Origin of the sequence: Streptomyces sp. NBC_01497 (genome assembly GCF_036250695.1) — a bacterium.
Classification (GTDB): Bacteria; Actinomycetota; Actinomycetes; order Streptomycetales; family Streptomycetaceae; genus Streptomyces.
In genome coordinates, this window is sequence record NZ_CP109427.1 from 6042917 (window position 1) to 6100587 (window position 57671).

45 protein-coding genes and 1 pseudogene (1 of these 46 cut by a window edge) are annotated in these 57671 nt (G+C 72.7%); 16 read left to right on the forward strand and 30 right to left on the reverse strand.

The features are described 5' to 3' along the window. The 4 genes and pseudogenes from OG310_RS25485 to OG310_RS25500 all read left to right on the forward strand — a co-directional run. A protein-coding gene (locus tag OG310_RS25485) for a glycoside hydrolase family 13 protein (RefSeq protein ID WP_329458186.1) crosses the window boundary here: on the forward strand, window positions 1-1134 show its 3' portion. It extends 702 nt beyond the left edge of the window; the window shows 1134 of its 1836 coding nt (coding positions 703-1836); the start codon falls outside the window, past its left edge; its stop codon occupies window positions 1132-1134. Window positions 1135-1413: 279 nt separating this feature from the next. Further along, window positions 1414-1875: pseudogene (locus OG310_RS25490) on the forward strand (regulator); the annotation flags it as partial. 181 nt (window positions 1876-2056) lie between these two features. Beyond that, window positions 2057-3772, forward strand: a complete 1716-nt coding sequence (locus OG310_RS25495; RefSeq protein ID WP_329458187.1) for a hypothetical protein — start codon at window positions 2057-2059, stop codon at window positions 3770-3772. Window positions 3773-4031: 259 nt separating this feature from the next. Further along, the gene (locus OG310_RS25500) at window positions 4032-4715 is read left to right on the forward strand and encodes a DUF4230 domain-containing protein (protein WP_329458188.1); all 684 of its coding nucleotides are present in this window, start codon (window positions 4032-4034) and stop codon (window positions 4713-4715) included. A gap of 187 nt (window positions 4716-4902) precedes the next feature. On the opposite strand, the gene OG310_RS25505 is transcribed toward OG310_RS25500, so the two are convergent. Then, a complete protein-coding gene (locus tag OG310_RS25505) occupies window positions 4903-5586 on the reverse strand; it encodes a TetR/AcrR family transcriptional regulator (RefSeq protein WP_329460378.1) in 684 nt (227 codons plus the stop codon). Between the two features lie 94 nt (window positions 5587-5680). Here OG310_RS25505 and OG310_RS25510 point away from each other — a divergent pair, with 94 nt between their 5' ends. Next, window positions 5681-5992, forward strand: a complete 312-nt coding sequence (locus OG310_RS25510) for a hypothetical protein (protein WP_329458189.1) — start codon at window positions 5681-5683, stop codon at window positions 5990-5992. A gap of 313 nt (window positions 5993-6305) precedes the next feature. Here the strand turns inward: OG310_RS25510 and OG310_RS25515 are convergent, their stop codons facing one another. The 4 genes from OG310_RS25515 to glnII form a co-directional block, all read right to left on the reverse strand. Next, entirely contained in the window at window positions 6306-8393 is a 2088-nt protein-coding gene (locus tag OG310_RS25515) for a hypothetical protein (protein ID WP_329458190.1), read from the reverse strand. Between the two features lie 171 nt (window positions 8394-8564). Further along, a complete protein-coding gene (locus tag OG310_RS25520; RefSeq protein ID WP_329458191.1) occupies window positions 8565-9230 on the reverse strand; it encodes a response regulator transcription factor in 666 nt (221 codons plus the stop codon). Further along, window positions 9215-10483 carry a sensor histidine kinase gene (locus OG310_RS25525; RefSeq protein WP_443078731.1) on the reverse strand — a complete coding sequence of 423 codons (1269 nt, stop codon included), beginning with the start codon at window positions 10481-10483 and terminating at the stop codon, window positions 9215-9217. The genes OG310_RS25520 and OG310_RS25525 overlap by 16 nt, the downstream gene beginning before the upstream one ends. Before the next feature lie 341 nt (window positions 10484-10824). Then, complete coding sequence (gene glnII / locus OG310_RS25530) at window positions 10825-11844, reverse strand: glutamine synthetase (protein ID WP_329458193.1); 1020 nt, start codon at window positions 11842-11844, stop codon at window positions 10825-10827. Window positions 11845-12219: 375 nt separating this feature from the next. Between glnII and OG310_RS25535 the strand changes: the two genes are divergently transcribed. Beyond that, window positions 12220-13125 (forward strand): Gfo/Idh/MocA family protein, encoded by a 906-nt coding sequence (locus OG310_RS25535; RefSeq protein WP_329458194.1) that lies wholly within the window; start codon window positions 12220-12222, stop codon window positions 13123-13125. 390 nt (window positions 13126-13515) lie between these two features. Further along, the gene (locus OG310_RS25540) at window positions 13516-13875 is read left to right on the forward strand and encodes a hypothetical protein (protein WP_329460379.1); all 360 of its coding nucleotides are present in this window, start codon (window positions 13516-13518) and stop codon (window positions 13873-13875) included. A gap of 230 nt (window positions 13876-14105) precedes the next feature. Here OG310_RS25540 and OG310_RS25545 read toward each other — a convergent pair whose 3' ends face one another. The 3 genes from OG310_RS25545 to OG310_RS25555 all read right to left on the reverse strand — a co-directional run bounded on the left by OG310_RS25545 (window position 14106) and on the right by OG310_RS25555 (window position 17215). After that, window positions 14106-14444 carry an ArsR/SmtB family transcription factor gene (locus OG310_RS25545; RefSeq protein WP_329458195.1) on the reverse strand — a complete coding sequence of 113 codons (339 nt, stop codon included), beginning with the start codon at window positions 14442-14444 and terminating at the stop codon, window positions 14106-14108. A gap of 130 nt (window positions 14445-14574) precedes the next feature. Continuing rightward, window positions 14575-15264 (reverse strand): GNAT family N-acetyltransferase, encoded by a 690-nt coding sequence (locus OG310_RS25550; protein ID WP_329458196.1) that lies wholly within the window; start codon window positions 15262-15264, stop codon window positions 14575-14577. Then, complete coding sequence (locus OG310_RS25555; protein ID WP_329458197.1) at window positions 15251-17215, reverse strand: SMI1/KNR4 family protein; 1965 nt, start codon at window positions 17213-17215, stop codon at window positions 15251-15253. Before OG310_RS25555 ends, OG310_RS25550 begins: the two co-directional genes overlap by 14 nt. Window positions 17216-17308: 93 nt before the next feature. On the opposite strand from OG310_RS25555, the gene OG310_RS25560 reads away from it, so the two are divergent. Together OG310_RS25560 and OG310_RS25565 are read left to right on the forward strand one after the other, a co-directional pair. Continuing rightward, the gene (locus OG310_RS25560) at window positions 17309-17812 is read left to right on the forward strand and encodes a GNAT family N-acetyltransferase (RefSeq protein WP_329458198.1); all 504 of its coding nucleotides are present in this window, start codon (window positions 17309-17311) and stop codon (window positions 17810-17812) included. Between the two features lie 309 nt (window positions 17813-18121). Beyond that, entirely contained in the window at window positions 18122-19003 is an 882-nt protein-coding gene (locus tag OG310_RS25565) for a DUF3626 domain-containing protein (RefSeq protein ID WP_329458199.1), read from the forward strand. A 105-nt stretch (window positions 19004-19108) separates the two neighbouring features. Here the strand turns inward: OG310_RS25565 and OG310_RS25570 are convergent, their stop codons facing one another. The 7 genes from OG310_RS25570 to OG310_RS25600 form a co-directional block, all read right to left on the reverse strand. Beyond that, window positions 19109-20107, reverse strand: coding sequence for a hypothetical protein (locus OG310_RS25570; RefSeq protein ID WP_329458200.1), 999 nt, complete (start codon window positions 20105-20107; stop codon window positions 19109-19111). Between the two features lie 181 nt (window positions 20108-20288). Further along, a complete protein-coding gene (locus OG310_RS25575) occupies window positions 20289-21494 on the reverse strand; it encodes a PP2C family protein-serine/threonine phosphatase (protein WP_443078895.1) in 1206 nt (401 codons plus the stop codon). A gap of 348 nt (window positions 21495-21842) precedes the next feature. Continuing rightward, window positions 21843-22697 carry a Gfo/Idh/MocA family protein gene (locus OG310_RS25580; RefSeq protein ID WP_329460380.1) on the reverse strand — a complete coding sequence of 285 codons (855 nt, stop codon included), beginning with the start codon at window positions 22695-22697 and terminating at the stop codon, window positions 21843-21845. A gap of 304 nt (window positions 22698-23001) precedes the next feature. Beyond that, window positions 23002-24201, reverse strand: a complete 1200-nt coding sequence (locus tag OG310_RS25585) for an ROK family protein (protein WP_329458202.1) — start codon at window positions 24199-24201, stop codon at window positions 23002-23004. Window positions 24202-24252: 51 nt separating this feature from the next. Continuing rightward, on the reverse strand, window positions 24253-25119 hold the full coding sequence (locus tag OG310_RS25590; RefSeq protein WP_329458203.1) for a carbohydrate ABC transporter permease: 867 nt from the start codon (window positions 25117-25119) through the stop codon (window positions 24253-24255). Beyond that, a complete protein-coding gene (locus OG310_RS25595; RefSeq protein WP_329458204.1) occupies window positions 25119-26090 on the reverse strand; it encodes a carbohydrate ABC transporter permease in 972 nt (323 codons plus the stop codon). The genes OG310_RS25590 and OG310_RS25595 overlap by 1 nt, the downstream gene beginning before the upstream one ends. A 31-nt stretch (window positions 26091-26121) precedes the next feature. After that, window positions 26122-27540 carry an ABC transporter substrate-binding protein gene (locus tag OG310_RS25600; protein WP_329458205.1) on the reverse strand — a complete coding sequence of 473 codons (1419 nt, stop codon included), beginning with the start codon at window positions 27538-27540 and terminating at the stop codon, window positions 26122-26124. Window positions 27541-27700: 160 nt separating this feature from the next. Here OG310_RS25600 and OG310_RS25605 point away from each other — a divergent pair, with 160 nt between their 5' ends. From OG310_RS25605 to OG310_RS25620, 4 genes are read left to right on the forward strand one after another with little or no spacing between them, the layout of a single operon-like run. Continuing rightward, the gene (locus OG310_RS25605) at window positions 27701-28747 is read left to right on the forward strand and encodes a zinc-dependent alcohol dehydrogenase (protein WP_329458206.1); all 1047 of its coding nucleotides are present in this window, start codon (window positions 27701-27703) and stop codon (window positions 28745-28747) included. 14 nt (window positions 28748-28761) lie between these two features. Then, window positions 28762-29562, forward strand: coding sequence for a sugar phosphate isomerase/epimerase family protein (locus OG310_RS25610; RefSeq protein ID WP_329458207.1), 801 nt, complete (start codon window positions 28762-28764; stop codon window positions 29560-29562). Between the two features lie 23 nt (window positions 29563-29585). Continuing rightward, window positions 29586-30914 carry an MGH1-like glycoside hydrolase domain-containing protein gene (locus tag OG310_RS25615; protein WP_329460381.1) on the forward strand — a complete coding sequence of 443 codons (1329 nt, stop codon included), beginning with the start codon at window positions 29586-29588 and terminating at the stop codon, window positions 30912-30914. Beyond that, complete coding sequence (locus tag OG310_RS25620; RefSeq protein WP_329458208.1) at window positions 30911-32881, forward strand: amylo-alpha-1,6-glucosidase; 1971 nt, start codon at window positions 30911-30913, stop codon at window positions 32879-32881. The genes OG310_RS25615 and OG310_RS25620 overlap by 4 nt, the downstream gene beginning before the upstream one ends. A gap of 119 nt (window positions 32882-33000) precedes the next feature. Here the strand turns inward: OG310_RS25620 and OG310_RS25625 are convergent, their stop codons facing one another. Together OG310_RS25625 and glnA are read right to left on the reverse strand one after the other, a co-directional pair. Beyond that, window positions 33001-33921, reverse strand: a complete 921-nt coding sequence (locus OG310_RS25625) for a CDP-diacylglycerol diphosphatase (protein ID WP_329458209.1) — start codon at window positions 33919-33921, stop codon at window positions 33001-33003. 468 nt (window positions 33922-34389) lie between these two features. Then, window positions 34390-35799, reverse strand: a complete 1410-nt coding sequence (gene glnA, locus OG310_RS25630; protein ID WP_329458210.1) for a type I glutamate--ammonia ligase — start codon at window positions 35797-35799, stop codon at window positions 34390-34392. Window positions 35800-36042: 243 nt separating this feature from the next. Here glnA and OG310_RS25635 point away from each other — a divergent pair, with 243 nt between their 5' ends. After that, window positions 36043-36510, forward strand: a complete 468-nt coding sequence (locus OG310_RS25635) for an RDD family protein (RefSeq protein WP_329458211.1) — start codon at window positions 36043-36045, stop codon at window positions 36508-36510. 283 nt (window positions 36511-36793) lie between these two features. Here the strand turns inward: OG310_RS25635 and OG310_RS25640 are convergent, their stop codons facing one another. The 5 genes from OG310_RS25640 to lipB all read right to left on the reverse strand — a co-directional run bounded on the left by OG310_RS25640 (window position 36794) and on the right by lipB (window position 41845). Further along, window positions 36794-37390 (reverse strand): hypothetical protein, encoded by a 597-nt coding sequence (locus OG310_RS25640; RefSeq protein WP_329458212.1) that lies wholly within the window; start codon window positions 37388-37390, stop codon window positions 36794-36796. Between the two features lie 1288 nt (window positions 37391-38678). Then, window positions 38679-39374, reverse strand: coding sequence for a DUF4191 domain-containing protein (locus tag OG310_RS25645; protein WP_329458213.1), 696 nt, complete (start codon window positions 39372-39374; stop codon window positions 38679-38681). 10 nt (window positions 39375-39384) lie between these two features. Then, entirely contained in the window at window positions 39385-39600 is a 216-nt protein-coding gene (locus OG310_RS25650) for an SCO2195 family GlnR-regulated protein (RefSeq protein ID WP_329458214.1), read from the reverse strand. Window positions 39601-39868: 268 nt separating this feature from the next. Further along, complete coding sequence (gene lipA, locus OG310_RS25655) at window positions 39869-40870, reverse strand: lipoyl synthase (RefSeq protein WP_329458215.1); 1002 nt, start codon at window positions 40868-40870, stop codon at window positions 39869-39871. A 162-nt stretch (window positions 40871-41032) separates the two neighbouring features. Next, entirely contained in the window at window positions 41033-41845 is an 813-nt protein-coding gene (gene lipB / locus OG310_RS25660) for a lipoyl(octanoyl) transferase LipB (RefSeq protein WP_329458216.1), read from the reverse strand. Between the two features lie 323 nt (window positions 41846-42168). On the opposite strand from lipB, the gene OG310_RS25665 reads away from it, so the two are divergent. Continuing rightward, window positions 42169-43758 carry a regulator gene (locus tag OG310_RS25665; protein WP_329458217.1) on the forward strand — a complete coding sequence of 530 codons (1590 nt, stop codon included), beginning with the start codon at window positions 42169-42171 and terminating at the stop codon, window positions 43756-43758. A gap of 255 nt (window positions 43759-44013) precedes the next feature. Here the strand turns inward: OG310_RS25665 and OG310_RS25670 are convergent, their stop codons facing one another. The 3 genes from OG310_RS25670 to OG310_RS25680 all read right to left on the reverse strand — a co-directional run bounded on the left by OG310_RS25670 (window position 44014) and on the right by OG310_RS25680 (window position 47424). Then, window positions 44014-45366, reverse strand: a complete 1353-nt coding sequence (locus tag OG310_RS25670; protein WP_329460382.1) for an NAD(P)/FAD-dependent oxidoreductase — start codon at window positions 45364-45366, stop codon at window positions 44014-44016. A gap of 484 nt (window positions 45367-45850) precedes the next feature. Next, window positions 45851-46738, reverse strand: coding sequence for a TIGR01777 family oxidoreductase (locus OG310_RS25675; RefSeq protein ID WP_329458218.1), 888 nt, complete (start codon window positions 46736-46738; stop codon window positions 45851-45853). A gap of 152 nt (window positions 46739-46890) precedes the next feature. Then, window positions 46891-47424, reverse strand: coding sequence for a DUF4240 domain-containing protein (locus tag OG310_RS25680; RefSeq protein ID WP_329460383.1), 534 nt, complete (start codon window positions 47422-47424; stop codon window positions 46891-46893). Between the two features lie 183 nt (window positions 47425-47607). Here OG310_RS25680 and OG310_RS25685 point away from each other — a divergent pair, with 183 nt between their 5' ends. Then, entirely contained in the window at window positions 47608-48549 is a 942-nt protein-coding gene (locus OG310_RS25685; RefSeq protein WP_329458219.1) for an SDR family oxidoreductase, read from the forward strand. A 97-nt stretch (window positions 48550-48646) separates the two neighbouring features. Here OG310_RS25685 and OG310_RS25690 read toward each other — a convergent pair whose 3' ends face one another. From OG310_RS25690 to lpdA, 5 genes are all read right to left on the reverse strand, one after another. After that, window positions 48647-49636: a helix-turn-helix transcriptional regulator gene (locus tag OG310_RS25690; RefSeq protein WP_329458220.1), complete on the reverse strand. Its 990-nt coding sequence runs from the start codon at window positions 49634-49636 to the stop codon at window positions 48647-48649. A 163-nt stretch (window positions 49637-49799) separates the two neighbouring features. Then, window positions 49800-52469: a pyruvate dehydrogenase (acetyl-transferring), homodimeric type gene (gene aceE / locus OG310_RS25695; RefSeq protein WP_329458221.1), complete on the reverse strand. Its 2670-nt coding sequence runs from the start codon at window positions 52467-52469 to the stop codon at window positions 49800-49802. Between the two features lie 524 nt (window positions 52470-52993). Then, window positions 52994-53638 (reverse strand): GntR family transcriptional regulator, encoded by a 645-nt coding sequence (locus OG310_RS25700; protein ID WP_329458222.1) that lies wholly within the window; start codon window positions 53636-53638, stop codon window positions 52994-52996. A 172-nt stretch (window positions 53639-53810) separates the two neighbouring features. Continuing rightward, window positions 53811-55676, reverse strand: coding sequence for a 2-oxoglutarate dehydrogenase, E2 component, dihydrolipoamide succinyltransferase (gene sucB / locus OG310_RS25705; protein WP_329458223.1), 1866 nt, complete (start codon window positions 55674-55676; stop codon window positions 53811-53813). Between the two features lie 87 nt (window positions 55677-55763). Beyond that, window positions 55764-57152, reverse strand: coding sequence for a dihydrolipoyl dehydrogenase (lpdA, locus tag OG310_RS25710; protein ID WP_329458224.1), 1389 nt, complete (start codon window positions 57150-57152; stop codon window positions 55764-55766). Window positions 57153-57671 lie beyond the last annotated feature (519 nt).

Sequence of the window (57671 nt, forward strand, 5' to 3'; positions counted from 1 at the left end):
CTCTTCGCGCCCGAGCAGCCGGACTTCGACTGGGAACACCCGGCCGTCGAGGAGGAGTTCCGGTCCGTCCTGCGGTTCTGGCTCGACCTCGGCGTCGACGGCTTCCGCGTCGACGTGGCACACGGCCTGGTGAAGGCGCCCGGCCTGCCCGACATCGGCGGCAGCGGCCGGCTGCGGCTGCTCTCGGGCGAGGTCGTGCCGTTCTTCGACCAGGAGGGCGTGCACGACATCTACCGGGCGTGGCGGGAGCTGCTGGACTCGTACGCGGGGCAGCGCATCGCCGTCGCCGAGGCCTGGACCCCGACCGTCGAACGCACCGCGGACTACGTGCGCGGTGACGAACTGCACCAGGCGTTCAACTTCCAGTACCTGGAGACCCCCTGGGACGGCGCGCGGCTGCGGGCCGTGGTGGACCGCTCCCTCGCCGCGATGGGCACCGTCGGCGCGCCCGCCACCTGGGTGCTCTCCAACCACGACGTGACCCGGCACGCCACCCGCTTCGCGAACCCGCCCGGCACCGGCCCGCAGACCCGCGAGCCCGGCGACCGCGTGCTCGGCCTGCGCAGGGCGCGGGCGGCCAGCCTGCTGATGCTGGCACTGCCCGGCTCCGCGTACGTCTACCAGGGCGAGGAACTGGGCCTGCCCGACGTCACCGACCTGCCCGACGAGGTGCGGCAGGACCCCTCGTACTTCCGCAGCGACGGCCAGGACGGCCTGCGGGACGGCTGCCGGGTGCCGATCCCCTGGACCCGCGAGGGCAGTTCGTACGGGTTCGGGGCCGGCGGCAGCTGGCTGCCGCAGCCGCCCGCCTGGTCGGAGCTGAGCGTCGAGGCACAGAGCGCCGACCCCGGCTCGACACTGGAGATGTACCGCGCGGCCCTCGCCGTGCGCAGGGCCCATCCCGGGCTCGGCGCGGGCGGCGGCGTCGAATGGCTCGAAGCGCCGGCGGGCGTCGTCGCGTTCGCCCGGCCCGGCTTCGTCTGCGCGGCCAACACCACCGGCGAGCCCGTGCCGTTCGGCGCCCCCGGCCGGGTACTGCTGGCGAGCGGCGGCGGGATCGCGGCCGGCGACGCGGGCGGCTCGGTGCTCCCGCCGGACACCACGGTGTGGTTCTCGCTCCTGCCGGACGCGTAAGAGGCCGGGGAACCCCGGGCTCCGGCCGGCGGGCCCCGGTCCCCGCGGGTGCTCGCCCGGGCCGCCCCGAGCGGGCCGGGCGGACGCCCTCCGGGCCTCGACGGGGTCCGCCGGGCAGCCACCGACGGGTCAGAATGAACCCATGGTGGGTCATCTCCCGGACGAGACAACCAGTTTCGTCGGCCGCTCGGCCGAACTGGCGCGCTCGACGGGCTGCTTCAAGGCAACCGGATCGTCACCCTGACGGGCACGGGCGGCGTGGGCAAGAGCCGGCTCGCGGTGCGCGCCGCCCGGCACGCCGCCGGCCGGTACGCGGCAGGAGCGTGCTGGGCCGACCTGTCCGTGCTCCGGGACGACCGCAGGCTCGTCGCCACCGTCTCCGAGGCGGTGGGGCTGCGCGACCACACCCTGCGCGGACCCGTCGACGCGCTCTGTGAACGCCTCACGGACGCGCGTCTGCTGCTGGTGCTCGACGGGTGCGAGCGGGTCGTGGAGTCCGCCGCCCACCTCGTCGCCGAGCTCGCCACCACCGCTCCGGGCCTGACCGTCCTCGCCACCAGCAGGCGGCCGCTCGGCGTCAGGGGCGAACGTGTCCTCGACGTGGCGCCGCTGCCGCTCGAAGGGGAGGACGAGGAGGCACTGCGGCTGTTCCTGGACCGCGCCGCCCACGCGGCCCCGCAAACCAGCCTGGACGACCCCGACTCGCTCGCCGCCGCCGGGGAGATCTGCCGCGTCCTCGAAGGCATTCCGCTCGCCGTCGAACTCGCCGCCGCGCGGCTCGCCGACCACACCGTCGAGGAGGTCGCCGGCCGGCTCGGCTCGCGGATCGTCGCCCCCGCGGCGGCGTCCGGGACAGCGGGCCGGGCCGCGGCGCCCGGCCCGGCCCGGCCCGGCCCGGTTCGATCTGCTCGTCGACCGGACCGTGTGGCCCCAGCACCACCGCGCCCTGAGCACGGCGGTGGGCTGGAGCCACGAACTGTGCGAGCCGCTCGAACGGCTGCTGTGGGCGCGGCTGTCCGTCTTCCAGAGCGACTTCGGGATCGAGGACGCCGTGGCCGTCTGCGCGGACGGCCCACTCGGCGCGGACGACGTGGCGGGCGCACTCGCGGGACTCGTCGCCCAGTCCGTCGTCCGTCGTACGGATGCCGGTGCCGACGCGTCCACGGGTCCCTCCACGGATGCGACGACGGACGTACGCACAACGGACCCTCGCACAACGGATGTACGGACAGGGGACGTACGGACAAGGGATGTACGGGCAGGGGACGTGGACATCAGCCGCGTACGGACAGACGTCGGCGCGGACGCGTCGACCGGACGCTCCGCGGATGTCCGCACCGACGCGCTGCCGGACGCCTGCCCGGATGTCCTCACGGATGTCCTCACGGGTGACACCCGCAACGCCGGCGCGGACGTCCGCACGCCCGCCCCCGCCGGCGGGGACGGCTCCGCCGCGCCGGGCCCCGGCGGGAGTGGCCGCAGCGCCCGGCCCCGGTACCGGATGCTGGCCACCCTGCGCGAGTACGGCGCCATGTGGCTCGCGGAACTGGGCCAGGAGGAGTCGCTCGCCGACCGGCACGCCCGCCACTACGCGGACCTCGTCCGGCAGGCGTACGCGGGCTGGCTCGGCGCCGGGCAGGTCGCCTGGTACCACACGATGCGTGACACCCACACCGACCTCTGCGCGGCGCTCAACCACCTGATCGCCACCGACCCCGGGCGCGCGACGGAGATGGCGGGAGCGGTCGGGTTCTTCTGGACCTGCTGCGGCCACCTGCACGAGGCCAGGCTCTACCTCGAACGCTGCCTCGCGGAGGACCCGAGGCCACGCGCGCACCGCACCCGCGCCCTGTGGGCGCTCGGCGTCACCGTCGTACTCCAGGGCGACCTGGAGGGTGCTCGCGTGCTGGGCGAGCGGTGCGCCCTCGCCGCCCGGCAGGACGGTACGAGGGAGTCCACGCTCGCGGCCTGCTACCTCCAGGGCCTCACCTGCCTGATGGCGGGCCGCCCCCTCGCGGCGCACGTCCTGACCGGGCAGGTGCTGCGCGCCCTGCCCGGGGACCTGTTCGCCTCGCAGTCCCTGCTGCGCTGCCGGGTGGGGGAGGTCTTCGCGCTGACCGCGCTCGGCCGCTTCGCCGAGGCCCGCACCACGGCGGAGGCGCTGCGCGCCGCGTGCGTCGAGCGCGGCGAGTACTGGGCCCGGGGCTATGCCGACTACCAACTGGGGCTGATCCACCTCTTCTCCGGCGCGCCCCACGAGGCCGAGGGCTATGCCCGCTCCATGCTCGGCGGCCGCGACGTCCTGCTCGACAGCTTCGGCACGGCACTCGGCCTCGACCTGCTCGCCGCGACGATCGCCGCCCAGGGCGACGGGGAGGGCGCGGCCCACGCCTTCGGCACGGGACAGGCGTACTGGCACACGGTCGGCCACCCGCAGCGCCGCACACCCGAACTGGCCGAGGTCCGCGCGGACTGCGAACGCCGGGCCCGGGAGACGGTGGGCGGCGCCATCTACGAGGAGGCCTTCCACCGGGGCCTCGTCGCCGAGGGCAGGACGGGGCTGAGCCGGGCCCTGGAGGGCCACCTGCCGGACGAGGACCGGGGGTCGGCGGCGGTCGGCGGGGCTGAGGAGGGCTGACGAGGGTCGACGAGGGCCGACGAGCGGCGGGAGCCGAACGCGGGCAGAGGGGCTGACCAGGGGCTTGGGCCGCCGGCAGCCGGGGAGGACCGCTGGGTGGCCGGGCCGGCTGGGAGGCCGGGGAGGGTCGTCCGAGGGCCGGTGGCGGGCGGTGTGGGGGCCCTTCAACGAGGCTCGCGTACACGGCTGTTGCAGAACGGAAGCGGAACCGGCACCCGTTCGGCGGCGTGAAGGCCGTCCGGTGGGACATCTGACAGGTATGACGTCCACAGAAGCGCACCCGGAAGACGACAGGACCGGTACGCGCCCGCCGCGTACCCACCGGTGGCGCACGGCGCTCATCGCCGTCGTCGCCGTACTCGCGCTGCTGTTCCTCGGCACCCGGATCCATCTGCTCCCCGGATTCGGCGACCTGCTGGGGGAGCAGAGCCACGACAGGACGGGACCGACGCTGCTCCAGTCCATCCAGGACCTGAACCGCTACGAGGCCGCGGAGGGCAACTTCCAGGTCGTCGTCGACTTCCAGAAGGACGCCAAGTTCCTCCCGGACGCGATCCGCGGCACCCGCACGCTGTATGTGGGAGCCGGCACCGTCGGCTCGTACGTCGACTTCAGCGGGATCGGGAAGAACGACGTGACGACGAACGCGGACCGCACCACCGCCACGATCCGGCTGCCGCACGCGCAGCTCGGCAAGCCCGCGCTCGACCCGGACCGTTCGTACACCGTCGACAAACAGCGGGGCCTGCTCGACCGGCTCGGCGACCTGTTCTCCGACAACCCGGACAGCGAACAGGCCGTGACCAAGCTCGCCGCGCGGCACATCACCGACGCGGCGAAGGACAGCCAGCTGACCAAGCGGGCCGAGACCAACACGACCGCGATGCTGGTGGGGCTCCTGCACTCGCTCGGGTTCACGAGCGTGAGCGTGAGCTACGCGTGAGCGTGAGACGGGCGTGAGCTGCGCGTCAGCGTGAGCCACGCGTGAATCCCGAGTGTTCGGCCCGCCCCTGGGGGGAGGCCGGGTGCGCTACCGGGGGCTCCGTGTGACGGGCACGTGTGACGAGGGACGCCCGCCGGTTCCCGGCGGGCGGGGCGTCCTGACCAGGACGCCCGCCCGCCGCAGCTCCTCAGTGAAGTCCCAGGTCCAATCGTCCGAGGCGCTCGACGAGCTCCGCGAAGGGCCCGTCGGGCGGCTCCGTGACCAGGACGCGCCGCAGCAGGGCCGCCATCCCCTCGTCGTGCGCGGCGCTGACGGCGACGAGCGCGGCGAAGTCGTGCACGAGTTGCAGCTCCAGCTCCGCGCGGGGGACTTCGCGCCCGTCGAGCCAGGTCAGCGCCGTCGACTCGGCGAGCGACACCCACGACCTGACGACGATCCGCAGGCGGGGCGACGGGTTCTCGCCGGCGTCGAGGTGGCCGAGGATCTGCTCGTACGCCGCCTGGCGCACCTCGTCCACGACGGCTCCCGCGCCGCCCGGCCCCGCACCGGCCGCCGACGAACCGCGCATGAGGGCGGCGAAGCCGGGACCGTGCTCGTCCACGAAGTCGAAGAACCGGCCCATGACCCGCAGCAGCCGGGCGCCCAGCGGCCCCGTGCGCGGTTCCTCGAAGCGCAGGGCGAGATCGTCCGCGGCACGGCGCAGCGCGGCGGCGTACAGACTCTGCTTGCCCGGGAAGTAGTGGTAGACCAGCGGTCTGGAGATCCCGGCGGCGGTCGCGATGTCGTCGATGGAGACGTCTTCGGGGGAGCGGCGGCCGAGCAGTTCGAGGGCCACACCGATCAGCTGCCGCTTGCGCTCCTCGACGCCCATCCTGCGCCGCGCCCGGGGCGGCGGGGTCATCACCGTGGTCATATGACCAGCCTAACGGGCGGGCTGGGGTGGATGTCCGTTACGCTCCCGGTTCATGAGCTCATCAGACCACGAGGAGATGCCGGTGGCCGCCGAGGACGAGGCGGTCGCGGTGGGACTGACGCCCCGTCAGGCGCGCATGATCCGGGTCACGATGGGGTGGGTGGTCCTGGCCGGCATGGCCGTCCTGCTCTGGATCCGCCTCGAACAGAGCCAGTCGGTACTGGTGATGGGGGTGTACGGGCTGGCGATGGTGCTGTGCGGCGTGGTGATCGAACTGAGCCGCCACGGCAGGACGCGGCTCGGCACCTACCTCCTGGGCCTGGTCCTGGTGGCGGCACTGGGCGCGGACTGGCTCCTCCCGTAGCCGACGGGCCCCCTGGTATCCACCGCCGCTCGCGGGCGGGAGTGGTCCGGGGTATCCGCGCGTCCTCGCGCTGTTGGGACGGGCCCGAGGTGCGGGCCCGAGGTGCGGGCCCGAGGTGTGGGCCCGAGGTGTGGGACCCGACGTGCGCCGACCCGACGTGCGCGGACCCGGGGCGCGGGGGGCGAGCGGCGGGAGCCGGGCACCGTGCGTGCGGAGGCCGGTTGGTGGGCCCGGGGTTCCCGGCGCCTGACGGTGGACGACCGGGCGGGCGCCGACGGTTGCCGACGGCCCCGCGACGGCCCCGCGACGGCCGTCAGTGCAGCGTGTCCAGTGAGTCGCCGTTCTCCAACGTGCCCTTCAGGCGCGTCCGGCTGCCCTCCTTGGCCGGCAGGGCCATCAGGCGGCCCGGTACGGTCGCCCGGGCCCCGCCCGAGGCCGTCAGCGACGTGACCTGCTCGCTGCCCGCCCCCAGCAGGTACCAGTTGCCCGCCTTCGACTTCCAGAGCGCGCCCGCGAGCGCCTCGGGCGCCTTCGGGCCGCACGCCGGGGACCCGGTCGCCGTCGCCGTGATCGCGCCCGGGTTGCCGCCCTGTCCCGAGGCGGACGAGGCCGACGGCGCCGACGGCAGCGGTGCCTGGAACTGCGCCAGGATCCTGCTGTCCGCCCCCTGCCACGTCTCGCCGCGCGTGCAGACCCAGTTCGCGGTGCCCTCGCCGTCCGGCAGCTCCTGCTGCGCGAACCGCCACGAGTTGACGGACATCACGCCGTGCCCGCCCATCGTCGGCAGCAGGCAGGCCGTGCGGGACCAGGACGCGCGGGCCGTCTCGGACGTGACGTCCTGGGGCGACGCGGGGGACCCCGCCGTCAGCCGCGCGGGCAGTAGTTCCCCGAGATCGCTCAGCAGCCGCCGGTCTCCCGTGCCCCCGTCCCCGCTTCCCGCCGTGCCGTCGCCGCCGTCCCGTACCTCCAGGGTCTCCCACGACGTGCAGGTGCTCGCCATGGCCGGACTGCGCAGCGCGTCCGTCACGCCGTCCGCGGCGCGGTGCAGCGGCAGCGCGGCGGCGTCGGGTGCCAGCAGGTCGCGCTCGGTCGTGCCGGAGACCCACGGCGCGGTGAGGTAGCGCACATTGCCGTCCGAGCGGTCCACGACGACCGCGTCGGACGCGCCGTCGCCTGCCTCGCCCGCCCGTGCGAAGTCGATCGCGGCGGCCGACGTGCCCTGGACGGGCTCCGCGTACCGCACGACCCGCAGGCCGTCGAAGAACAGGACCACGCGCGCCCGGTCCACCGTGCCCGCGTACAACAGCTGCGGCGGGCCCATCGGCGGCCCCGACGGCGTGCCCGGCGTGGTCGAGACCTCGACCGAGCCGCCGGGACGCGCCCACACCGCGAGCGCCCTGCGCAGCAGCTCGGTGTCCTTGACGAGCGGGCCGCGCGCCGGCCACACCGAGAAGTCCGCACGGGGTGCCTCGCGCCACGCGGTGGGCGCGACCCGGACCACCTTCGCAGGGTCGAGGGCCGCCTGGGCCGCCGGGTTGAGCGCGTAGGAGGGGGCGGCGGGCCCGTCGGGGCCCCAGCCGTCGCCCGGCAGCCCGAGCAGCGCCCCGCACACCACGAGTGCGGCGACGGCGGCGAGCGCGGCCTTGCCGTGCTGGCGGCGCCGGATCAGGTCCGTGGGGCGCGCCGTCAGGGCACACGGGTCGAACTCGGGCGAGCGCAGCAGCGAGGGATCGACGCACCCCGTGCCCCCGCCGCCCGGGCCGTCGCCCGCGGCACGCGCCGCCGAGGCCACCGTGGTGGCCGGGTCCGCGATCCCCGCGGCGTCGAGCACGCGCCGCACCTCGGCCTCCGGCAGGCGCTCCAGACCGCGCAGCACGAACGCGGCGCGCACCGGCCCCGGCATACTCGCGAGCCGGTGCTCCAGGGCGAGTTCGCCGGCGCCGCCACCCTGGCGGGGCGCCAGCCGCAGGCCCCAGACGCGCGGCAGGACGGGCGGCAGTTGCGACCGTTTCGGCAGGGCGAACCGCAGCAGCGGCAGGTCCGCGTCGAGGGCCTGGCGCACGACCCGGTCACGCAGCAGCGCGTACCCCGGATCCTGCGCGGCGTCCACGGGTGTGCGTCGTGGCGCGGGCAGCGCGGGCCGTACGTCCTTGTCCCGGCCGCGCGGCAGCGAACGCTGCACGATCGCGTGCGCGGTGAGCACCCGGCGTCCGCGCCCCAGCGACGGCGCGAGCACGAGGTACGCGAGCCGCACCAGACGCGGGTAGTGCGCGACAAGGGCGGCCTCGGCCTCGTCGATGCCGACCGCGGACAGCGGGTGCGCGGGGTCGACGGCGGCGCCGGTGCGGCCGTTGGGGCCGGGGACGGCTGACGGGGCGGTTGAGGCATCGTGGGAACGCACGTGGAGGACAACGAGGCCATGGTCGGATGGTCACTCCAGCGGGTGCGCACACCAGTGCGGCGGGGGCGCGGGGGCGCGGGACGCGGTGCCGGAACCACGAAGCCGCCTCCGTCCGCTCCCGCTCGGGCTGGTTCGCCGGCCGGGTCTCCGCCGGCCGCGGGCGCCCCGGCGTCAGCCCGGTCCCTGTCCCTTGCCGTGGTCGAGGTAGGCCAGGACGGCGAGTACGCGGCGGTTGTCGTCGTCCGACACCGGAAGGCCCAGCTTCGCGAAGATGTTGGAGGTGTGTTTGGCCACTGCCCGCTCGGTGACGACCAGTTGTGCGGCGATGGCCGCGTTGGAGCGGCCCTGCGCCACCAGCTCCATCACCTCGCGTTCACGCGGTGTGAGGCTGCCGACCGTGGAGTCCTGCGAACGCCTGCTCAGCAGCTGCTGGATGACCACCGGGTCCATCGCCGTGCCCCCGCCGGCCACCCGGCGCACCGCGTCGATGAACTGGTCCGCGTCGAACACCCGGTCCTTGAGGAGGTACCCCACGCCGCCGTTGCCGTCGGCCAGCAGTTCGCGCGCGTAGAGCTGTTCGACGTGCTGGGAGAGCACGAGCACCGGGAGCCCGGGGCGTGCCCTGCGGGCGGCCAGGGCGCACTGAAGGCCCTCATCCGTGCCCGAGGGCGGGAGCCGGACGTCCACCACCGCCACGTCGGGATCCAACTCCGCGAGAGCCTTGGTGAGTTCGGGCCCGCTCTCCACCGCGGCGAGGATCTCGAAGTCGTACGCCTCCAGCATCCTGACCAGGCCGTCCCGCAGGAGGAAGAGATCTTCGGCTAGGACAACTCGCAAGGGATCTCCATGGTCACCAGCGTGGGACCGCCCGCGGGGCTGCTGACGGCCAGTACGCCGTCGAATGTACCGAGCCTGCGCTCAAGTCCGCCCAGTCCCGAGCCTTTTCCGATCGTGGCACCGCCCTGCCCGTTGTCGGTGACCGACGCGCGCAGCATGCCCCCGGAGTGGGAGATGTCGATCCATATCCGGTCCGCGCCCGAGTACTTCGCGGCGTTGGCGAGGGCCTCGCTGACAGTGAAGTACGCCGCCGACTCGACCGGGGCCTGGGCACGTCCCGGCAGGTCCACCGTGACCTCCGTCCCGACCGGCATGCGCAGGGCCAGCGCCCGTACCGCGTCGCCGAGACCGCGCTCGGCGAGCACCGGCGGATGGATGCCGCGCACCAGGTCGCGCAGCTCCGTCAGCGCGTCGGCGGAGGAGCGGCGGGCCTGCCCGATCAGTTCCCTGGCCTTGGCCGGGTCCTTCTCGATGAGGGCCTCGATGGTGCCCAGGTCCATCCCGACGGCGACGAGACGGGCCTGCGCGCCGTCGTGCAGATCCCGCTCGATACGGCGCAGTTCGCTCGCCGAGGCGTCCACGGCGTCGTGCCGCGTCTCGGTCAGGCGCTCCACGCGCCGGGTCAGCGCCGCGTCACGGCCCGGGTCGAGCATCGACCGTGTGAGGACGAAGTGGCCCCGCAGCACGGCGGGTGCGTAGCGGACCATGAGGGCGAGGAGGACCGTCCCGAGCGCCGCCGCGCACAGCGCCGACACCGGCGTCGAGACCGGCAGGAACCCGTACCAGTAGGGGTCGTGCCGGAAGACCCGCCACAACCCGCCCAGGAGCACGAATCCTTGCAGTCCGTAGCCGAGGAGTACGGGCGCGACGAAGGCGCTGAGGCACCCCGCGGTCATGTCCACCAGGAGCCAGCGCAGATCACGCCACGTACCGGGGTCCCTCATCAGCAGCCACGTGCGTTTCAGCCGCCCGGCGAACCCGCCTCCGGCAGCCGGCGGGAACGGTCCGTACGGATCGGGGATCCGCAGCCCTGTCCACTCCACCGCCCAGGCCCTGCGCCGGTTCGCGTGTCTGCGCACGGCGGCCAGGATCGCGGGCGTGGTGAACAGGCCGACGCCCAGCGGGATGAAGGCGATGGACAGGACGGCGACGACGAACAGCGTGATCGAGCCCACGAGCGAGGCGAAGCACACCAGCAGCCCGCGGCCCACCGCACGCAGCGATTCCCGGATCATCTTCCCCATGCCGACCATCCCCTCCCGCGCGGGAGGGATCCTCCCGCGAACCGCGAACCGCGAACCGCGAACCGCGAACCGCGAACCCGTACTCGGATCCGGCCCCCGGATCCGCGTCCCAGTCTGTCGGCTGGGACGGGGCCCCGTCAGCCGTGCAGCCCCCCGGAGTGATGGTGTAGCTGGCAACACCGTCGCGTCATCGGCGGTTGACGTCCTCACGTTCTCGCAGGTGGAGGGCCGTAGCGACGGCGTCGCACGAAGGGGCGCATGAGTGTGGGGGGTGACCGGTGCAGGCGGCCACCCCCCACGTACCCCGGGGCCCCCACGGCCCCCACGGCTCCCGCCGCGTCTTGGTGGTGTCAGGCCTGTCCGGCCTTCTCCAGAGCGGTGCAGCAGGTGTCCGTGATCAGGCGGGTCACCACGTACGGGTCGACGTTCGCGTTCGGCCGCCGGTCCTCGATGTAGCCCTTGCCGTCCTGCTCGACCTGCCACGGGATGCGGACCGACGCGCCCCGGTCCGAGACGCCGTAGCTGTACGCGTTCCACGGCGCGGTCTCGTGCAGGCCGGTGAGGCGCTCGTCGATGCCGGCGCCGTAGGACTTCACGTGGTCGAGCGGCTTCGAGCCCTCGCCCAGCGCCTCGCACGCGGTGATGATCGGCGCGTACCCCTCCCGCATGGCACGGGTCGAGAAGTTGGTGTGCGCGCCCGCACCGTTCCAGTCGCCCTTCACGGGCTTCGGGTCGAGGGTCGCCGACACCCCGAAGTCCTCCGCCGTGCGGTACAGCAGCCAGCGCGCGATCCACATCTGGTCCGCGACCGCCTCCGGCGCCAGCGGGCCGATCTGGAACTCCCACTGCCCCGGCATGACCTCCGCGTTGATGCCGCAGATGCCGAGCCCGGCCCGCAGGCAGTTGTCGAGGTGCGCCTCGACGATGTCCCGGCCGAAGATCTCGTCCGCGCCCACCCCGCAGTAGTAACCGCCCTGGGCCGCGGGAAAGCCGCCCTCGGGGAAGCCGAGCGGACGGGAGCCCTTGAAGAACGTGTACTCCTGCTCGATGCCGAAGACGGGCTCCTGCGCGGCGAAACGCGCGGTCACCTCGGTCAGCGGCGCGCGCGTGTTGGACGCGTGGGGCGTCATGTCGATGTCGAGGACCTCGCACAGGACGAGGACGTCGGCGCCACCCCGGATCGGGTCCGGGCAGGTGAACACCGGCTTGAGCACCCGGTCCGAGGCGTGGCCCAGGGCCTGGTTCGTGCTCGAACCGTCGAATCCCCAGACCGGCGGCTGGTCTCCGTCCCGCAAAACCTTCGTCTTCGAACGGAGCTTCGCGGTCGGCTGAGTGCCGTCGATCCACAGGTACTCGGCCTTGAACGTCACGGGCTGCTTCCTTCGTTCTGCATGGTGTGCACGTACGTACGCATGTTCGGTGGCGCGGACGGCCGGCGTACGTACGGTGCACCGCGGCTCTCCACGCAGCTTCGCAATGCGCCATTTCAGGGCCGTTGCCCGGTGGTGAACCATGTGTTACCCGCGTCCCTCCCAGTCGGCTTCGCGTCGCGCGCGCTGTCCTCGTGCCGCTCCGGGCCGCCCCCGCGTGGTTCTCGCACCGCCGCCGTGCCGGGGTCGCCCCGCCCCCCGCCGGACCGCCGGCACGCGGGGGCGGGGCGTACCGCCGGTACAGATGAAGGGCCTACCGCCGGTACACGGGTGCCGCGCGACCGGGCCGGGCGCGGACACGGCAGACTGAGCGGCATGAGTAAGTCACGCATCGGACTTTTCGGTACAGGACCGTGGGCCCAGATGACCCACGGCCCAGCGCTCGCCGCCCACCCCGGGATAGAGCTCAGCGGTGTCTGGGGGCGCCGCCCGGACGCCGCCGCCTCTCTCGCCGACACGCTCGGCACCGCCGCGTACTCGGGTGACGACGGTGTCGACGCGCTGATCGCCGCGAGCGACGCCGTCGCCTTCGCCCTGCCGCCGGACATCCAGGCGCCGCTGGCGGTCCGCGCGGCCGCGGCCGGCAAGCACCTGCTCCTCGACAAGCCGGTCGCCACGACGGTGGAGGGCGCGCGCGAGGTCGTGGAGGCGGCCGAGCGTGCGGGAGTCTTCTCCACCGTGTTCTTCACCGCACGCTTCGAGACGATCACGTCACGGTGGATCGACGAACAGGCCGCGGCCGGCGACTGGTTCACCGCGCACGCGCAGTGGCTCGGCTCGCTGTACTCCGACGGCTCGGACAGTCCGTTCGCCGCGTCCCCGTGGCGGCGCGACAAGGGGGGCCTGTGGGACGTCGGTCCGCACGCCCTGTCGGTGCTGCTGCCGATCCTCGGTGACGTGAGGGATGTGACGGCCGTACGCACGGAGCCCGACCTCACCCATCTGGTGTTGCGCCACGCGTCGGGTGCCTCCAGCACGGTGTCCCTCAGCCTGAGCGCCCCCCAGGCGGGCGCCGGCAACGTGTTCGAGCTCAGCGGCCGGCACGGCGTGCAGCGCATGCCCGAGGGCACGGGGAGCGCCCAGGAGTCGTTCGAGTCGGCGATCGACGGCCTGCTCGAAGCAGTACGGACCGGCAGGCCGCACGACGTGGACGTACGTTTCGGCGCACGGGTCACGGAGATCCTCACGGACGCCGAGCGCAGCATCGCGGCGCACGCGTAACCGGACGGGGAGTTGGTGCTCCCGGGCCCCCCGGGGGGCGGCTCCCCGGGCGTCCTCCTCCGCCGGGTCACGCCGAGGGCGGCACTCGCGGCCCGTCGTCCGGCCGGCCCCCGGGACCCGGCCGGCGGCGAGGGACCGGGTGCTCCCCGGCGTACGGACCGGGACGACTGCGGGGGGCGGTCACCGCGCTCCGCGGGTCGGGGCGCATGCCCGGCACGGACGCGTTGCCGACCCCGTTCCGCACCGTTCGACGCAGGTGTCACGTCAGCCCCAAAACCCTTCTGGCCAGGGCTGATTGTCAGTGGGGAGCAGTAAAATGGAGGGAGTTCGGGAGAGCTGGACGACCGCGCGCCAGCCACCGCTAGGAGGTCACCGATGGCCGCTGCCGCGATGCCGGAGACGGCGAACGACCACACCACCGAGACAACCCACTCCGATCAGGTTCACCCCACCGAGAGCCCGGCGAAGCCGCGCCGCACGAGGGCGAGCGCCCGTCCCACGACCCGTCCTTCGGGGCCGTCGCTGCCGCCGCTGAAGCGTCTGCCCCTGCCCGCGAACCAGCCCCGCGAGTGGTACGAGGAGCACAACCGCAGGCTCAAGGCCATGCGCCTGGCCATAGCCCTGCTCGACACCGGCGTCTACCACCCGGCCAACGCCGACAACAGCCGGATCAGGGCCACGGCGGCCCGCATCGGTGTGCACCCGCCGTCCGACAGGACCTGCGGAATGGTCCGTTCGCTGATCCGCTGATCCGCTGATCCGCTGATCCGCCGGTCCGCTGATCCGCCGGTCCGCTGATCCGCCGGGCGGCCGATGCGCCGGCGGCTCAGTGGATTCGGTGATCCGGTGATCCGGTGATCCGCCGGGGCGTCGGTCTCCCGTTGACCGGCTGGTCCGGTGGTCGCGGCCGTTGGGGGTGGGGCCTGCACGGTCCTGCTCCCACGGCGCCGCCCGGGCGGCGCCGACCACCGTGGCGGCGCCTACCTGGCCAGCCCGACCTGACCGCCCACGCCGTCCCGGTCCGCCGCCGTGATGACGGCGTCCAGCAGGCCGGGAAAGCGCGCTTGTGACTCCTGGCGCCGCAGGACGACGAAGCACCGGGTGCCCTCCTCGCGGGTACGCGTCAGACCGGCCGCCCGCAGGACACGCAGATGGTGGCTGAGCGTCGACTTGGCCACCGGGGCCCGCAGTTCGCTCCAACCCCGCTCCACGCCGTCCGACAGCACTCGGACGATCCCCATCCGGATGGGGTCGCTGAGCGCGGACATCACGTCGGTGACGCTCACCTCGTCCATGCCGGGGTGCACCGCATTCCTCATGCGGTCAGCATAGTTGTTCGACGGTATGTCCGCTTCCGTCTGCTGTGCCACCCGGAGCGGGGCGGCGGCGTCCTCCCGGCCGGCGCCCGACGTCAGGCGGGGCCCCTCACGTCCACCCCGCCCGGCCGGGTCACCCGCCGTCCGGACGCCGCTCCCACCGGTCCTCTCCGTCGTACATCACACCGGTCCGTACGAGCCCGACGGCGCGCGCGACCGTGGCCGACGCGACGTGGCCCGGGGCCACATGGGCGACGAAGGTGCGCACGCCACGGCCCTCCAGCCACTCGGCCATCCCCCGGGCGGCCTCCGTCGCGATGCCCCGCCCCTGCCACGCGCTGCCGATCACCCACGCCAGCTCGGCCGTGCGACCCGGGTGGAGTCCCGCCTTCGACGCGGTGACGGTCGCCTGCACCGTGCCCACCAGCCGCCCACCGCCGGCCCCCTCCTCGACGCCCGCGCGGACGCCATCACCGTCCGGCTCCCGTTCACCGCTCGGCTCGCCGTCATCGACCGGCGGCCCGCCGTCCTCGACGGGCTCCGGGTGAGTGCCCGGCTCTCCGCCATCCCCTCGCTCACGAAGCTCGATCACCCAGTTGCACCAGGACACCGCCGGGTCGTCCGGCCCGGCCAGCATGCGCCCGTACCGCGCCCGCAGTTCCTCGGCCGACAACGGCTCGCCGCCGATGAACAGGTGGAGGGCGGGGTCCGACAGCACGCGCGCCATCTCCGTCGCGTGCGCGATCCGCAGCGGCCTGAGCGTCAGCCTCCTGGTCCGGATCGGCGCGGCGACCAGCGGCCGGCTGAACTCATCGCCCGGCATGGTGACCCTGACCCTCCACGAGGCGCGGCCCGTCCTGCGCGGGCGGCAGCAGCCAGGCCGGCGGGGCGGTCGCGGCCAGTCGCCCCCGCGTGAGCGCGAAGCGCGGCAGTGATATCCCGAACACGGTCCCTATGGCGAGGAGCGCCTCGAACTCGTCGTCCGGGTCGAGCGTTCGGACGCCCGCCCCCGGGAACAGTGTCCGGGGGTCGAGTCCCGGGGGCAGCTCACCCCACTGCTCGAACCCGCCGTCGCGCCAGGTGAACCCGTACGCGGGCCGCCCGTCGCGCGCGGCGGAGAAGTGGAAGACCCCACCAGGACCGTCGCTCCCGCGGTCCCGCTCCACCCAGACGGCAAGCGCCCGCCCGGCGCCGGTCGCGGAGGCCGCCTCCTCGGGAACAGCGAGCCGGCCGGGCCGGAAGCGCTCCGTCGGCGCGCCGTCAAAGGCGAAGCCCCAGCCCGGACCCGCGTGCCCCAGCCTGACCGGGGCGGGGTCCCCGGCCGGCCGTGCCCCGCTCAGGTCGCAGGCCCCGTACGGGACGGGCAGCGGGCCGCCGCCCAACCGGTCGGCCAGCGCGGCGGGCCCCATTCCCTCGACGCACAGGAAGCGGTAGCCGTGGGGGTGCTGCCCGTCCTCGTCCACCAGCCAGGTCAGCCCGTCGGGGTCCCCGCCGCCTTCGTCTTCCGTCACCGCGCCCGCGTCTGCCCCCAGGCGTCTCCCCGCCGTCGGCGTCTCCAGGATGAGGCGACCCCGCTCGGGCGTGATCAGCGGGCCGAGTACCGGGTCCGCGAGCAGGCCGACCGCCGCCACCTGGTCCTCGCCGTACGGCTCCCACTGCGGCAGGGCGGCCGCGAGCGTGCGCCAGGCGCCGTCCGTGTCGCCCCAGCGCGCCTGTTCCCGGGCCGCGTCCGCTGCCTGGCCGAACCCGCCGGCCCCCTCGTAGCGGTACGTACGCTCCCGCACGGCCCTCAGCGTCGCGGTGACCACCGAGACCCGTTCCTCGGTGCCGGTGCCGCTGCCGGTGCCGGTGTCCGTGCCGTCCTCGCCCGCAGCGGTCACCAGCGACCTTGCGAACAGGGTGTCCGGAGCGGCGTCCGGGGCGTGTCCGGCCCGGGTCCACGCCGCCAGGGGCAGGAACTCCCTGACCAGCAGCGGGTCGTCCCACCCCGATGCCACGCCCGCCATCCACCCCGGAGCCGTGACGGCGGCGAAGGAGCGGGGGCGCGCGTCGAGCAGGGCAGCCACTTGCGCGTGCAGGACCCGCGCCCGGGGCCTGCCGTGCTCCGCCGCGTCGCTCAGCGCGGGCAGCCACGTATCGACGTCCTCCCCGGCCAGCAGCGCGAGCCGGGCGTCCTCCGTGTCCGTGTCGAGCTCACGCGTCGTCTCCGAGACATAGGCGGCACCGAGGTGGTCGCTCCACTGTCGCTGGGCCGTCCGGAACAGCCCCTGCATCAGATCGAGGAAGGACGCGTACCGCTCCGGGGCGACGCCGGAGCGGTGCCGGTACAGGTACGCGGCCCACTCGCCGTCCGCGTCCACGTCCCCCGGATCGAGCAGTACGTCCGTCGTGTCCGATCCCACCGCCAGCTGCAGCGCGCGCCCCCACATCCGGGCCGGCGGGACCTGCTCGCCGGACGCGTCCTCGTCCGCGACGCCCGTGGCGAGCTCCGCAGGCTCCGCGCCCTCGTGCCACCTGCTGCCGTCCGCCGTGCCGAGCAGCGCGACCTCTGTGCCCAGCGGCCGCCAGCCGTCGCTCGCGGCCAGGAACGAGCGGAAGCTCGGCGGCAGCTCCGCGCCCAGCAGCTCCTCCAGCGCGCCGACGCGCGCCGCGTCGGCGGGCGGGAACCCCGGCTCCCGCACCGGACCGACCGGCTCATCCCCCGAGGCGTCCCGTGCCGCGGACGCGTCCGCGCGCCACCGGTCGAGGAAGGGACGCCAGTTGTAGATCTTCATGACCTCATCGTGCCAGCCGCCACCGACAACCGTCCCGGCCTGTGGACAAGAGCGTCCCGCCGCTCCGACGTGCGGCTGCGTCATACTTCTCCCATGGCACAACGCGTCACCCGCGGGGCGGGAGTCGCGATCCGGCGGGCGACCGCACGCGACGCGAAACGGCTCACCGCCCTGGTCACCTCGTCCCGTGCGTACGAGGGCCCGTACGCGTCGATGATCGCCGGGTACCGCGTGGGCCCCGACTACATCGAGGCACACCAGGTCTTCGTGGCGGTGGAGGCCGCCGGGACGGGAGAGGCGACCACGGGGGGCCGGATCCTCGGGTTCTACGCCCTGCTGCTCACACCCCCCGAGCCCGAACTCGACCTCCTCTTCGTCGCGGACCCGGCGCAGGGACGCGGGATCGGCCGCCGGCTCGTGGAGCACATGAAGGCGACGGCACGCGCCGCCGGCGCGGACCACGTCCACGTGGTGTCGCACCCCCCTGCGGAGGGCTTCTACACGAGCGTCGGCGCGAGGCGCACCGGCATCAGCAGGGCCCACCCGCCCGCGGTGCTGTGGGACCGCCCGGAACTGAGCATTCCGACGGGCCCCTGACACGTGCCGAGCGCCTGACACGTGCCGAGCGCCCGACGCGGCCGGGCACCGCCCGGCACGCTCCAGGCCCGAGACTCCCGCCCCGCGACTCCCACCCCGAGCGTCCCGCCCGGCGCGTTCCGGTCGGTACGTAAATCGGTAAACGCCAGTCGGTGCGCGTCAGTTGGTACGCGTCAGCCGGTACGGTCCGTCCGCGGGTCCCCGGCAGTACGGCCGCACGCGATACCTCGCACGCTCCGGTCGGCCGCCGGGCGCTCACCGCGTCGGGAGAGGTGCGCGATGGTTCCGGCGCGGTACACACTGCACCGTATGGATCTGCCCAGACTCCTCGCGCCGGCCGACGAGGAGCCGGGAGTGCGCGCGGTCCGCCATGTCGCGTCCCTCGCACGGGGCGGGCCCCTCGATCCCGCGTGGCGGGTCACGCTGAACTTCCATCCCGACCGGCTCGCGCGTGACGGCCTGTCCGTGCTCGCGTCCATTGCCGGGGACGGCATCTACTACGCGCAGTTCGTCACCGGTACCAGCAACGGCGGCCTCACCGCCCGTCCGGGCGGCGACCGTTGGCGCTGGGAGAGCCGTATCTTCGACGGCGCCTACGACACGGCACGGCCCGACGAGCGGCCCGTCCACGGTGCGTTGGACTTCCTGGAGTCGGGTGCCGGGGGTGCCCCGCGCTTCGGTTCTTCGTACTTCCGGCTCACTGCCGCCACACTCGCCCGCACCACCTTCTGCTATCCGGACAGCTCGACCGGCCCGGTGGACTTCGGGATCGTGGAGCGCGGCGACCGGCTGGTGGCGAAGTCGGTGGCGGAGGGTCGCGACCCGCTCGACAGCCACGTCGAGGCGCAGATCCACGGCCCGGTGCGCATCGGCACCGACGTCGAGGCGCTGGTGCTCGACGCGTGCTACCGCGGTACGCCTGTCGAAGCGGCGGCGCGGCACCTGCCCTGCCCGCTCGTGTGGCACCCGGGCTACCGGCTGCCGGTGCGCGTGCTGCGGGAGCATCCGGAGTTCCGGGGCCGGGAGTACGTGGTCCTGGGAGTCAGGATCGCGCGGGAGGGTGTACTGGATCCGGGCGTCGTGGGTGAGGCGGCACGGTCGGGGTGGTATGACCCGCAGGCAGTGAAGAAGGTCTGGCACTACGTGGCACGCTTCGGCGCCCCGCAGCCCCCGCAGCCCCGTGACCCGTGATCCGAAAACCCGTGGAACGTGGCCGGGCCGCGCCCCCGATCGACGCAGCCCGTACCCGCTCGCGTATACGTACCCGCCCCCGTATACGTACCCGCGACTGCCGGCTCAGCCCGAGGTGCCGCTCGGCGCCGCCGACCCGCCGGCCGTACCCTCCGTCGCACCCTGGGCGAGCTTCGCCGTGACGTCCGCGGTCTGCGCGGCCGGCGGCGCGCTCACGTCGGCCTTCGTGCCGAAGTCGGTGAACTGGAGCTTCGAGTCGAGCGCGACCTTCCCGGCCGCGGCGGACGGCGCCGGGGACGCCGAGGAGGAAGCGGACGCACCGGCACCGGTCTTCACCGTGGCCCTGACCTCCTCCTGCCGGATCCGGCCCTGGTCGTCGAGCCAGAGGTCCACGGGCAGCCGGTCACCGAGCTGCTGCCGCAGCTGCCGCGACTCCGCGGTGTTGCCGGGTGTCAGCTTCCCCACGTCGACCGAGGCCCGGTAGTGCGTGGTCCGGGTGCCGTTCACCGTCTCCGTTCCGACCTTCGTGACGTCCGTGCCGCTCAGGCCCTTGACGTACGTGAAGGGGGCGGCCGGATCGGTCATGCCGGCGGTGGCGCCCGAACTGCCGCCGAGGGCTCCCGCGACCTTCTTCAGGTCGAGCTTCAGCCAGGTCTTGCCCGCGGGCAGCAGCTGGCGGGAGGTGGTCGCCGGCAGCTTCTCGTAGAGCATGCCGTCCAGCGTCCGCTCCTCGATCTGCTGGTCGCCGATGTTCATCGTGACCTGGCTCCCGCCGTTCGCGAGGTCGATCACGCCGGAACCGTGCAGGGTCATCGAGCCGTTGCCGCCGACCCCGCCGACCATCGTGCTCATGGTCAGCTTCGCGCTTTTCTCGTCGGCGGTCTTCTGGTACGCGGACCGCACGGCGGCCGCGTCCTGCCCGCCGCCGGACCCGCTGCCCGCGCCCGGCGCGGACGCCGAACCCGAGGGAGCGGGGGAAGTGGACCCGTCACCGGCGCTGTTGGCGTTCCCGCCGGTGGGACCGCAGCCCGCCAGTACGCCCACGGCCGCCACGCCACTGATAGCGAGGGCCGCCGTGCGACGCCCCATACCCTTGCGGACCATGCCATCTCCCGTTGTGCGTCTGCCTGTTTGCATGCCCTGACAGGGGTCGGCTACCCGCCCCCGTGATCCGCATACGCGGCACGCGCCGCGCGAAGGCACCCCGCAGCCGCTACCGGTACCGGATGGTCCGCCGTTGCGGCTGTCGCGGGACGGCGCCTGATGCGGCCGGGCGGTGCGATCGTCATGCCGAGGGGGCCCGCCACTCCACCAGCAGGAGAGTCGCGTCGTCGCGGAGCGCGTCCTGCTGGCGGTCCAGCAGCGAATGGATGAGCTGCCGCAGCGCCTCGGCGGGGACGGTGCCCGCGGCGGTCGCCCGGATGATGGAGTCGGTGAACCGCTGGAGCCCGAGCTGCACGTCCCCGACGATGCGGGACTCGGTCACACCGTCGGTGTACAGCAGCACCCGGTCACCGGGCCGCAGCCGCTCCTCGTGGACCGTGCGGGCCCCGTCGAACAGTTCGGACGGCATGCCCATCGGCGGTTCCGGCGGCCGCTCCAACGCGCCCTCCAGCACCCGCTCGTCCCGGATCAGCAGGGGCGGTGGGTGGCCGCAGTTGCACCACCGCAGGATTCCCTCGTCCGTGTCGAGCTGGGCCAGGACGCCGGTGCAGTACTGCTCCGGCAGCCAGCGGGCGAGCGCCCGGTCGACGGACTCGACCATCTCCGGCAGGTCCGCCGCGGCGCGGCGCGCGCTGCGGCAAGCGGCCATGGACACCGCCGTGGCCAGACCCGAGGCGAGGTTGTGACCCATGGCGTCGAAGATCGTCGCGTGCAGCGTCGACTCCGTCAGCGAGTGGTCGAACGCGTCACCGCCCAGTTGGTACGCGGGCTCCAGCACGGCCGTCGAACTGGCACGCAGGTTCGCGATGCTGCGCGGAGGCAGGAAGGCGCGAACCAGTTCGGCGGGCAGCCGCATCGTCTCCCTCCGGGTGAGGCGGGCGAAGGCCTCGCTGTACGCGCGCTTCGACGTGATCACCATGGCCAGCAGGGACGCGAGGATGCGGCAGCGGCGCAGCACCACCGAGTCGATCCGCACGGCGCTCACGCCGAGTACCCCGAGCCGCTCGGCACCGTCGACGAGGGGCAGCCAGGCCGTCAGCCGGTCGTGGGGGCTCTCCTCGATGCGCAGAGTGAGGGTCCGGTAGGTGCGTCCCGCCATGGTGGAGTCGATGTCGAGCGTGGGCCGCCCGTTCACGAGGGGCACGAGTGGGACGAGGAAGCGCTGCTGGAGGTCGACGAGGTACACGTCGATCCGTTCCACCCCTATGATCCCGGCGAGCCGGCCCACCAGCAGCGGCAGGTCCATGGGCGCGGCGTCGTGCGCCTCGGCCAGCATCTCGTCGAGCATCCGCTCGTCGAAACCGCCGTCCTGTGCCTCTCCCGCCATCATCGGTCACCGCCCACCTCGGCAGTCTCACAGAGCCCCGCTTCCGCCGCCCGTCCACGCACCTCCGAATGGCGGCGGCCCCGGGATGCTCCCCAGGGCCCGGGACGACGCGGTCGCGTACGGCCGTGACACCCCGTACGGCTTGCCTGCGCCGTCGTGCCGTGCTCGCCGCCTGCCTCCCGTACGTCCCCGGCCTCCCGTACGTCCCCGGCCTCCCGTACGTGCCCGACCTCTCGTACGTGCCCGACCTCTCGTACGTCCCCGGCCTCCCGTACGTGCCCGGCCGTCGGCACGTCCCCGCGGCCTCCCGGCCCTGGATCCCGCCTCACGCACCCGCGGGCGGCCCGGTCAGGCGGCCTGGGCGATGAGCCGCTGGAGGTGGAGCCCGCGAGCGGCGTCCAGGGTCGTCGGTGTGCCGGAGCGCACCGCCGCCGCGAACTCCCGGCGCAGGACGGGCCAGCACTCCTCGTGGTCGAGCTCCGCCGTGTCGTAGACCAGGGATTCGGCACCGGGGCCGTACAACTCGACGCGAGTGCTGGCACGGGGGAGGCGCACGGCGCCGGAAAGTGATGCCTGGCTCACCGCACCGTTCTCGTGTTCGCAGGTCAACTCGATCCAGCGGCGCGGGTCGCCGGTGCCGCGTACGGACACGATGGGGCCCACCGCGGCGTCCAGCAGGTCAAGCAGGTGGGGGCCCAGGTCGTGCAGCGCACCCTGTTCCAACCGCCACGAGGTCGCGAACTCACCACCCAGGAAGGCGCCGTGGAGGTAGCAGGAGCGCGCCCCCGTGACGTCGAGGCCCGCGGCGTCGCGCAGGAACGCCCGCGTGACGGGGTGGTATCGCTTGGTGAGGACCATCTGGGACACGACGCCCTGCTCGGCGACGGCGTCGGCGAGCCGCCTCGCCGTGTCGAGGTCGGCGGCCAGTGGCTTTTCCAGGAGGACGGCCTTCCCCGCCCGGACCGCCCGCAGAGCCAGGTCGCCCTGGACGGCGGGCGGGACGGCGAACGCGACGGCTTCGCTGTGTTCGAGGAGTTCGTCGAAGGACGCGGCGACGGCGGCGCCGTAGGGGGCGGCGGTCGCGGCGGCGGCTTCGGGCCGCCTGGCCCAGACGGCGCTCAGGCGGGTCTCGGGACCGGCGGCGAGCATCCGGGCGTGCATGGTGCGGGCCCAGGGCCCCGCACCGACCAGACCGACGCGCAACGGTTCCGGGGACCGTGTGTGGACGTCCCGGGGTGCGGTGTTCCGCGTGGGGGAGCTGTGCGGGGGCGGGGGCACGTTCTGCGGTGGCACGGGGTCTCCGGGCTCGGGGGAGGAGGGGGAGGGGATACGAGGAAGGCGGGAGAGAGGGAAGGCGGGAGGGGCGAAAGCGGGAGGGCGGAAGGCGGGCGGGAGGGGGTGGAGACGGGAAGGCGGCAACGCGGTGACGCCGGAATGGGGTAGAGCGGAAGAGCCGACGAGCTGACAGCTGACAGTTGACAGCGGACAGTGCAGAAAAAGGCGGTGGTCAGCCCCCGTTGAGGTCGGCCAGCCGGGTGTCCGCGCGGTCGGGGGCGTAAAGGTGCTCGACCACCATGGCGCCCGCGCCGCTCAACGCGGCGAGGTCGCCCAGCCGGGACGTGACCACGTTCAGGTGGGCCGTGGTGCGGGGCATGGCGCGCTGGTAGAGGAGTTCGCGCACGCCGGTGAGGAAGGGTGTGCCGGCGAGGTCCCCGGCGAGGACGAGCACCCCGGGGTTGAGCACGGTCACGACGGTCACGAGGACGCCCCCGACCCGGCGGCCCGCCTCACGGGCGAGGCGCACCGCGTCGGGCTGCCCCGCGGCGAGGTGTTCGCGCACGTCCGAGCCGGACGCGGTGGGGACGCCGGCGGCGGCGAGCTGCGCGGCGATGGCGCCGCCGCTGGCGACGGCGGCGAGGCAGCCGTAGGAACCGCACATGCACAGGGCGTCGGGTGCGTCGTGCAGCCGGATGTGCCCTATGTCGCCCGCGCCGCCGTCGATGCCCCGGTAGGGCTCGCCGCCCACGACGACACCCGCGCCGATGCCGGTGGAGATCTTGACCAGGACGAAGGCCGAACAGTCCGGGTAGTGCAGCCGTTGCTCCGCGTACGCCATGAGGTTGGCGTCGTTGTCGACCAGGACGGGGATATCGCCGCGTTCGGCGTCGACGTGCCGGACGTAGGCCTGCCGCATCCGGGCGGGCACCGGGAACTGGTCCCAGCCGGGCATGATCGGCGGCTGGACGATCTGCCCGGTGCCCCAGTCCACCGGCCCCGGTACCGACAGGCCGATCCCGCACACCTGTGACACGTCGGCGCCCGCCCTCTCAAGGAGCGGGCGGAACCAGCGGGCCAGGGTGTCGAGGACGGTGTCGGGGCCCTCGGAGATGAGCAGCGGCGCCGACCGCTGCGCGAGGACCTCCCCGTCGAGCGAGAGCACGGCGGCGGTGGCGTGCCGGGTCTCCAGGTCCACGGCGAGCACGACGCCGTGCGAGGCGTCGAACTCCAGGCGAGCGGAGGGGCGTCCGCCGGTGGAGGAGGCGGTGGTGGTGTCACGCAGCCAGCCGGCGCCGAACAACTGGTCCAGCCGGTGCCCGATCGTGGACCGTGACAGGCCCGTGGCGTGCTGGAGTTCGCCCCGGGTGGTGGCCTGTCCGCTGCGGATCAACCGCAACAGGTGTCCCGCGCTCGCCTGGTTGGCCGGCATGGTCGTCCGTTCTCCTCGCTGTCGCTGTGCCACGGCGTGCTCGCTGCGCCCTCAGCCCTTGTCGGCGCCGCTGGTCAGACCTTCCGTCAGCAGCCGCTCCGCAGCGTAGAACAGCAGGACCACGGGGATGGTGAGGATGACGGAGCCGGACATCAGCACGGTCTTCGGCACCTCGATGCCGTTCGACAACTGCTGCAGGCCGAGGGAGACCGTCCACTTGTCGGGGTCCGCGGCGAGGAACAGCAGCGCGAAGAGGAACTCGTTCCACGCGATCATGAAGACGTAGAGCCCGGTGGCCATGAGGGACGGCAGGGCGAGCGGCAGCACCACCTTGCGTACGGTCTGCAGGCGCGAGGCGCCGTCGAGCGCCGCGGCCTCCTCGACGCTGGCGGGGATGGTGACGAAGTAGTTCTTCAGCATGTAGATCGACACCGGCACGGTCTGCGCGATGTAGACGATCGCCAGGCCCACCAGGCTCCCGGAGAGGCCGGCCTTCGCGAACATCACGAACAGCGGCACGGCGAGGAGCGTGGAGGGGAAGAGGTACACCGCCAGAAACAGTGCGCTGACGTGCCGCCCGCCGAAGAACCGCAGCCTGCTGATGGCGTAGGCGCCGGGGACGGCCGCCGCGAGTGTCAGCACGACCGTACCCAGCGACACGAGCGCGGAGTTGAGCAGGAGCTTCAGGAAGCCCTGGCCGCCGTCGGAGGTCGGCTGCAGCACGTTCTCGTAGGTGGAGAGCGTGAATTCCTTGGTCGAGACCCACAGCGAGCCGGGGTCGAGCAGCAGGGCGTCGATGGGTTTCACCGACAGCAGCAGCATGTAGTAGAAGGGCACCAGGGTGATGAGGCCGAGCAGGACGATGACGACCCAGCGGGCCGTCCCGAAGAAGCGCTCCTCGAACTGTGCGCGGGTCATCACGCCTCCTCCTGCACCTTCTTGGCGAAGAACTTGAAGTAGATGCCCAGCAGCACCATCAGGACGACGGCCAGGACCAGGGCCTGCGCCGCGGCGGCGCCGACGTCGAAGTTCGCGGTGAGGAAGTCGTACACGCGCACCGCGACCACGTCCGTGCCGGAGCCGCCCCCGGTCAGCAGGTACACGTCGTCGAACTTGTTGAACGTCATGATGAAGCGCAGCACGCACAGCAGCGCGATCACCGGCATCAGCTGCGGCAGCAGGATGTACCGGAAGCGCTGGGTGGGGGTCGCCCCGTCCACGCGCGCCGCCTCTTCGAGGCCTGACGGTACGGCCTGGAGCCTGGCCAGCAGGAAGAGGAAGGCGAACGGGAAGTACCGCCACGTCTCGAAGGCGATGACGGTGAGCAGGGCGAGCGGTATGCCCACGTGCCATCCGAAGACGTCGACCTCGTAGGACCGGGTGGAGAGGAAGGCGATGGGGTGGTCCCAGCCGAGCAGCTTGCTGCCCCACTGGTTGACGATGCCGTACTGGGGGCTCAGCGCGGTCTGCCAGACGAAGGCGACGGCGACGACCGGCGCCACATAGGGCAGGAGCATGGTGCTGCGCATGAGGCCCCGGCCCCGGAAGGGTTTGCGCAGCGCGAGCGCGGCGACGAGGCCCAGTACGACGGAGCCGAGGGTGCCGCCGACGGTGTACGCGAGCGTGGTGAACAGGCTGGACCAGAAACCGGGCGAGGTGAAGACCTCGGTGAAGTTGTCCAGCGACCAGTTCCCGAACAGCCCCATGCCCTGGATGTCGACGAGCTTGGCGTGCTGGAAGGCCAGCAGCACGGTCCACAGGATCGGGATGACCACGACGACGAGGACCACCAGGAAGGTGGGGCTGACGAAGGCCAGACCGGCCCGGTTCTCCCGCTGGGCGGTGGTGAGTCGGCGTCGCTTCTTCGCGACGCCCGGTGCAGTGCTCATGATGCGTCTTCCTCGGGGGACGGCCGGCGGCCTACTGGAGGGACTTCTGGAGTGCGGAGACCTCGTCCTGGGACTGGTGTGCCGCCTGGTCGGGGGTGATCTGGCCGCCGGTGAGGGCACTGATGGCCTTGGGGACGGGCAGTTGGCCGTTGGTGGCGCCGACGAGCGCGCCCTGGCCCTGCTTGAAGCCCCAGCGCTGCATGTTGCCGACGCCCGCGATCAACTGGTCGAGCAGCGCCTTCGGGTAGGCCTGGTCGAGCCGCTTGCGGGTGTCCACGCCGATGGTGCTGGCGCGCCAGGCGTCGAGGTACTTGTCGGTGTCGGTGGCGGTGCCGTGGCGGACGGGGATCTGGCCCTCGGGCGACATGCCGAACCAGCTGGTGTACCCCTGGTCGAGCATGTAGCGGACGAACTTCTCCGAGGCGCCGGTCTCGGCGGTCTTGGTCACGGCCCAGGAGGCCACCTCGCCGAACTGGGCCGGCTTGCTGCCCGGCGCGGCGGCCAGCGAGGTGACGACGCCGCTGTTGCGGGCGAGGAACTGCTTGTCGTCCTTGCACTGCGGGCAGCTCGGCAGCGCGTCGTTCCTCAGGCCCGCCAGCTCGTCGAGCAGGAAGGTCGACCAGAGGATCATTCCGGACTTGCCCGCGAAGTAGGTGGCACGGGTCGAGTCGACGGTCTGCGTGCCGGGTTCGCCGTAGGTGTTGCCGAGACGGTCGTACAGGCCGAAGGAGGTCCGGCAGGCGGGTGAGTCGAGGGCCACCTTGCCTGCCCCGTCGACGAGTTGGCAGCCGCCGGCCAGGGCGATGTCCTCGAAGCTCTGCTGGGTGAAGACGTCCCCGGGGTCGGTGGCGACCGAGATGCCGTCGCGGCTCGGCGTCTTCATCGCCTTGGCGGCCTTCTCCAGACCGGCGTACGTGGTGGGCGCGGGCAGCCCGGTCTTCGCCAGCAGGTCCTTGCGGTAGACGAGCAGTTGCAGCCAGGCGTCGGAGGGGACCGCGAGGTCGCGGGCGCCGTCACTGGTGAGGCTGAGTGCGTTCGCGTCGAAGGTGCCCCGGCCGAGGCCGTCGACGACGTCGCGTGCCGCGTCGGTGTTGAGCAGGCCGTTGGTGTACATCTGCCAGACCTGGCCGATGGGTACGCCGCCGATGACGTCGGGCAGGGTGCCGGACGCGGCGGCGGACATGATCAGCTGCGGGAGCTGGTTCTCGTCCACGCCGACGACCTTGACCTGGACGCCGGACTGCTTCTCGAACCGGTCGACGATCTTCTGTGTCGCGGCCATCTGCGGTGGCAGGTTCTCCTGCGACCACACGGTGATCTTGTTGTCCGGCCGGGCCGGACCGGTCCGCCCGGCGCATCCGGCGAGCAGTCCCACGCCCACCGCCGCCGCCAGGCCTGCCGCCAGGGTCGGGCGCACGCGGCGCCCGATGGGGCGGATCCACTTGTACATGGCTTGTCCTCACCCTACTTATGCTGACTACTGAGGCATCTCAGCACCACTTTTGCGTATTGACAAGACGTAACTCTGAGATATCTTCGACGTAAATCGTCGGCCGGCCCTCCCCGGCCGCGACCCCCGCACCCCTACGCACCCTTTCTCGGAGCCCCACGTGGAACGCGTCGTCCAATTCACCGGCCCCCGACAGGTCGAGGTCGCCGAGCACCCCGCTGCTCCGCTGCCCGCAGGCCACCTCCGCCTCCGTACGCGGTACTCCGGGGTGTCGGCGGGCACGGAACTCACCGCCTACCGCGGCACCAACCCGTACCTGACACGGACCTGGGACGCCGAGGCCCGGATGTTCCGCGAAGGAGCGGCGGGCATGGAGTACCCGGTCGCCGGCTGGGGCTACTCCGAGGTCGGCGAGGTCACCGAGGTCTCACCCGAACTGGCCGGCACCCCCGGACTGCCCGCCGTCGGCGACCTGGCCTGGGGCATCTGGGGCCACCGCAGCGAGGGCGTCGTACCGGCCGAGCGCATGATCGGGCACACCCTGCCCGCCGGGCTCGCGCCGCTCGCCGGCACCTTCGCCCGTGTCGGCGCCATCGCGTACAACGCGGTACTGGCCTCCGACCTCCATGTCGGCGAGGACGTGGCCGTATTCGGCCAGGGCGTGATCGGCCTGCTCACCACGCGGCTCGCCCAGCTCAACGGGGCCCGCGTCACCGCCGTCGACGCGCTGGAGGGACGCCTCGCCACGGCCCGTGCCCACGGCGCCACCCACACCCTCAACGCCCGCACGGACGAGGTCGCCGAGGCCGTCCGCGCCGCGACGGACGGACGCGGCGCCGACGTCGCCATCGAGATCAGCGGCGTCTACCCCGCCCTGCACGAGGCCCTGCGCTGCGTCGCCGTGGGCGGCCGGGTCGTGGCCTCCGGCTTCTACCAGGGGGACGGCGTCGGGCTGCGGCTCGGCGACGAGTTCCACCACAACCGTGTCCAGCTCATCTGCTCCCAGATCGGCGGTGTCCCGCCGCAGCTGTCCGGCCGCTGGAGCGTCGAACGGCTGCAGCGCACCTTCCTCGCCCTCGTCGCCGAGGGCCGAGTCGACGTGGAGTCCCTGGTCACCCATGTCATACCGGTGGCCGACGCCGCCGACGCCTACACCCTGCTGGACGAGCGTCCCGCCGACGCCCTCCAGGTCGTCCTCGAGTTCTGAGAGGCTCCACCACCGTGCTCAAGACCGCATGCCAGGAGCAACTGCTGCCCGGCGACACCCTCCAGGAAAAGTGGGACTTCGCGCAGGCCGCCGGGTACGACGGCATCGAACTGCGCGGCAAGGGCGACCTGAGCTTCGAGGAGCGGCTGCCCGAACTGCGCCGGGCGCTCGCCGACGGCGTCGTCATGCCGACCGTCTGCGTCGACATGCTCCACTTCTTCGGGGCCTTCGACGACGACCTGCGCCGGGACGCCGTCCGCCAGATGAAGTCCCAGCTGTCCGTGATCGCCTCGCTCGGCGGCCTCGGCGCGCAGACCCCCGCCTCGTACGGGATGTTCTCGCGGCGCCTGCCGCCCTTCGAGCCGCCGCGCGGCGAGGAGCAGGACCGGGCGGTCCTCCTCGAAGGCCTCGCCGAACTCGGCGAGCACGCCGCGTCGGAGGGCGTGGCGCTCTTCCTGGAGCCGCTGAACCGCTACGAGGACCACATGGTCAACCGCCTCGAACAGGCCGCCGGCCTGATCCGGGAACTCGGCCTGGACTCGGTCAGGATCGGCATCGACAGCTACCACATGAACATCGAGGAGAGCGACCCCGCCGGAGCGATCGTCGCCGCCGCGCCCTACATCGGGCACGCGCAGGTCAGCGACTCCAACCGGTTCCAGCCCGGCGCCGGCCACCTCGACTGGTCCGCCTGGCTCGGCGCCCTGCACGCCATCGGCTACGACGGCTACCTCGCCGTGGAGTGCCGTCTCACCGGCGACCCGCTGGACGCCGTCCGCTCGATCCCCGCCCACCTGCGCCGGAACGGCGCATGACGGCGCTCGCCCACGAAGAGTCCATGACCCTCACCGCCGACCGCGGCCCGCTCCACCGGGACCTGCTCGCCCGCGAGGCGGCGCGCGTCCTGTTCGGCAACTGGACCGGGGCCTCCACGGTCCCCTCCCATGCCCTCTACCCGCACCAGTGGAGCTGGGACTCCGCGTTCATCGCGATCGGGCTGCGCCACGTCTCGCCCCGGCGTGCCCAGCGCGAACTCGAATCGCTCCTCGGCGCGCAGTGGGACGACGGCCGGGTCCCGCACATCGTCTTCAACCCCGAGGTGCCGCACGCGGCCTACTTCCCCGGCCCGGACTTCTGGCGCTCCAGCCGCACCGCCGGCACACCCCGCGGCCTGGAGACCTCCGGCATCGTCCAGCCGCCGGTCCACGCGCTCGCCGCGCTACTGGTCCACGAGGCCGATCCGGACACCTCCCGCGCCCGCGGCTTCCTGCGGAGGCTGTACCCGCGTCTGGCGGCCTGGCACGCGTACCTCGCGACCCGGCGCGACCTGGGCGGGCGGGGCCTCGTGTCGATCGTCCACCCGTGGGAGGCCGGGATGGACAACAGCCCCTGCTGGGACGGCCCGCTGTCCAGCGTGGACCCGGTGCCCGTATCGGCGTTCCGCCGGGCCGACCTCGTGGCGGGCACCGCGTCCGACCGTCCGACGGACGTGGACTACGGACGCTACGTACGCCTCGCCACGGACTATCGCGACGGCGGCTACCGCGACGACGTGCCGGGGGCGTTCGCCGTGGAGGACCCCGGGTTCAACGCCCTGCTGATCGCCTCCGAGCAGGCACTCGCCACAATCGCGGAGCTTGCCGGCGCCGATCCTCATCCGCACCGCGCCCGCGCGGCCGCGCTCTCCGCGGCCCTGGTCGAGCGGCTGTGGGACCCGGAGTACGGCATGTTCCTCTGCCACGACGTCCGGGCCGGCCGCCCGGTGCGCCGGCGCAGTGTGACGGGACTGCTGCCGCTGATGCTGCCGGACCTGCCCCCCGAGGTGGCCGGGACGCTCGTGGGCACGGTGGGCGGAGCGCACTTCGGCCTCGGCACCGACACGGCCATGGTGCCGAGTTTCGACCTGCTCTCCGACGCGTACGACCCGGCCCGCTACTGGCGCGGACCCGCCTGGTTCAACACCAACTGGCTGCTGCAGAGGGGCCTTGGGGCGCACGGCGCCGAGACCGAGGCGCGTGCGCTCGGCGAGGCCATGCTCGACGCGGCCGGCGCGTCGTCCTTCGCCGAGTACGTCGACCCGCGCACCGCGCAGGGCCGGGGCACTCGCCGCTTCAGCTGGACGGCCGCGCTGGTCCTGGACGTACTCGCCGGGACGAAGGCGCCGTGACAGCCGAACATGCGGGCCGACTGCTCGTGCACGCCGCCACGTTCGCCGCGCTCGGCCCCGGCGGGGACATCACCGGGACCCGGGGCCGCTCCCCGGACGGCCTGTTCGTCCGCGACGCCCGCCACCTGAGCCGCTGGCGGCTCCTCGTCGACGGCAGCGCCCCCGGGATCCTGACGCCCGGGGGCCGGTCGGGCGGGCCCGCGGTCCTCGCCCCGGACGGCACGAGGGACGAACCCCCGGCGTACGTGATCTTCAGGCGCCAGGCGCTGTACGAGGGCACCCTCACCGAACACACCACGGTGACCAGCAACGTCGCGCACGATATGACGCTGACGCTCGTCCTTGAGGCCGACGCGGACTTCGCCGACCAGTTCGAACTGCGCTCCGACCGGCGCACCTACGACAAGACCGGCGCGGTACGCGAGGTGGAGGAGTCCGGGGGAGACGTCACATTCCACTACCGGCGTGCGGAATGGCACTCCGCGACGACCCTCTCCGCCCGTCCCCTGCCCGACGAGGTCCGCCCGCTCGGCACGAGTGGCCGGGCCCTGACCTGGCGCCTGGCGCTGCCCGCGGGCGGCGAAGCGCACCTGGCCGTGACGGTGACCGCCCGCCCGCACGGGGCGCCCGCCCCCCGCCGGCCGGGACCCGCGAGTCCGGACGAGGTCGCGCACCGCGTGCGGTCCGAGGAGGCGGACATCCGCCGCGACGACCTCCCGCCCCCGCCGCAGGGCACGGGCAGCGCCCTGCGGCAGGCCTGCGCGCAGGGGCTCGCCGACCTCGCGGGGCTGCTCGTGCCCGCACAGGGACCCGACGGGGAACGCGTGTCGCCGCCGGGTGCCGGAGTGCCCTGGTTCCTCACGCTGTTCGGCCGGGACTCCCTGATCACCTCGTTCTTCGCGCTGCCCTACCGCCCCGCACTCGCCAGGGCCACCCTGCTGGGACTCGCGGCCACCCAGGCGCAGGCATACGAACCCGGGCGCGTCGCACAGCCCGGCAAGATCGTGCACGAGGTCAGGCACGGCGAACTGGCCCACTTCGGCCAGGTGCCCTACGGCCGCTACTACGGCTCCGTCGACAGCACCCCGCTCTTCCTCGCACTGCTCCACGCGTACACCGAGCACACCGGGGACCCGGCGGTGGCCCGGCGCCTCGAAGGGCACGCCAGGGCCGCTGTCGCCTGGCTGCTGGGGGACGGCGGACTCGGCGGCCGGGGCTACCTCGTCTACGAGGCGGACGAGGCGGGCCTGCTCAACCAGAACTGGAAGGACTCCGCCGGTGCCGTCTGCTTCGCCGACGGCACTCAGCTGACCGGGGCCGTGGCGGTCGCCGAGGCGCAGGGATACGCGTACGACGCCCTGCGCCGTACCGCCGCCCTGGCCCGCGCCGTGTGGCAGGACACGGCCTGGGCACGGGAGTTGGAGGCGCTCGCCGGGGATCTGCGGGAACGCTTCCACCGCGACTTCCTCCTGCCGGAGTCGGCCTTCCCCGCGCTCGCCCTGGACGAGGGGGGCCGCCGCGCCGACGTGCTGGCCTCCGACGCGGGCCACCTGCTGTGGTCGGGCATCCTCGACGCCGACATCGGACGGCGCGTGGGCCGGCGGCTGACCGAGGACGACTTCTTCTCCGGCTGGGGCATCAGAACACTCGCCGCCGGCCAGCACCCCTACCACCCGCTGTCCTACCACCGGGGCAGCGTCTGGCCGCACGACACCGCGCTCGCCGTGCTCGGCATGGCCCGCTACGGTCTGCACGACGAGGCGGCGGTCGTCACCCGGGGCCTCCTCGCGGCCTCGGAACACGTCGGCCACCGGATGCCCGAGGTGTTCTCCGGCCACGCCCGCCCGGGCCCGGGCGACCCCGGTGGCCCGGTGCCCTATCCGCATGCCAACTCCCCGCAGGCGTGGGCGGCGGCGACGCCGCTCGCCCTGCTCACCGCCGTACGGACCGGACACCCGGGGGCCTGACACCCCGGGTGCCCGGCCCGTACCCAGGGCGACGGCACATGCCTCGCCGCAACCCCCAGCCGAGGCCTTCCCCGGTGCGGGCGACGAGCGCCGGGCAGCCTCGGCTCACCGAGAGCGCGTCAGCCGTACACCAGCAGGTAATCGCAGGTGCTCGTACCGTCGTGGAGCGACGTGTCGCTGTTGAGGACGTAGAAAGTGCCCGCGAACCCGGCCGCCGTCATCTTCGGCACCACGATCAGCGTCTGACGGGCCATGTCCAGCCCGGCCGGGACCACTACGTTCCGGTACAGCAGCGTGAACAGGTTCTGCCCGAGGCTGTTCAGCCTGAGTGCGCGGTACGTGCGATCCCCGGCGCCCGGCGGACCCGAGATGGCCACCTGATTGGCCGGGGCTCCCCACTGCGAGGGCTGGGTGGCCATGCGGCCCATCATTTCCAGTTCCTGCAGACGCCTCTGCGTACTCGCCCGGACGCCCGCCATGTGAAGGTGCAACTGGTCGAAACGCCGGGCCGTCTGCGAGTTGATCCCGATTCCGATATTGGGGTACTGCACCGGCACACTCCCCCCGCTCCGCGCGTTCTCCCAGGCGTCGTTCCAGTAGTTCTCCACTCCCGAGGTCTCCAGGAACGGGCATTCGATACCCGTGATCCGGCAGCTCGGGGTGAGGAGATAGTTGTGCAGAGTCTCGGGCCGGCCGTGCAGTACGACGTAATTCGTCGTCACTTTCAAGCAGTCGGGCTTGTGCTGCGGCGGTGGCGGGACGATTCCCTGGGTGCAGTACTGGACGTCGTGCCACAGTGGATCATCGTCGGTGGGACGGCCGCAGAGGGGCTGGAACTGCGCCGGGGGACAGGGCGCGGCTCCTGATCCGGGAGGCGCGGGAGCGCACGGGTCGGGCAGGGGGCCGGGGGGCACCGGATCGGTCGCGGCGGTCGCGCTCCCACTCCCCGGCACACCGGCCAGGAGTGCCGCCGCACCCACGGCGGAGAAAGCGACGAATTTACGCCTGGGCACCTCGTTCTGATTCTTCTGGTCAGTCATGCGTGATCTCCGGTGGTGATGACCGATGCTCGGATCTACTGGCCATGGCAGCGACAGGGAAATACCGCCCGGCGTCAGCGCCGGCTGATGCGATCACAGGGTAGGCGGTGACGAAGACGTTGCCCATCGACTGAATGGGTGGCCGTCCTACGTCTGCCTTATTGCCCTGCCCCGTGCGATCGGTCCGCGGAATTCCTTTGTCGCGGACGGAGGCGCGGAATCGGATTTCGTCGCGGGCGGGAGGACGGAAAGCGGACGCGGGGCGATATCCGCAACGGGTCACCTGCCCATGACGGGCCACCTTCCCGTGCACCGCGCCGCGCTTCTCCTCGCGCGGCGAACAGGACCGGGCGGAACCGGTTCACCACGAAAAAGACCGCCGGCCGTGCCTTCCGGACAGGGAAGAACACGGCCGACGGCCCACGGAAGGCCCGGGAGAGCAGAACCCTGCCCTCACCGGCGGCGATCCTAGATGTCGAAGTACAGCTCGAACTCGTGCGGGTGCGGGCGCAGCTGGATGGGGGCGATTTCCTTGGTGCGCTTGTAGTCGATCCACGTCTCGATCAGGTCCGACGTGAAGACACCGCCCGCCTGGAGGTACTCGTTGTCCTCCTCCAGAGCGGTCAGGACCGCCGGGAGGGACGTCGGGACCTGGGAGACGCCCGCGTGCTCCTCGGGGGCGAGCTCGTAGAGGTCCTTGTCGATCGGCTCGGCCGGCTCGATCTTGTTCTTGATGCCGTCGAGGCCCGCGAGGAGGAGCGCGGAGAAGGCCAGGTACGGGTTGGACGACGGGTCCGGCGCGCGGAACTCGACGCGCTTGGCCTTCGGGTTGGAGCCGGTGATCGGGATGCGCATGGCCGCGGAGCGGTTGCGCTGCGAGTACACCAGGTTGACCGGGGCCTCGAAGCCGGGGACCAGGCGGTGGTAGGAGTTCACCGTCGGGTTGGTGAAGGCGAGGAGCGACGGGGCGTGCTTCAGGATGCCGCCGATGTAGTAACGCGCGGTGTCCGAGAGGCCCGCGTAGCCCTGCTCGTCGTAGAACAGCGGCGTGCCGCCCTGCCACAGCGACTGGTGGACGTGCATGCCCGAGCCGTTGTCACCGAAGATCGGCTTCGGCATGAAGGTCGCCGTCTTGTTGTTGCGCCAAGCGACGTTCTTGACGATGTACTTGAACAGCATCAGGTCGTCGGCCGCGTGCAGCAGCGTGTTGAACTTGTAGTTGATCTCGGCCTGGCCCGCCGTGCCGACCTCGTGGTGCTGGCGCTCGACCTGAAGGCCGGACGCCTCCAGCTCCAGGGAGATCTCGGCGCGCAGGTCGGCGAAGTGGTCCACCGGCGGGGCCGGGAAGTAGCCGCCCTTGTAACGGACCTTGTAGCCGCGGTTGTCCTCGGTGGAGCCGGTGTTCCAGGCACCCGCCTCGGAGTCGATGTGGTAGAAGCTCTCGTTCGACGTCGTGTTGAAGCGGACGCTGTCGAAGACGTAGAACTCCGCCTCGGGACCGAAGTACGCGGTGTCCGCGATGCCGGTCGACGCGAGGTACGTCTCGGCCTTCTTCGCGATGTTGCGCGGGTCGCGGCTGTACTGCTCGCCCGTGATCGGGTCGTGAATGAAGAAGTTGATGTTCAGCGTCTTGTCACGGCGGAACGGGTCGACACGCGAGGTCGACAGGTCGGCGCGCAGCGCCATGTCCGACTCGTGGATCGCCTGGAAGCCGCGGATGGACGAACCGTCGAACGCCAGCTCCTCCGTCGGGTCGAACGACTTCGCCGGCACCGTGAAGTGCTGCATGACACCGGGCAGGTCGCAGAACCGCACGTCGACGAACTTGACGTCCTCGTCCGAGATGAATTTCTTGGCCTCGTCGGCGTTCTGGAACATCCAGCTCCTCCTCCTCCCGCTCCGGGGAGGGGCGGGGGCTTGACACTCGGCTGTGAGCGGGCGATCGGGCCGGGGTCCCTCGGCCCGTGCTCAAGGGCACATGGTGTCCGCGAGCCTATGTTTCCGCCATTTCTCCAGCATGACCCGTTTGTTTCGTCCGCGTTAACCGGCACGCCGGGAAGGGGGTCCCGCGCTCGGGGGGTGGCCGCTTTTTGCCGTTGCGCGGGCGCGTACCGTAGCCGTGTGGACAACAGGGATGCAATCGGGTCATGGCTCTCCGGCCCCCGTGTGGCCGCCGAGGACATGGGCGTCGACTTCGGGTACCGCGGAGAGCGGCTCGGCCTGCCGCAGGACGGCCCCGGCTCGGTCGCCCGCTTCGGCCGGCGCCTCGGTGCCGTTTTCGTCGACTGGGTGCTGTGCGTCGTCATCGTGTACGGGCTGATCACACACAGCGGCGCGAACACCGTCGAGAACTGGGCGCTCGCCGTCTTCTTCGTCCTCAGTGTCCTGACGGTCGGCACGGTCGGCTCCACACCGGGCAAGCGCCTGTTCCGCCTCCGGGTGGTCGCGGAGGGCGGCGGGCGGCTCGGCGTCGTGCGCGTCCTGATCCGCAGCGTGCTGCTCTGCCTCGCGGTGCCGGCCCTCATCTGGGACCGCGACGGCCGGGGCCTGCACGACCGGCTCGCGCGCGCCGTCCAGGTCCGCATCTGATCGCGCGGCGCCCGACACGGAGCGGGAAGTACGGGTACGGCGGGAGAGCGAGGAGAAGGGGCGGCCGGTGGTCCCGGCCGCCCCTTCTCGTCACCCCGTGACCCCGTGCGCGTCCGGCTCTCGTCCGTCGTCGCCCGCCGCGCGGCGTGCGTCCCTACCGGTGTGACGGTGAATCGCCGCCCCTTGATGACGTGGTGGCCCTCCGGGAGGGCCGGGCGGGGCGACTGCAGCGCCCGCACGCACACGAGAGGCCCCGGGCCGCCGGGGGCCCGGGGCCGGAGGCTCAGATGGTCGGTGTGTCGTCCACGACCGGCTTGTGCAGCTCCTGGACGAACCGCCAGCCGTCGGAGGGCTCCAGGAACTTCGCGCGCGTGGGGTAGATGTCCACGAAGCGGCGGTCGCGCTCGGGGCTGGCGCTCTTGCGTCCCCGGGCGCGCTCCTCGAAGAGGTCGATCTTGACGTCGGGTACGGAGACGGAGTCCTCGTTCCACCGCTGCACGACGCCTTCGCCGAACGCCTTCCGGGCGGCGGCGTACAGCTTGCCCAGGGACTCGGCGTCTCCGCCGGGTACGAAGAGCGCGAGGTCCAGGAGCACACCGGCGCTCTCGATGACCTCGATCTCCTCTCCCTTGTCGTGCTCGATCCAGATGCCGGACTCGTCCTCACTGTCCGGAAGGATGTGCAGGGTCTCGCCGAAAACGGTCCTCGCGCTGAAGGACCCTCCTTCGAAATCCTTGCCCGGCTGTGTGAGGGAGGCCGGGGCATAACATTCGAGAGAAAGGTCGTCGATGTCCGCCGACACGAAGACCTTGTCGTTGACGCCCAACTGCGAGACTTCCTCCGCGGTGAGACGTCGGGCCGCGATTTTCCTGGTGTTCATGCCTTTCCCCTTCTTGGTGCTGCATCCCCGAATTAAGGGAAATCTATCACGAACAGGCCTGTCGCCGTGGGGACTTGGGCTTATCGCAGGAATCCGGCCGGGGGCGTGGGTCCGGCGCGTCGCCGCCGGCCCAGTGACCTCTTCTCCCGTGCGCGTACGCGAGGAACGTGCCGTATTTCCCTCGGTGATGACGTCGGGGCGCGGTGTGTATTTCCATGGCTCCGGTGGGCCATGGAATCGATGGCCGCGTCGAGGGCCCGGTCGCAGTGGGTCTCCTGGCGCGAGCAGGGGGACCGTGGAGTCTCGCGGACATGCGGAGGTCGCGGTAGCCGGATGAATACCTCCTCAATCGCCAGTACATCTTCACCCGTGCGAGGAAGGTGATTCCCCGCCGGGAAAACAACCCCCGTGCGCGGGAAGTCGCCTGTACGTCATATCGCGCCGATATGTGCGGCGGAGGATGTGGCAGAACTGCGTGCGCCGCCGCTAGGAGATCTCGGCGGGCCGTATCCCGGGCCGCCCGTATATCGCGTGCGCCCCCATGCGATTGTTTCCGACCCGACGGAACACGTGTCGAGAACACGCTGCGTGGGATGCCGGCGAAACTCCTCCGGGGATGTGGGGAACTGCGGGCGATGGCTGACGAGTTCATCGGTCGGGCCCACGGGTGGAAAGACGACTGCCCGTGAGCGGCAGTCGGAATGCATGCGGCTCTCGGCGGCGCGACGGCGCGACGGCGCGGCCGCGCGAAAGGGACTCCGGGGGAAAGGGGGGAGACGGGACCGAGGGACATCCTCGCGCCCTCCGCGTACGGGCCAGGGAATGAAGTGCCCGATCGGCCCAGGCGGCCGGGAGCCGGGCCGGGCGGCGTCGTTTCTCCGGGCCGTGTCTCCGTTGGCTGGGCACGCCTGCGAGCGAACGATGCGGAGCGAGTGGGGCGGGCGCTGAGCGCGCGGGAGCGGTGCGGGGATTCCCCGGTGCGGGCCCGTACCGCGTCAAGCGGCGGACGGCTTCTCGCAGGGACCATGCCGGCAGCGTCCGCGCAGGAGCCACGGCGGCCGGGCCGGGGCCACGGCCGGGCGGTGTGGGCCCGGGTCGGGCCGGCCGGACACCGAGTGCGGTTCCACGGCCCTGACCGGGCACGTGCGGCGCCGGGACCGGGCGGGACCGGGGGCCGGGCCGGTGGGAGCGCGTCGCGGCGGTTCCGGGGGGCGTCGAGGGCTCCCCGTGGCTCCGCCGCGGCGGGCTCCCACCGGTGAGGGCGGCGGGTTTACGGTTCGGGCGGGACTCAGCCCCGGGGTGAGCGACCGCGCATGCCGCGCCCGGGCATGGGGCCCTTCGGCACGGGCATGTTGCTCATCAGGTCGCCCATCGCCTTGAGCCGGTCGTTCGTCGCCGTCACCGTCGGGCCGTCGACCACGCGGGGCAGCTTGAGGAGCTTGGCCCGCACCTTCTTCAGCGGCACCTGGCCCTCGCCGTCACCGACGATGATGTCCTGCACCGGCACGTCGACGACGACGCGCGCCATCTTCCGCTTCTCGGCCGCGAGCAGGGTCTTCAGGCGGTTCGGGTTGCCCTCGGCGACCAGGACGATGCCCGCCTTGCTGACCGCGCGGTGCACGACGTCCTGGTTGCGGTTCATCGCGACGGCCGGGGTCGTGGTCCAGCCGCGGCCCACGTTCTCCAGGACGGCGGCGGCGGCTCCGGGCTGCCCCTCCATCTGACCGAAGGCGGCACGCTCGGCCCGGCGGCCGAAGATGATCGCCATGGCCAGGAACGCCAGGATGAAGCCCAGGATGCCCAGGTAGAGCGGGTGGCCGATCACGAAACCGATGGCGAGGAGGACGCCGAAGGTGACGATCCCTACACCCGCGACGACCAGGCCGACCTTGGAATCGACCCGTCGGGTCATCTTGTAGGTAAGAGCGATCTGCTTCAGTCGCCCTTGGTTCGCAGCAGAGTCTGCGTTGTCCTTCGTCGCCATGTACAGAAGTTTACGTGGCCTGAGAAGAGGGGCCGGACACAGCCTCGATCACGGACTCGACCTCGGCCCGGTCCCGCGCGGCCCGGCGGTCCTCAAGCACCGCCGACCAGGCGTTACGTCGGGCCGTTCGCTGTCCGCCGCTCAGCAGCAGCGACTCCGCGGCTCGCAGCGCGAACCGCGCGGCGGCCAGCGGGCTGACACTCGGGTGGACCGGTGCGGCCTGCATGATGGCGATCTCCCTGGGAGAGGCAAGACGGAACGGGCGGGGCGTGCGACGGGTGCCCGGGCGCGGGGTGCGCGCTGTGTGCATCCAGCGTCACTCACCGGTGTTACCAGTGCGTGACCCGGCGGTCAAACCGCGATGACACCTTGACGGGTGGGACCGGGGGCCGCCGAAAACGCCGACGCGGCCCGTACACGTCCCTCACCTGGGGGATGCGTACGGGCCGCGCCCGGTCATGCCTTTACTCGCCGGTAGCCGCTTGTGCTCGGATTCACACGGCCGGCGGTACCGCGCCGGCCGTGCCGGCCTGTACCCCTGCGCCCGCGAGGTTGGCGCCCCTGCGCTCCATCGCCTGCTGGAACAGCCGGCCGGCGCGGTAGGAGGAGCGGACGAGAGGGCCGGACATGACGCCGGAGAAACCGATCTGGTCGGCCTCCTCCTTCAGCTCGACGAACTCGTCGGGCTTGACCCAGCGCTCCACGGGGTGGTGGCGCACCGAGGGCCGCAGGTACTGGGTGATGGTGATCAGTTCGCAGCCCGCCTCGTGGAGCTGGCGCAGGGCCTCGCTGACCTCGGCGCGCTCCTCGCCCATGCCGAGGATCAGGTTGGACTTGGTGATCAGGCCGGCCTCGCGGGCCCGCGTGATCACTTCGAGGGAGCGCTCGTAGCGGAAGCCGGGCCGGATGCGCTTGAAGATCCGCGGGACGGTCTCGACGTTGTGCGCGAGCACCTCGGGCCGGGAGGAGAAGACCTCGGCCAGCTGCTCGGGTACCGCGTTGAAGTCGGGGATCAGCAGCTCGACCTTGGTCGCGCCCGACGCCCGCTCGGCCGTCAGGGCGTGGATCTGGCGCACGGTCTCCGCGTACAGCCAGGCACCGCCGTCCGCGAGGTCGTCGCGGGCCACGCCGGTGATGGTGGCGTAGTTCAGGTCCATCGTGACGACGGACTCACCCACCCGGCGCGGCTCGTCGAGGTCCAGCGCCTGCGGCTTGCCCGTGTCGATCTGGCAGAAGTCGCAGCGCCGGGTGCACTGGTCGCCGCCGATGAGGAACGTGGCCTCACGGTCCTCCCAGCATTCGAAGATGTTCGGACAGCCCGCCTCCTGGCAGACCGTGTGCAGGCCCTCGCTCTTGACGAGCTTCTGCAACTGGTTGTACTCGGGACCCATCTTCGCCCGGGTCTTGATCCACTCCGGCTTGCGCTCGATGGGGGTCTGACTGTTCCGGACCTCCAGACGCAGCATCTTGCGTCCGTCGGGTGCGACAGCGGACACGTCCGGCACCTCTTTCTGGCTGGCGCGGCATTCGATTCTTCGGCGAATACCAGGTTACGCCCGTGAATTACGTGGTCTGGTGGTCCGTCCGGCCGGTGGTCGGCGGGAGTGGGGACCGGGGGAGCGGAAGGGCCGGGACCGAGGCGCCCGGCTCGGGAGGGGTCAGGCGCTCGCGCGCTCCAAACCGGCGGGCTCCGCGGCCTCCGCGTCGCCCTCCGCCTCCGCCAGGACGTCCCGCAGGTGCCGCTCCACCACGGGCAGCACCTCCTCGACGCGCACGTCGCGGCCCAGCTCGTACGCGAGCGAGGTCACCCCCGCGTCCCTGATGCCGCACGGCACGATCCGGTCGAAGAAGGTGTTGTCCGGGTTCACGTTGAGCGAGAAGCCGTGCATCGTGACGCCCTTGGCGACCCGGATCCCGATCGCCGCGAGCTTGCGGTCCTCGCGGCGCTGGCCCGCGTTGGACGGCGCGTACTCGGGGCCGTTGAGGCGGGGGTCGAACTCGTCGGTCCGCACCCGGGGGTCGAAGTCCAGCACGAGGCCGGTGGCGGCGGGGCGGCTCTCCACGGTGTCGCCCAGCACCCACACCCCGCTGCGGCCCTCGACCCGGGTCGTCTCCAGGCCGAAGCCGGCGGCCGTGCGGATCAGGGCCTCTTCGAGACGGCGCACGTGCGCGATCACGTCGACCGGGTTCGGCAGCTTCAGGATCGGGTAGCCCACGAGCTGGCCGGGTCCGTGCCAGGTGATCTTGCCGCCGCGGTCGACGTCGACGACCGGGGTGCCGTCGAGCGGGCGCTCGTTCTCCTGCGTCCGGCGGCCGGCGGTGTAGACGGGCGGGTGTTCGAGCAGCAGGCAGGTGTCCGGCACCTCGTCGGCGACGCGTGCCGCGTGCACGCGACGCTGCTCCTCCCATGCCTGAAGGTATTCGACGGCGTTCTCGCCGAATCCCAGACGGACGTACCGCAGGTCACCCACGGCCGTGCCTCCTTAGAGCTATCGGTGCGCCGAGGCGTTCCGTGCCCTTCTGGCGCTCTCGCAACTGTACGGCGGCGGGTGGGTGCGCGGTCCGGGAGGTGGCGGACGCGACAGGGACGGGATCCGGCGCACGGTCCGGCGCATGTGCCTGACGCAGTTTCTGGGTGCGCTTTCCAGCCTTGTGGCCGATCCTCACACGATCGGATGAACCCAGGGTGAAAGCCACTGTGGCGTTGGTTATTACCGCTAAATTCACGCCGATCGTGAGGGGCCGATGGTATGGGGCTGCCCCGGGGCCCGGAAGGCAGGAGACCATACAGCTGATGTCGGAACGACCTCCCCAGCGCAATCCCAATCGCCGGCTCGCCGCGCTCATCGCGGAGGCAGGCTTCTCCCACGCGGGCCTCGCCCGCAGGGTCGACCAGCTGGGCCTGGAACACGGACTCGACCTCCGCTACGACAAGACGTCGGTCACGCGCTGGCTGCGCGGCCAGCAGCCGAGAGGCACGACGCCCGCCCTGATCGCCGAGGTCTTCACCCGAAGACTGGGGCGCCGCCTGTCCACGCAGGACCTCGGCCTCGACGCGTGCGCCCCGGTGTACGCGGGTCTGGAGTTCGCCTCCACGCCCGAGGAGGCCGTCGACATCGTCGGCGGCCTGTGGAAGAAGGACTCCGGCAGCCACGCGGAACTCCGCAAGATCGCCTTCACGCCCGCTGGGCTGGTGGTCCCCAGCCGGGACTGGCTGATCGGGCGTCCGGACGAGCGGGTGGGGCACCCGGGACCCGGGACGGGCCCGGCCGCCGGCGGGGCACCGCCCGGCACGCGCCCGGTGGCGGGGGCGCTGGCCGGTCCGGCCGGCCCGGGCGCGGGCGCCGCCGCCGGGGCCGTCACGGGCGCCGCGCGGGTGCCCGCCCAGCCGTCGGCCGGGCCGCTGGAGTCCGCACTCGTGCCGCGCCCGCGAGGAGAACGCGCGAACGCCCCGGGCCAGGTCCAGGGCCAGGGCCTCGGTGTGCGGGTGACCGCTGGCGACATCGCCGCGCTGCGCTCGGTGGGCGAACTCTTCCGCAGCCTCGACCAGCGCTACGGCGGCGGACACGCGCGCCAGGCGCTCGTGCGCTACCTGGAGCACGAGGCCGAGCCGATGCTGCGCGGTGCCTACGGGGAGTCCGTGGGCCGGCGCCTGTTCGGCGCGGTCGCCGACCTGACGAGGCTCGCCGGGTGGACGTCGTACGACATCGCCGCGCACGGCCTCGCGCAGCGCTACTTCGTCCAGGCCCTGCGGCTGTCCCAGGCCGCGGGCGACCGGGTGTACGGCGCGTACGTCCTGGTCACCATGAGCCGCCAGGCCGTCTACCTCAGCCACGGCAGGGAAGCCGTACAGCTCGCGCGGGTGGCGCAGCAGGGCGTGGGCGTGACGGTGCCGCCGGTGGTGCAGGCGCTGCTCCACGCGGCCGAGGCACGCGGTCACGGCGTCCTCGGGGACGCGCGGGCGTGCACCTCCACGCTGCTGCGGGCGGAGCGGGCCCTGGAGGCGGCACGGCCGGGAGACGACGTGCCGCACTGGGCGCGGTTCTTCGACGAGGCGCAGCTGGCCGACGAGTTCGGGCACTGCCACCGGGACCTCGGCCAGTACCGGGCCGCCGCGCAGCACGCGGAGCGCTCGCTGAGCCTGCGCACGCCCGAGCTGGCCAGGAGCCGGCTGTTCTGCACGGTGGTCCTCGCGACGGCGCGCCTCGGGCTCGGTGAGCTGGACCAGGCGTGCGCGCTCGGCGCGGAGGCCGCGCACGCGGCGGCCGAGATGCGCTCCGTACGGGCGGTGGAGTACGTACGGGACTTCGAGCGGCGCCTGGAGCCGTACCGCGACGCGGCTGCCGTACGGACGTACCGGGACCGGGTGTCGGCCCTGCGCTAGCGGGGGACGCGGGTCGCGCGGGCGCCGGAGACGGCCCTGCGCGGGGCCCGGTGGCCGCCGTGCCCCGCGTCCGACCAGAGCCGTGGACGGGACGCGCAGCCGCCCGTCGCGTCGCTGAGGGCCCTGCGGCGGCCCGGGGCGGGAGCGCCCGCGGCCCGGGGCGCGGCTCCCGCCCCGGGACTCCGATTCCCGCCCCTGTGCTTGGTTCCCCGCTCCCCGGGCATCGGCACCGGGGGGCGGGGTGTCCTGTGGGTGTCAGGCCGCGGTCTCGGTGCTCTCGGTGGCCTCCCCGGGCCCCGCGGCCAGAGCCGCCTGCAGGGGGACGGCCGGCTCATGTTCGGTGCGGCGCCGTGCGGGGGTGCGCTGCGTCCGCAGGTCGGTGAGGACCGCGCGGGCCGCACGGCGCCCCGAGTACAGCGCGCCCTGCACCGTGTTCGTGTCGCGGTGGTCCCCGCACACGTACAGGCCGCCCAGGAGGCGCACGGCCCGGCGCAGGTCGTGCGGCGGCCGCATCGTCGGCACGGCCTCCGGGGCGTGGTGCGTCGCGATCAGTTCCCAGGTGTGGGTCGGCACGCCGTACATCCGGGACAGCTGCCGGAGCACGTCCGCGTCGGGCGGCGGCGGCCCCAGCACCGTCGACGAGACGAGGGTCCGCCCCCGGGGCGCGCGCGTCGGGTCCACCGCGCTCATCACGGCGCTGTGCGAGACGGGCCCGCGCCGGTCGGCGTCCAGCACCAGCGATGCGCCCGTCGGCGGCGCCTCGGGCGCCGCGTGGTGGACGACCGTCACCTCCTGGAAGTCCGGCACGCGCAGGCCCGGCAGCAGCTCCGCCGCCGCCCGGGCACCGGTCGCGACCAGCAGCGCCCGGCACGCGATCTCACCGTGCTCCTTCGTCGTGACCCGGTTGATCGACGCGTCGGTCACCCACACGTCGGTGTGCACGAGGCACCCCGGCGGCAGCGTCGCGGCCAGGATCTCCGGCAGCGCGGCCGCCCCGCCCTCCGGTACGCACAGCCTTCCCCGCGCGAAGCCGCGCAGCGCCAGGTCCGCGCAGCGGCTGGAGGACGTCAGCCCGGGGTCGTACAGCAGCGCCGACAGCAGGAGCCGGGCGAGCGGTGACGTGTACGCCTCGCGCGCCGTGCGCTCCGGCCGGGCGAGCAGCAGGTCGGCCGGGGTCGCCGCGAGGCGGCCGAGCGCCGCGCCCAGCCGCGCCTGGTCCAGGGCGACGGAGCGGGGCGGCAGCGGCGACAAGGGGGCGCTCGCGAGGGCGCGCACCGCGGTCAGTGCGCCCCGCGTGCTCCTCGGGGTGTGCAGCACACCGGCCCGATAGCGCCGGCCCTCGCTGTGCACGGCGAAACCCGGTGCGAAGGGACGCAGCGGCACCGCTTCGATGCCCGGCGTGCGTCGTAGCTCCGGGTACGCCGTACTGAGCAGTTGTCCCACCCGGTCGAGCAGGAAACCGTCCACCCGCTCGGTCGCCATACGGCCGCCCACATGGGACGCGGCTTCGAGGACGGTGACGCGCAGCCCCTCGGCCGCCAGGTGGTGTGCTGCGGCGAGACCCGCGATACCTGCCCCGATGACGACGACGTCCGTCCGGGAGTCCATGGTGTTGACGCTGACGCGCGGTGTGAATTCGAGCACGTGCCCCTCCCCGAGGTCGGCACGGCCGGCCGGGCCTTCGGGGGTCTCCCGACAGCCCCTGGAATCGGCCGAGTTCGTGGTGAGGTTACGGGCGGCGGAGCCCGTTTCCCACGCGCGCGGAGACGGGGCACCGGAGCATGGGCGGCGCGCGCCACGAGGCGCTGAGCGCCCTCGGCCGCACCACCGCGCGCACCGCTCCCGCCCCGCGCGCCCGCCCACCGCCGCGCGCGCCGATCCGGACGGCGGCCGACGGGCCCCGGCCTGTGTGGCGAGCAGAGTGACCCGACGGCCCCGCCTCGGGTGGCGAGCAGCGACCCGACGGCCCCGGCGCGGGCGGCGAGGGATCACCCACAGGCTCTCGGCCCGGGCCACGAACCGCCCCCGCCCGGGCCCGGCTCGGACGCACAGGACCCGGGCCGGGGCCTGACGGGTCCCTACGCCCCGGGCTTCACGCCGCCGCCCTGATGGCGTCCTCCACCGTCGGGAAGGCGAAGGCGAATCCCGACTCCGACAGCCGTTTCGGCAGCACCCGCTGACTGCCCAGCACGTCCCCCGACATCTCCCCGAGCGCCAGCCGCAGAGCCGCCGCGGGCACCGGGAACGCCGTCGGCCTGTGCAGCACCCTCCCCATCGCGGCGGTCACCTCGCGGTTCGTCACCGGCTCCGGCGCGGTCAGGTTGACCGGACCCTCCAGCGTCTCCGTGTCGATCAGGTGCCGCAGCGCCGCCACGTGGTCGTGCAGCGCGATGAAGCTCCAGTACTGCCGTCCGTCGCCCATCCGCCCGCCGAGCCCCGCCCTGAACAGGGGGAACAGGCGTCCCCACGCGCCGCCTCCGCTCGCCACCACCAGTCCCGTACGGGGGAACACCGTGCGGATACCGGCCTCCCGCGCCGCGGCCGTGGCGGCCTCCCACTCGACGCACAGCGTCGGCAGGAAGCCGTGGCCGGGCGGGGAGTCCTCGTCCACGGTGCGCTCGCCGGTGTCGCCGTAATAGCCGATGGCCGACCCGGAGACAAGGACACGTGGCGGCTCGTCCAGCGAGGCGATCGCCTCGGCGAGGGCCGCGGTGCCGAGCAGTCGGCTGTCGCGGATCTCCTTCTTGTACGCGTCGGTCCAGCGGCGGTCGCCCACGCCCGCGCCCGCGAGGTGCACGACGGCCTCGCAGCCGCGCAGGCCGCCCGTGTCGACCCGCTGGAGCCCCGGGTCCCACCGGACCTCGTCGGGCCCGGCGGGCGGGCGCCGGACCAGGCGCACCACCTCGTGCCCGTCCGCGCGCAGGGACCGTACGAGTGCCGTACCGATGAGCCCGGTGGAACCGGTGACCGCGATTCTCATGCCGCCATCCTGCCCCCGGCACCGGGCTCCCCACGGTTGCGCCGCGGCGCGGGTCCTGGCGGCGCCGCGGGGATCACGCCGCCGCGGCCGGACGGTAGTTCACCCCCCGTAGGAGTCGGCTCCGAACCGTCCCGCCGCGGCCGGACGGTAGTTCACCCCCCGTAGGAGTCGGCTCCGAACCGTTCCCACAGCCGGGGGAAGCGCACCTCCAGGATTTCGGGGTCGTCGATGTCGAAGGCCGTGCCCTCCGGCTCACGCGTCTGCGCCGGGATACCGAGATCCGGTGCGACGGAACCGGTGAGTTGCTCGTACGCCTCGTCGGCCGCGTACCCGAGGTCCTCGCCGTCGCCGTCCGCGTCCTCGTCGAAGTTCTCCAGGAGGTCGGCCAGGTCGTCGGGGTCGTGCAAGGCCCCCTCGAACAGCTCGCGGCCCTGGCCGATGAGCCAGCAGCGGAAGAAGTCGAACGCGTCGTCGCTCGCGCCGTCCAGCAGGATCGACGCCGCGCCCCACAGATCCCAGCGGTAGGCGCGGTTGTAGCGCGACTCGAAGTGGCGGGCGAAGTCGAGCACGGCGTCGGGGTCGAGTTGCGCCAGGCGCTCGACCAGCAGGTCCGCGTGTTCCTCCGCGTCACCGCCCGCGGCCTCGCGCGTGCCGTCGACGATCTCCCAGAAGTCCGTCTCGTCCATCACGGGACCAGCATCGTGCCTCGGGCACCGCAACGCACGCGGGCAACGCCCGGATACGTGAATCCCGGCGGAATCCCCATCGAGGGCCCGCCGGGCGCGGCGCGTGCCCCTGCCCCGCGGTGCCGGGCCGACACCCCCCGATACCCGACGGAGGATGTCCGGTTTTCCTGGGACTCTCCCCGCATGGAAACGACGACAGGCACACCCGGCAGCCGTCCACTGACGGGCCGGATCGCCCTGGTGGCCGGGGCGACGCGGGGCGCGGGCCGGCAGATGGCCGTACAGCTGGGCGCGCTCGGCGGCACCGTCCACGTGACGGGACGCACCACCCGCGAACGGGTCAGCGAGGTGGGGCGCCCCTCCGAGACCATCGAGGAGACGGCCGAACTGGTCACGGCTGCCGGCGGCGAGGGCGTCGCGCTGCCCGCGGACCATCTCGACCCCGCCCAGGTCCGCGCGGTGGTCGACCGTGTCGAGCGCGACCACGGCCGGCTGGACATCCTCGTCGACGACATCTGGGGCGGCGAGCACCTGATCGAGTTCGGCAAGAAGGCCTGGGAACTCGACCTCGACAAGGGCCTGCGCATGCTGGACCTGGGGATCCGTGGCCACCTGATCACCCTGCGCTGCGCGCTGCCGCTGCTGGTGCGGCACCGGGGCGGCCTGGTCGTGGAAGTGACGGACGGCACGGCGGAGTCGAACGAGGGCTACCGCGGCAACCTGTTCTACGACCTGACCAAGTACGCCCCGATCCGGCTGACGCGGGGGCTCGCCGCGGAACTGGGACCCGTGGGCTGTACGGCGGTCTCGCTCACGCCCGGTTTTCTGCGCTCCGAGTGGATGCTCGACCACTTCGGCGTACGGGAGGACAACTGGCGTGAGGCGATCGCCGAGGAACCGGCCTTCGCCATCGCGGAGAGCCCGGTCTTCGTGGGCCGGGCGCTGGCGGCCCTGGCCGCCGACGAGGACCGGCACCGCTGGAACGGCAGGTCCCTCTCCAGCGGGCAGCTCGCGAAGGTCTACCGCTTCACCGACACCGACGGGAGCGCGCCTGACGCATGGCCGTTCATCGAGGCGCTGACCGCCGAGGGCGCCGGGGAGGTGGACGCGGAGGACTACCGCTGACCCGCTGACCCGCCGACGCGGGCGCCCCGGCGGTGGGCGGTGGGCGTGGGCGGCGGGCCGTTCTCGTCCCCGCCTGTCCCCGCCCGTCCCGAGGCTCCTACGCGTACAGCCCCGCCAGTCCCCGTGCCGCCTCGGTGAAGCGGGCTCGCAGCGCGGCGGGGGCCAGGACCTCCGCCTCCGGGCCCAGGCCGAGCAGCTGGCCGAACGCGACGTCCTCCGCCTCCATCGCGATCCGCGCGGTGATCCTGCCCTCGTCGTCCGGTGCGGGGGCGTTCGCGAGGGCTTCCTCCGCCGCCGCCCTGTCCGTCACGCGGGGGAGCGCGTCCGCGCCCGCGGTGGTGAGGCGCACCGTCACCTCGTAGCGCAGCAGTGACCGCGCGAACTGCGCGGCTTGCTGCTCCCAGAAGGCTCCGAGTTCGAAGGACGGGTCCCTGCGGAAACGTTCCTCCAGGATGTCCCCCGAGACGAAGCGGTCGACGCGGTACACCCTGAGGTCCTCGTCGGCGTCCCGCCGGCCCGCGCACACGTACCAGACCCCCGCCTTCAGTACGAGCCCGTACGGCGCCAGCTCGCGCCGCGTCTCGCGGGGTTCCTCGGCCTCGTCCCGGCGGCGGTACACGGCCGACACCAGCCGGTCACCCCAGACCGCCTCTGCCAGCACCGGCAGCAGCTCGGGCGTCCGCGGCTCCCGGTACCAGCCGGGGGCGTCCAGATGGAAGCGCCGCGCCACCGAGTCCGGGGCATCCCGCAGCGACGGCATCAGCGCCGCCGAGACCTTCAGCCGCGCCGCACTCGCCGCGTCGGCGAGCCCCATCTCCCGCAGGGCGCCCGGCAGGCCGGAGAGGAACAGCGCCTCCGCCTCGCTCCTGGCGAGGCCGGTGAGGCCCGTACGGTACCCGCCGACGAGCCGGTACCCGCCGCTCCTGCCCCGGTCCGCGTAGACCGGCACTCCGGCCTCGGACAGTGCCTGGGCGTCGCGGGTGACGGTCCGCTCCGACACGTCGAGCTCCTTGGCCAGTTGGGCCGCGGTCATCAAGGGTCTGGACTGGAGCAGAAGCACCATCTTGATCAGGCGGGCAGCGCGCATCCCACCATCATGCAGCGCGACAGGGCCTCCACGTGGAGGAATCCCCGTCGAGGAACTGTGCACAGTCCGTGCACGGCTCCTCGCCGGGGATTGCCTTGACCGTTCCCGCTCCGTCTCGGCCGCCGCCCCGCCTCAGTACCCGGGGCGACGGTCCTCGCACCCGTCAGAGGCCGTAGCGCTCCCGCGCCTCGGCCACCCGCTGGGGCTTGACCTCGCCGCGCCGCGCGAGCTGCGCGAGCGCCGCCACCACGACCGACTGCGGGTCGACACCGAAGTGCCTGCGGGCCGCGTCACGCGTGTCGGAGAGGCCGAAGCCGTCCGTGCCGAGCGACGACCAGTCCTGCTCGACCCACTGGCTGATCTGGTCCGGCACCTGCCGCATCCAGTCGCTGACCGCAAGCACCGGGCCCTGCGCACCGGCCAGGGCGCGCTTCACGTACGGCACGCGCTCCTCGCCGCGCAGCAGCGCCGCGTCGGCCTCCAGCGCGTCCCGGCGCAGCTCCGTCCAGGACGGCGCCGACCAGACGTCGGCCGAGACGCCCCACTCGTCGGCGAGCATCTTCTGCGCGTCGAGCGCCCAGTGGATCGCCGTGCCGGACGCCAGCAGCTGGATCTTCGGGGCCTCGGGCGCCGTCAGGTCCGCCGTGCGGAAGCGGTACAGGCCCTTGAGGATCGACTCCTCGTCGACGCCCGCCGGAATCGCCGGCTGCACCTTCGGCTCGTTGTAGACCGTCATGTAGTAGAAGACGTCCTCGGCCTGCGGGCCGTACATGCGCCGCAGACCCTCCTTCACGATGACCGCGACCTCGTACGCGAACGCCGGGTCGTACGACAGCGCCGCCGGGTTGGTGGAGGCGATCAGGTGCGAGTGGCCGTCCGCGTGCTGGAGGCCCTCACCCGTCATCGTGGTCTTGCCGGCGGTCGCGCCGATGACGAAGCCGCGGCCCAGCTGGTCCGCGAGCGCCCAGAACTGGTCGCCCGTGCGCTGCCAGCCGAACATCGAGTAGAAGATGTAGAACGGGATCATCGGCTCGCCGTGCGTCGCGTACGACGTGGCGGCGGCGGTGAAGTCCGCGAGCGAACCGGCCTCGGTGATGCCCTCGTTGAGGATCTGGCCGTTCTTCGCCTCCTTGTAGTACAGGAGCTGGTCGCGGTCGACCGGGTCGTACGTCTGGCCCTTCGGCGAGTACAGGCCCGCCGAGGGGAACAGCGACTCCATGCCGAAGGTGCGGGCCTCGTCGGGTACGACGGGGACCCAGCGCTTGCCGGTCTCCTTCTCCCGCATCAGGTCCTTGATCAGGCGGACGAACGCCATCGTGGTGGCGATCTCCTGCGTGCCGGAGCCCTTCTTCAGGGCGTCGAACGGCTTCTCGGCCGGCGCCGGCAGCGGCTTCGCGACGACCTTGCGGGCCGGGGCGAGACCGCCGAGCGCGGCGCGGCGCTCGCGCAGGTACTGGACCTCGGGCGAGTTCTCGCCGGGGTGCCAGTACGGCACGAGGTCGCCGGTCAGCGCGCTGTCCGGGATGGGCAGCTCCAGCAGGTCCCGCATGGTGCGGAACTCGGCGCCCGTGAGCTTCTTCATCTGGTGGTTGGCGTTGCGCGACTCGAAACCGGCGCCCAGCGTGTGGCCCTTGATCGTCTGGGCCAGGATCACCGTGGGGCCGCCCTTGTGGTCCAGGGCGGCCTTGTACGCGGCGTACACCTTGCGGGGCTCGTGGCCGCCGCGCGAGTTCTGGAACAGCTCCAGCAGCTTGGCGTCGCTCAGGCCCTGCGCGATGCGGCGCAGCGACTCGTCGGCGAAGAAGTGCTCGCGGATGTAGGCGGCGTCGCGGGTCGCGTACGTCTGGAACTGCGCGTCCGGGGTCTCGCCGAGGCGCCGCACGAGCGAACCGTCGACGTCCTGCGCGAGGACGGAGTCCCACGCCTGGCCCCAGAGGGTCTTGATCACGTTCCAGCCGGCGCCGCGGAACTGGGACTCCAGCTCGCGCACGATCTTGAAGTTCGGACGGACCGGGCCGTCGAGGCGCTGCAGGTTGCAGTTGATGACGAACGTGAGGTTGTCCAGGCCCTCACGGGCGGCGAGCGCCAGGGACGCCGTCGACTCCGGCTCGTCCATCTCGCCGTCGCCGAGGAAGGCCCAGACGTGCGAGGCCGAGGTGTCCTTGATGCCGCGGTGCTCCAGGTAGCGGTTGAAGCGCGCCTGGTAGATCGAGGAGATCGGGCCGAGGCCCATGGACACGGTCGGGAACTCCCACAGCCAGGGCAGCCGGCGCGGGTGCGGGTACGAGGGCAGGCCGTCGCCGGCCGCCTCCTGGCGGAAGCGGTCGAGCTGGTCGGCGGTCAGCCGGCCGTCGAGGAAGGCGCGGGCGTAGATGCCGGGGGAGGCGTGGCCCTGCAGGTAGAGCTGGTCGCCGCTGCCGTCCCCGTCCTTGCCGCGGAAGAAGTGCTCGAAGCCGGTCTCGTACAGCCACGCCACCGAGGCGTAGGTGGCGATGTGCCCGCCGAGCCCGAGTTTGGAGCCGCGCGTGACCATGGCCGCCGCGTTCCAGCGGTTCCAGGCGGTGATCCTGGACTCCATCGCCTCGTCACCGGGGAACTCCGGCTCGGCGGCGGTGGGGATGGTGTTGACGTAGTCGCTCTCCAGGAGCTTCGGCAACGACACGCCGGACGCGCCGGCGTGTTCGAGGGTCCTGCGCAGCAGGTACGCGGCGCGGTGGGGGCCCGCATGCTCGGTGACGGCGTCGATGGAGGCCGCCCATTCGGCGGTTTCCTCGGCGTCACGGTCCGGGAGCTGGTCGAGCTCGCTCGGAAGCTTGCCTACGGGGTCGGGCATGGTCGCCGCCTTCCAAACACAGCAAACACAGAGGGGTGGTTCTGGGCCTTGTCTGGCAGGACAGGGCGGTGGGCTGTTGTGCAGTCCACGGTTGACTGTAAGTCTCTGATCGATGATCGATCAAAGGGAAGACGGGATAAAGTTGCATGATCTGATGGAATTGGCATTCCGTGCCAGATCAAATGGCACGCAGTGACGGGGTGCGGAAGCCGTTTTCGCAGATCAACCGGGCATTTCGGGATGTCGGCCCGTGGGTGAGTGTCACCGTCCGTCTGACCTCTCCCCAAGATTATCGGGGAAGTGCCGGGGACGGTTCCACGTCGGCCGGCAGGCGCCGGGGGTGGCTCCTGCGGTACTGATCCTCTGGTGCTGCTCCCGTGCCCGTCGGTTCGGCCGCAGCGCGGCCGGACGGAGCCGCCGCACGGAGCCGCCACACGACTGCCACGCGGAGCTGCGAGGCGGAGCTGCCACGCGGACCGGTCCACGCGGGACGGGCCTCCCCCTGCCGGGCCGCCACCACGCGCTCACCCCCGGCGCGTGGACCCGTCCGGCCGCGGCGCGCAGCCGAGTACATGCACCTTGACCAGCGGCCCGATTCCCGGGTCGCGGCGCTTGAACGCCTCGACCAGCTCCTGGTGCTCCTCCGCGTACGACTGCTGCACCGTGCCCAGCCAGCGGATCGACAGCGCGGTGAACACCTCGATGCCCAGCCCCTCCCAGGTGTGCAGCAGCACGCTGTTGCCCGCGGCCCGCACCAGCTCCCGGTGGAAGCCCACGGTGTGCAGCACCTGGCCGGTGCCGTCGCCGGCCAGGTCGGCCTCGTAGAGACCCGCCACGTGCGGCTCCAGGGCCGAACAGTCGGCGGCGAGCCGCTCCGCCGCCAGCTCCGCGGCGATCTGCTCCAGGCCCGCCCTGACCGGGTAGCTCTCCTCCAGGTCGGCCGCGGAGAGGTTGCGCACCCGCACGCCCTTGTTGGGGGCGGACTCGATCAGCCGCAGGCTCTCCAGCTCGCGCAGCGCCTCACGCACGGGCGTCTGGCTGACCTGGAGTTCCGTCGCGATGCGCCGCTCGACGATCCGCTCGCCCGGCTGCCAGCGGCCGCTGACGATCCCCTCCACGATGTGCTCGCGGATCTGCTCGCGCAGCGAGTGGACGACGGGCGGGGTCATGGACAGCTCCTCCTGGCGAGCGGGCCACCGATGCGTGCCTGATTCGGGAGCCGGCGCTTCTTGACGATGGCGACGACGATACGGCGACGCCCCCGTCAGGACGGAGAGTCCCGACAGGGGCGTCGTTGCCGCACTGCTGACTACCTTGAGCGGACGAGGGTGACGAGCGGGCTCACAGGCCCAGGTCGACCTCGAACTCGCCGGCCTCCAGGATCGCCTTGACGGACGTCAGGTAACGGGCCGCGTCGGCGCCGTCCACCAGACGGTGGTCGTAGGAGAGCACCACGTACGTCATGTCGCGGATCGCGATGGTCTCGCCGAGCTCCGGGTGGTTGATGACCACGGGGCGCTTGACGGTCGCACCGATGCCGAGGATCGCGACCTGGTTCGGCGGGACGATGATCGTGTCGAACAGCGCACCGCGCGAACCGGTGTTGGAGATGGTGAAGGTCGCACCGGCCAGGTCGTCCGGGGTGATCTTCGACGCGCGCACGGCGTTCGCCAGCTCCGCGGTCTTCTTGGAGATGCCGGCGATGTTGAGGTCGCCCGCCCCCTTGATGACCGGGGTCATCAGACCCTTCTCGGAGTCCACCGCGATACCGATGTTCTCGGTGTCGAAGTACGTGACCGTGCCCTCGTCCTCGTTGATCCGGGCGTTGACGACCGGGTGGGCCTTCAGCGCCTGGGCCGCCGCCTTGACGAAGAACGGCATCGGGGACAGCTTCACGCCCTCGCGGGCCGCGAAGGCGTCCTTCGCCTGCGCGCGCAGCCGCATCAGCCGGGTGATGTCCACCTCGACCACGGAGGTCAGCTGGGCCTGGCCGTGCAGCGCCTTCATCATGTTGTCGCCGATGACCTTGCGCATGCGGGTCATCTTGACCGTCTGCCCGCGCAGCGGGGACGCCTCCAGCTTCGGCCCCTGTGCGGCGGCCGGAGCGGCGGGGGCGGCCGACGGCGCCGGGGTCGCGGCGGCCTTGGCGGCCTCCGCGGCGGCGACGACGTCCTGCTTGCGGATACGGCCGCCGACGCCGGAGCCCTTGACCGTCGAGAGGTCCACGCCGTTCTCCGAGGCGAGCTTGCGGACCAGCGGCGTCACGTACGCGCCGTCGTCCGAGGCGTCCGCCGGAGCCGCGGGTGCCGCGCTGCGGGCGGGAGCCGGCGCGGCCTGCTGCGGCGCGGGGGCCGGGGCGGCCGGAGCCGGGGCGGGCGCCGCGGGCGCCTGCTGCTGCGGGGCCGGGGCGGCCGGAGCCGGAGCCGGAGCCGGGGCGGCCGGAGCCGCCGGGGCCTGCGGAGCCGGAGCCGCCGGGGCCTGCGGAGCCGGTGCGGCCGGGGCCTGCTGCTGCGCCGGGGCCTGCGGAGCCGGAGCCGCCGGGGCCTGCGGGGCGGCACCCGGCGCGCCGATGACGGCGAGCTTCGCGCCGACCTCGGCCGTCTCGTCCTCGGCGACCACGATCTCCAGCAGGACACCGGCGGTCGGGGCGGGGATCTCGGTGTCGACCTTGTCGGTGGAGACCTCCAGCAGCGGCTCGTCCTCCTCGACCGACTCGCCGACCTCCTTCAGCCAGCGGGTCACGGTGCCCTCGGTGACGCTCTCACCCAGCGCGGGCAGGACGACGTCGGTGCCCTGGGCGCCGCTGCCGCCGGCCGCGGCCTGCGCGGTCGGTGCCGGGGCGGGGGCCTCGGTCTCGGCGGAGGGCTGCGCCGGCTGGGCGGCGGGCGCGGGCTGGGCGGCGGGCGCGGGCTGCGCCGGCTCGGCGGCAGGCGCCTGCTGCTGCTCGGCGGCCGGGGCGGGGGCGCCCGTGCCGTCGTCGATGAGGGCCAGCTCGGCACCCACCTCGACGGTCTCGTCCTCGGCGACCTTGATCGCCGACAGCACGCCCGCCACCGGGGCGGGGATCTCGGTGTCGACCTTGTCGGTGGAGACCTCGAGCAGCGGCTCGTCGGCCTCCACCCGCTCGCCCTCGGCCTTGAGCCAGCGAGTGACTGTGCCCTCGGTGACGCTCTCGCCGAGCGCCGGCAGGGTTACGGAAACCGCCATGGTTTCTCTTGCTCCTATCGGATGTGCGGTAGTGGTCTCGTCGCGCGCTCTGACTGTGCGCTGCGGCCTCGCGGCCCGCTCAGCGCGTCAGTCGTGGGAGTGGAGGGGCTTGCCCGCCAGTGCGAGGTGGGCCTCGCCGAGCGCTTCACTCTGGGTCGGGTGGGCGTGGATGAGCTGCGCGACCTCGGTCGGCAGCGCCTCCCAGTTGTAGATCAGCTGGGCTTCGCCGACCTGCTCGCCCATACGGTCACCGACCATGTGGACGCCGACCACCGCACCGTCCTTGACCTGGACGAGCTTGACCTCGCCCGCGGTCTTGAGGATCTTGCTCCGGCCGTTGCCCGCCAGACTGTAGTTGAGCGCGACGACCTTGTCCGCACCGTAGATCTCCTTGGCCTTGGCCTCGGTGATGCCGACGGAGGCGACCTCGGGGTGGCAGTACGTCACGCGCGGCACGCCGTCGTAGTCGATCGGGACGGTCTTGAGACCGGCCAGCCGCTCCGCGACGAGGATGCCCTCGGCGAAGCCGACGTGCGCGAGCTGGAGGGTGGGGACGAGGTCGCCGACCGCCGAGATCGTCTCGATGTTCGTGCGCATGTACTCGTCGGCCAGGACGTAGCCGCGGTCCATGGCCACACCCTGCTCCTCGTAGCCGAGGCCCTGCGAGACCGGGCCGCGGCCGATGGCGACCAGCAGCACCTCGCCCTCGAAGGTCTTGCCGTCGGCCAGCGTCACGCGGACGCCGTCCTCGGTGTACTCGGCCTTCTGGAAGAAGGTGCCCAGGTTGAACTTGATACCGCGCTTGCGGAAGGCGCGCTCCAGGAGCTTGGAGCTGTTCTCGTCCTCGACCGGGACGAGGTGCTTGAGGCCCTCGACGATGGTCACCTCGGTGCCGAAGGACTTCCACGCGGAGGCGAACTCGACGCCGATGACGCCGCCGCCCAGGATGATCGCGGACTTCGGCACACGGTCCAGCGTCAGGGCGTGGTCCGAGGAGATGATGCGGTTGCCGTCGATCTCCAGGCCGGGGAGGGACTTCGGCACGGAACCGGTCGCCAGCAGGACATGGCGGCCCTCGACGCGGCGGCCGCCCACATCGACGGAGGTGCGGGAGGACAGGCGGCCCTCACCCTCGATGTAGGTCACCTTGCGGGAGGCGATGAGTCCCTGGAGGCCCTTGTACAGGCCGCCGACGACATCGTCCTTGTAGGCGTGCACGGCCGCGATGTCGATGCCCTCGAAGGTGGCCTTGACACCGAACTGCTCGGACTCGCGCGCCTGGTCGGCGATCTCGCCCGCGTGCAGCAGGGCCTTCGTGGGGATGCAGCCGCGGTGCAGGCAGGTGCCGCCGACCTTGCCCTTCTCGATCAGGGCGACGTCCAGGCCCAGCTGGGCCCCGCGCAGGGCCGCGGCGTAACCACCGCTACCACCGCCGAGGATCACTAGGTCGAAAACGGTGCTGGCGTCGTTCGCCACGTCACGTTCCTCCATGCATGTGCGCCGTACGCCGGGCGGGTCTCGGCTCGTCCGGACGGCTGGTGTTCGGCCGCTTCTCTTCGGCCCTGTGGTGGGGGCCCTGTCCTGCCGAGAACCCATCTTTGCACTTGTCGGCGGTCGGTGGGACGCGGGGCCGCGCTGCGGAGCGACGGGTGAGCGGACTCACGTCGTCGTGTCCGCGTACGGGCGGACGGATCGGGCGGCGCCCCACCCCGGTTTCGGCGAGGGCGAAATCCGGCGTTGCGCCGGTCACACGGGTGGCGGCGGGGAGCGGGGCACGGTTGGCGGCCCGGGTGGGGAGCGGAGGGCGCGGCCGACCCGGGGCGCCGGCCCGTTCCCGCCCGCGCGCCGACGGTCCGAAGCGGGGGATGGGCTCGTGCGGGCAGGGGGCCGGAGGCCGTCGCGGCCGAAGCGGCACGCGCGGGAAGGCCGGCTGCATGCGCGGGCGGGCTGCCCCGGATGCCGCGGTGCCCGGGGCGGAGGCCCCGGTGCGGCGGG

Bases quoted from the DNA above. Each gene is read 5' to 3' on its own strand.
- OG310_RS25500 (WP_329458188.1), top strand. From the start codon at position 4,032: ATGACGTCCACAGAAGCGCACCCGGAAGACGACAGGACCGGTACGCGC.
- OG310_RS25505 (WP_329460378.1), bottom strand. From the start codon at position 5,586: ATGGGCGTCGAGGAGCGCAAGCGGCAGCTGATCGGTGTGGCCCTCGAA.
- OG310_RS25510 (WP_329458189.1), top strand. From the start codon at position 5,681: ATGAGCTCATCAGACCACGAGGAGATGCCGGTGGCCGCCGAGGACGAG.
- OG310_RS25525 (WP_443078731.1), bottom strand. From the start codon at position 10,483: ATGGTCGGCATGGGGAAGATGATCCGGGAATCGCTGCGTGCGGTGGGC.
- OG310_RS25535 (WP_329458194.1), top strand. From the start codon at position 12,220: ATGAGTAAGTCACGCATCGGACTTTTCGGTACAGGACCGTGGGCCCAG.
- OG310_RS25540 (WP_329460379.1), top strand. From the start codon at position 13,516: ATGCCGGAGACGGCGAACGACCACACCACCGAGACAACCCACTCCGAT.
- OG310_RS25545 (WP_329458195.1), bottom strand. From the start codon at position 14,444: ATGAGGAATGCGGTGCACCCCGGCATGGACGAGGTGAGCGTCACCGAC.
- OG310_RS25550 (WP_329458196.1), bottom strand. From the start codon at position 15,264: ATGCCGGGCGATGAGTTCAGCCGGCCGCTGGTCGCCGCGCCGATCCGG.
- OG310_RS25555 (WP_329458197.1), bottom strand. From the start codon at position 17,215: ATGAAGATCTACAACTGGCGTCCCTTCCTCGACCGGTGGCGCGCGGAC.
- OG310_RS25560 (WP_329458198.1), top strand. From the start codon at position 17,309: ATGGCACAACGCGTCACCCGCGGGGCGGGAGTCGCGATCCGGCGGGCG.
- OG310_RS25565 (WP_329458199.1), top strand. From the start codon at position 18,122: ATGGATCTGCCCAGACTCCTCGCGCCGGCCGACGAGGAGCCGGGAGTG.
- OG310_RS25570 (WP_329458200.1), bottom strand. From the start codon at position 20,107: ATGGTCCGCAAGGGTATGGGGCGTCGCACGGCGGCCCTCGCTATCAGT.
- OG310_RS25575 (WP_443078895.1), bottom strand. From the start codon at position 21,494: ATGGCGGGAGAGGCACAGGACGGCGGTTTCGACGAGCGGATGCTCGAC.
- OG310_RS25585 (WP_329458202.1), bottom strand. From the start codon at position 24,201: ATGCCGGCCAACCAGGCGAGCGCGGGACACCTGTTGCGGTTGATCCGC.
- OG310_RS25590 (WP_329458203.1), bottom strand. From the start codon at position 25,119: ATGACCCGCGCACAGTTCGAGGAGCGCTTCTTCGGGACGGCCCGCTGG.
- OG310_RS25595 (WP_329458204.1), bottom strand. From the start codon at position 26,090: ATGAGCACTGCACCGGGCGTCGCGAAGAAGCGACGCCGACTCACCACC.
- OG310_RS25600 (WP_329458205.1), bottom strand. From the start codon at position 27,540: ATGTACAAGTGGATCCGCCCCATCGGGCGCCGCGTGCGCCCGACCCTG.
- OG310_RS25615 (WP_329460381.1), top strand. From the start codon at position 29,586: ATGACCCTCACCGCCGACCGCGGCCCGCTCCACCGGGACCTGCTCGCC.
- OG310_RS25625 (WP_329458209.1), bottom strand. From the start codon at position 33,921: ATGACTGACCAGAAGAATCAGAACGAGGTGCCCAGGCGTAAATTCGTC.
- glnA (WP_329458210.1), bottom strand. From the start codon at position 35,799: ATGTTCCAGAACGCCGACGAGGCCAAGAAATTCATCTCGGACGAGGAC.
- OG310_RS25640 (WP_329458212.1), bottom strand. From the start codon at position 37,390: ATGAACACCAGGAAAATCGCGGCCCGACGTCTCACCGCGGAGGAAGTC.
- OG310_RS25645 (WP_329458213.1), bottom strand. From the start codon at position 39,374: ATGGCGACGAAGGACAACGCAGACTCTGCTGCGAACCAAGGGCGACTG.
- OG310_RS25650 (WP_329458214.1), bottom strand. From the start codon at position 39,600: ATGCAGGCCGCACCGGTCCACCCGAGTGTCAGCCCGCTGGCCGCCGCG.
- OG310_RS25665 (WP_329458217.1), top strand. From the start codon at position 42,169: ATGTCGGAACGACCTCCCCAGCGCAATCCCAATCGCCGGCTCGCCGCG.
- OG310_RS25670 (WP_329460382.1), bottom strand. From the start codon at position 45,366: ATGGACTCCCGGACGGACGTCGTCGTCATCGGGGCAGGTATCGCGGGT.
- OG310_RS25675 (WP_329458218.1), bottom strand. From the start codon at position 46,738: ATGAGAATCGCGGTCACCGGTTCCACCGGGCTCATCGGTACGGCACTC.
- OG310_RS25680 (WP_329460383.1), bottom strand. From the start codon at position 47,424: ATGGACGAGACGGACTTCTGGGAGATCGTCGACGGCACGCGCGAGGCC.
- OG310_RS25685 (WP_329458219.1), top strand. From the start codon at position 47,608: ATGGAAACGACGACAGGCACACCCGGCAGCCGTCCACTGACGGGCCGG.
- OG310_RS25690 (WP_329458220.1), bottom strand. From the start codon at position 49,636: ATGCGCGCTGCCCGCCTGATCAAGATGGTGCTTCTGCTCCAGTCCAGA.
- aceE (WP_329458221.1), bottom strand. From the start codon at position 52,469: ATGCCCGACCCCGTAGGCAAGCTTCCGAGCGAGCTCGACCAGCTCCCG.
- OG310_RS25700 (WP_329458222.1), bottom strand. From the start codon at position 53,638: ATGACCCCGCCCGTCGTCCACTCGCTGCGCGAGCAGATCCGCGAGCAC.
- sucB (WP_329458223.1), bottom strand. From the start codon at position 55,676: ATGGCGGTTTCCGTAACCCTGCCGGCGCTCGGCGAGAGCGTCACCGAG.